Source organism: Streptomyces sp. NPDC003393, assembly GCF_053589015.1.
Map to the genome: position 1 here is coordinate 1 of NZ_JBSFRB010000035.1, position 55841 is coordinate 55841.

Below are 55841 nucleotides of genomic sequence, written 5' to 3' on the forward strand. Positions count from 1 at the left end.
ACTGCCTCGTCGGCCGGGAAAATGTCGGCCCGGACCGGGGAGACGGCGCCGTCCGCCGATCCGGACGAGCGGATCCGGCAGCTTGAAGCCCGTGTGGCCGAGCTGGAGGCGAGTGAGCGGAAGCTGGCTACCGAGCGGGACATACTCCGCAAGGCGGCCAAGTATTTCGCCGGGGAGACGAACTGGTGATGAGTCGCTTCCAGTTCGTTGACGATCACCGGGACACCTACGAGGTGAAGCGGCTCTGCCAGGTTCTCGAGCTCAACCGGTCCAGCTACTACAAGTGGCTCGCCGGAAGACAGGCGAGGGCGGCACGAGTGCGCGAGGACCAGCTCCTGGCCGAGCAGATCCGCGAGGTCCACGGCGAGTCCGGCGGCGCCTACGGCTCCCCACGGGTGACCGCCGAGCTCCGGGAGAAGGGGCTGCGGGTCAACGAGAAGCGCATCGCCCGGGTGATGCGGGCCTTCTCCATCACCGGCATCCGCTGCGCAGACGCGTCCGCACCACCGTCCCGGGCCCGGCAGCCTCACAGGTTCCGGACCTGTTCCAGCGGGACTTCACCGCCACCGAGCCGGGGCGGAAATACATGGGCGACATCACGTATCTCCCGCTCGCCGGCGGGGACTTCCTCTATCTCGCGACCGTGCTGGACTGCTTCAGCCGCAAGGTCGTCGGCTGGTCCATCGCCGACCACATGCGCACCGGCCTGGTCGCCGACGCACTACAGATGGCGGCCTCAACCCGCGGCGGCCTGGACGGCTCGGTGTTCCACTCCGACAGAGGGTCGCAATATGTGTCAATTCGCTACATCGACCGGCTCGCCGAGATCGGGGCCGCCGCGTCCGTCGGCTCGGTCGCGGACTCGTATGACTGTCAGTCTCTTGGCGCCGGATCCCGCAAGGATTCGGTGGCCCCGGCCGTGACGGTCTGACTCTTGCTACGACCGACCCTGAGGGTGTCCTGGCGTTGATCTGTCGACCGTCCGGCCGGGCACGCAGCAAACGCTGCCGCCGGCCGGACGTGACCTGATAAGAGCCTGGAGCCACCTCGTCAAAAGCGTCCCCGTGACAGTCCTGTCCGTCCGACCGGGGACAGCGTGCACCTCACGCTACAGGTCGGAAGGAACGCAATGAACACCAACGAGCAGCACAGGTCCGGGCACGTCGTGATCGGCGTCGACACACACAAGCACGTGCACGTTGCAGCAGTCATGGACACCATCGGCGGAATCCTGGCGACATTGACGATCCCCACGGACACCGGCGGGTTCCAGCAACTCCTGGACTGGGCAACCGCGTTCGGCAAGGTGCTGGCATTCGGGGTCGAGGGCACCGGATCCTACGGCGCCACCCTGGCCTCGTTCCTGCGCAGGGCTGGTCACAAGGTGGTCGAGGCCGGCCGGCCGGACCGACGGCTGCGGCGGATGAACGGAAAGTCCGACACCCTGGACGCCGAGAACGCCGCCCGCGCAGTTCTCGCCGGCTTCGCCACCGCCACTCCCAAGACGGCGGACGGCGAGGCCGAGATGATCCGCCGGCTAAAGATCGCCCACGACCAGGCCGTCGAACAGCGCGCGGCCGCGATGGTCACCATGAAGGCAATGCTTGTCCACGCCCCCGATGGCCTGCGCCACGAGACCGCCGACAAAACGCAGATCGCTGTGGCCCGGCACCTGGCGGGCCTGCGTCCTCGACAGCTGGAGGGCCCTGAGGACGCACTCCGTCACGCCCTGCGCACGCTGGCCAAGCGGTGGCAGTACCTCGAAGCCGAGGCCAAAGAGCTGACGAAGATGATCGATGACCTGGTGCACCGAGTCGCCCCGCAGTTACTCGAGCCGTTCGGCATCGGCGTGGACACCGCCGCGGAAATCCTCGTCGTGGTCGGCGACAACCCCGAGCGCATCAAGTCCGAAGCCGCACTCGCCAAACTCGCGGGTCTCGCCCCCGTGCCCACCGGCTCCGGAATTACCAGCGGCAGGCACCGCATCAACCACGGCGGCCATCGCCAACTCAACGCCGCGATCTACCGCACCGTCATCGTCCGCATGCGATTCCACCAGCCCACGATCGACTACGTCGCTCGCCGAACCGCAGAGGGCAAGACGAAACGCGAGATCATCCGATGCCTCAAACGCTACGTGATCCGCGAGGTTTACCACCTCATCCGGCCTGCCCCGAGGACGGTCTCTGCGGGGAGTTGACAACTATAGGAGCGTCAACGCCCTGCTGGAATCCACGATCGGCCTGTTCAAGACCGAGTTGATCAAACCGGGACGGCCCTGGAACACCCTCTCCCAAGTCGAACTCGCCACCGCCGAGTGGGTCGACTGGTACTGCCACCGACGCCTGCACGGTGAGATCGGGCACATCCCGCCCGTCGAATACGAGACCAGCTACTACCTGACAGCCACGAAACCCCAGATCACAACCACTAACTGAGATCTCTACCGAACCCGGGGCGGTTCAAGAACGGCTTCCTGGTCGAGCGCGACGAGACCGTCGCAGCCTGATCACACGTCACCCGCCTACTGGAATCGGCCACGCTCGCGTTCAGCGGCTTCATCAGATCCAGCGCCTGGCCGTCGCCGATGGCGGCCACCTGGTGAATACCTGCCCAATTGGCTAGGTTGTGCTCACCTCGTCCGATTCTCGCAGGGGAGCGGCAGCCGTGCGGCAAAAGCACAAGACCTTCCAGGCGATCGAGGTCGGCGACGGCGGCGACGGGCGGTGGGCCGCCTACGCCCGGGCCCTGTGGCAGGAGATGGAGGGCCTGCTGACCGAGGAGGGCCGGACTCCGGAGGGCGCGGATCGTGTTCGGGCGCTGTTCCGTGCACACATGCCGGAACTGGTCCCGGTTCTGGACCGCCTGGCCGGCCAACTCGACCGACCCGAGGCGGAAGTCTTCCTCACCCACGCGGCACTGCGGCCGTTCTCCCCGGCCTGCACCCAGATCGGCCAGAACAGCACTCTGCTGCGCAACTATGACTTGCCGCCCGATCAGTGTGAGGGGACCATCGTCTCCTCCTGCTTCCTGCGCCCCGTGATCGGGATGCAGGACGTGCTGTGGGGCTTGCTGGACGGGATGAACGACGCCGGTCTCGCGGTCTCGCTCACCTGGGGCGGACGTTCCGTCTACGGACGTGGCTTTGCCATTCTCATCGTGGTGCGCTACCTGCTGGAGACGTGCGACACCGTCGATGAGGCAGTCGGCAGGCTGCGGTCCCTGCCGGTCGCCGTCCCACAGAACCTCACCCTTGTCGATCCCGTGAAGGCGGTGACGATGTTCGTGAGGCCGGATATGTCACCGATGGTGGCGCCGGATGCCTGCGCCGCCAATCACCAGCACCTGCCGGTGACCGACGAGCAGGAGCGGGCCTTGCGGACGCAGGAGCGGCTGCGCGCCATTCGCGCCGCGGGTGCGGACGTGGCGGCGATGCTGAAGCCGCCGCTGTATCGATCCGTCGACGAGCAGGGGTCGAGAACGCTCTACACAGCCCGCTACCGGCCCGTCGAGGGCCGTGTGACGTACTACTGGCCCGGTGAGTCCTGGCAACAGTCCTTCGGCGACTTCACACCCGGATCCCGCACCGTGACCTTGGGCCGGGCCAGCTGAGAGGCTTCCGGACCCCCGCTCACCCCTGCACGAAGATCTTGCAAGAACGTGATCTCACCCGCCGCCGACAGGCCCTCCCGCGACCCGCCCCGCCACGGCCGCACGATGAACCGGCAGGGGCTCGGCACCGCTCCACCGGTCGGACGAGCGCCCCGCCCGATACACCCCGACAAGGCGTCTCTCGCCACACCACGTGGTCACCAATTCACAGGTCTTGACAATTGCTCATCGTTTCAGGATGAGGTCCGCAGACGGCGGAGGCATATGAGGCTGCAGGCCAGTTCGAGCAGGCCCTTGATGGAGATCGGCGCGTCGCTCGTAGCGGGTGCGGAGCCGTTTGAACTGGTGTAGCCAGGCGAAGGCGCGCTCGACGACCCAGCGCACCTTGCCCAGTCCGGAACCGTGGGCGATGCCGCGTCGGGCGATCAACGGCTTGATGCCCCGCTTCCACAGCAGGCGGCGGTACTTGTCGAAGTCGTAGCCCCGGTCCGCATACAGACGTCGGGGCTTGCGGCGGGGGCGTCCCCGGGCTCCCCGAATCGGCGGGACCGCGTCGAGCAGAGGCAGGAGCTGGCTGACGTCGTGTCGGTTGCCGCCGGTGAGCGTCACGGCGAGGGGGGTTCCGTGGCGGTCGACGATCAGGTGGTGCACGGAGCCGGGGTATGCACCGCGTCGACTACCTCACCGACACCCAGGAGCGCATCCTGCGCTGCATCCGCCAGCACATCGCCGACCATGGCGAGGCGCCGACGATGCAGCAGATCGGCGCGGCTGTCGGCATGCGCAGCCGGGCCTCTGTGCACTACCAGCTGGGCGAGCTGGAGGCGAAGCGCGCGATCGTCCGCGAGCCGGGGCGGTCACGAGGAATCCGGCTCGCGTGACCGGCGCCGGCCACTACCACCTGCTGCTCGTCTCCGGTGGAAGGGCGGTGCAGCATGGCTGATGGCACCGTGAGGAGGTCGCGCATAGTTTTGCCGCTGGGTCGGCGAGTACGGCGGCTTGCCCGGCGCGCCTTCATCACCCGGCCTACTACGCCAACTGCTCCGCAGCCCGCGCCGCCGGCGTCACACCCCTTCGCGCAGGCGATCCCGGATACAGCCGCCGACTCGACCGCGATGGCGATGGCGTGGCCTGCGAATAGCCAATCCGCGACCGCCCCGTTAATGCGCGCGGGTATGAAAGCCAGCGTCGACGGGAAGCGCACCGTTCGCGCCGTACGGGTGGCATCACCACTGCTGATCAACCCTGAGGGCCCGGCACTCCCCCTCGGCAGCACCGGGCCCTCCATGGCATCTCACCCCCACATCGATCGCCCTTCGGTGCACGGCATCGTCCGTCTGTTCGGAACGGCTCGTCGAACGTTCAGCCCGGGCCCATGCCGTCTCCGCGGCTCAATCGCAGCCCAAACCCCCGAAGGATGGGGCTCCGGTTCTGCGGCTGCGGAATACTCGGCTGCGACTGTGGCCGGCCCGCCCATAGGGTCCTCGTTCGAGGCACTGGCATGGCGCTCTGCCGACAGCGGGCACTCAATGGACCCAGGATGCGTGACGAAACAATGAGCAGCCGACTCTCCGCAATCTCCTTCGACGCACACCAGCCTGAGCGCCTGTCGCATTTCTGGGCGGGCGTTCTGGGCCTGGAGAGAACCGACGATGGTGACGACGGCGTCGCTCTGCTGTCCGGAAATGACGCCGGCTACCGCCTCAGCTTCCGTTCCTCCCAAGTGAGGAAGACCGGCCAAAACCGGCTGCACTTCGGCCTTGCCAGCTCCTCCCTGGAGCACCAGCAGGAGATGATAGCCAGGGCGCTCGGCCTCGGCGCGCAACACTGCGACGTCGGCCAGGGGCCGGACGCGTCCCATGTGGTGCTCGCCGACCCTGAGGGCAACGAGTTCTGTGTCATCGAGCCGGGCAACAAGTTCCTCGCCGGCTGCGGCCTCATCGGAGCGCTCGCCTGCGATGGTTCGCAGGCCGTGGGCTACTTCTGGAGCAAGGCGCTGGGCTGGTCGCTGGTCTGGGATCAGGACGAGGAGACCGCCATCCAGTCACCGAACGGCGGTACGAAGATCACGTGGGGTGGTCCGCCACTCATGCCCGACCCCGGCAAGGACCTGCATTTCACCCTCGTGCCGGACGACGATCAGCAACCGGAGGTCGAGCGCCTACTCTCCCTCGGGGCAAAGCGTGTCGACTCCGCCAACGGTGAAAACGGCGCGGTGTTGCTGGCCGACCCCGACGGCAACGAGTTCCGTGTGCTCACGCGCCGGTGACGACGGTGGCGTCCGCGTGGACCGGAGCAGCGGTCGCGGCCAGAGCAACTGCGGCCAGCACGACAGTGAGTAGAACGTTTGATGCCCTTTACGTGGGATGACGAGGCCGGCCGATTACAGTGGACCGGCCAGTCCATTCTGTGGAGGTCGGCATGACCGGGAAGCTGACGGCCAAGGGCAGGGCCACGCGCGGCCGGATTGTCGAGGGAGCCGCCGAGGTCCTGCGGGAGCGCGGTGTCACCGGGGCGACGCTGGACGACATCATGGCGCGCACCCGCACCAGCAAGAGCCAACTGTTCCACTACTTCCCGGCTGGCAAGGACGAACTGCTGCTGGCGGTCGCCCGGTTCGAGGCCGATCAGGTGATCGAGGACCAGCAGCCCCATCTCGGCCGCCTGGACTCCTGGGAGGCCTGGGAGCGGTGGCGGGACGTGGTCGTCGAGCGTTACGAGGCGCAGGGCGACCATTGCCCGCTCGGGTCGCTGTTCTTTCAGATCGGGCGTTCCACCCCCGGCGCGCGGGCGATCGTAATCGAGCTGATGCGGCGCTGGCAGGAGAGCCTGGCGGCGGGTATCCGGGCACTGCAGGCCGCCGGCCGGCTGCCCTCGGACGTCGACGTCGACGCGAGGGCCGCGGCCCTGCTGGCCGCGATCCAGGGCGGTGTGTCGATCCTGCTGTCCACGGGCCGGTCGGCCCACCTGCGCGCCGCGCTCGACCAGGGGATCGCCGACCTGCGCCGGACCGGACGCGCCAGGGACTGACCCCCTGTCCCGGCCTCGGCGGGGCAGGCGCCGACGGTCGGCACCGGGCATCAGGCGGCAATCACGGCGGCGGTGGTTCGGCCGCCGTCGACGTCGAGCACGATGCCGTGGACGAAGGAGGACTCGTCGGCGGCCAGGTACACAGCCGCCTTGGCGATGGCGTCGGGCGTGCCCATACGGCCCGCGGGGGTGCCTTTCATCATGGTCTCGGCAGGGTGGACCTCGCCGGGGACGGACGGCAGCACGACGCCTGGAGAGATGGCGTTTACCCGGACGCCCTGCGGCCCGAACTCGGCCCCCCAGGCTCGGGTGAGGGTCTCGACGGCGCCCTTGGTGGAGCTGTAGAGGGCACCGATCGGAATGCCCAGCCGCGCGATCCACGACCCCAGATTGACGATCGCCCCGCCGCCGGCCTCCGCCATGGCCGGAGCGACGGCTGCGGTGAGGAAGAAGGGCGCCTTCACATTGACCGCGTAGACCTCGTCGAAGGTCTTCTCGTCGGTCTCCACCGTGCTGTCGGCGGGGTAGATGCCGGCGTTGTTGACGAGGACGTCGATCCGGCCGCCGAGGACCCGGCCCGCCTCCTCGGCGAGTGCCCGCGAGGCGGCCGCGCTGCCGTCCAGGTCGGCGCGGACGAAGTCGGCACGACCGCCGCGTGCGCGGATCCCGTCGACCACCTCCGCGCCGCGCTCGGGGTTGCGGCCCGAGACGACGACATGCGCCCCCTCGGCCGCGATCTCCTCCGCAATCGCCCGCCCGATGTTGCTGGTCGCCCCGGTCACCAGGGCGGTCTTGCCTGCCAGCCGATTCGGCATGGTCACTCCCTCAGCAGGTCGTTTCGTGTGGACCCGAGTGGCCGGACCGCGGGTGCCACCGCGACCGTCGGGGCCCTGGCGGACCAGGGCAGTGCCACTGTGCGGCAGGAAAAATGGACCTGCAAGTCCAGAAATCATGCCGGCTCAGTCCTTGCCCATTGCAGGCAGGCGGTGGCGATGGGGCAACGCCGCTCGCGGCCGGTGTCCAGCCCTCTCTCTCTTCGTCGCGCCCGCCATGCTGTATGCGTGGTTCCAGGAGTTCCCAGTGGGCGTCAGAGAAGTCACTGGAATACGGGCGGCCCTCTCAATTGGTCAGGAGTGCCGGCGGGCGGCCCAGGCGACGCTGTCCGTGCTGTAGCGGATCAGGAACTGGGCAAACTGGGTGCGTTCGGCAGGAGTCCAGGCCGCGGTGATTTCTTCGGACACGCACCGCTGGCTACGCGTCAGGAGCTGGCGGCGCCGTGCGGGCTGCCCGATCCGCCGACGCGCTTCTGGCTTTGAACCATTGTGGGCAGTGCCGCGTCGTAGTGGTGAGACAGGTCCGGTCGGGACCGGCAGCACCTTCAGAAGGGATCGAGTTCATGTCATTCGGCGTGCCCAAGCACATGTCGCTGGAGAGCGGCGAGGGCATCTTCCTTGTTGGAGACACTTATTCGGTGCTCCTTTCGTCCGAGGAGACGTCCGGGAAACTCGGCATGGTCGAGGTGCTCGTCCCGGCGGAAGCGGGACCGCCGCCGCACACTCACCTCAATGAAGACGAATGCTTCATCCTTGTGGAGGGGAACCTTCAGGTGACGGCGGGTCATGACGAGTACGAGGTGTCGCAAGGCGGGGTCGTGTACATCCCCAGGGGAACGAGCCACAAATACCGAAACCTCAGCGACACCGAGCCCGCCAAGATGATCGCCCTGTTCACACCCGCCGGGATGGAGCAGATGTTCCGGGAGATAGGAAAACCTGGCATTCGTGGTCAATTGGCGCCTCCCGTGGACTTCGCTGACGTCGAAGCCATGGGCAACGTCGCCCAGAAGTACGGATTCACCTTCGACTGAGGGGTCAGGAGCGCCGTGAGCGTCCCGGCACTCGGATGAAATACATGTCCCCACTTTGACGTCTTCACTGTTCAAGGGGTGTGGATGCGTGCAGTGGGCCGCTTGCCGGCTCGTGTTCTCTTACCCCGACCGCCCGCCGATCGTGTGCCGCCGCCACTGATAGTGGCAGCGGCCGGCAACGCATAGGTGCCACACCGCCCTACCGGCAACGACTCCTCCCGCCTCTCCCTCGCCGTATGGCGCGACTGGGCCAAGATTTCCGCAGCCCCGGCTCCACCCGAACCGGGGCGGTTCAGGAGGATCGCGGCTGTGTGTCGAAGCGGCGGAGCCGCTCCCTGATCTCCTCGGCGTCCTGATGGTCGAACTCCTCGAAGATGATCAGTGCTCTTCGCCAGTTGGTGCGGGCCGCCTCCCGTTCACCGGCATCCAAGTACGCATCGCCGAGGTGGGCCAGGGTGTGGCCTTCTCCCCACCGGTTGCCGATGTCCCGGTGCACCGCCAGGGCCTGTTGGTAGTGCTCCATCGCGTCGTCGAGGGCGTGAAGCCGGTGTGCGACCTTCCCCAGGATGTCGAGCGTCACGCCTTCGACCCAGCGATTGTCACTGATGCGAAGCACGCTCAGCGCCTCCTCCAGGCAGCTGGTGGCCTCGTCGAACCGCCCGAGTCGCTGGTATGCGTCACCCAGGTTGGCCAGAGCGATGCCCACCCCCCAGGTACGACCGAGATGGCGGTCCATCGCCAGCGCCCGGCGAAGCCACTCGATCGCCTTGTCGAGCCGTCCGGATTGCAGATGGACATTGCCCAGGTTGCCCACTGTCTGCGAGGTGCCGACAGCGTCCCCGAGTTCGCGGTAGAGGATCAGGACCTGCTGGTAGTCGGCGACGGCTTCGTCGTACCTGCCCAGCTCACCCAGGACGTTGGCCCGTTCCTGGATCAGACGGGCCAGGCCTTGCCGGTCGTTGATGCTGCGGGCGGCTGTGACTCCCGTCTCGGCCGTGTGGAGCCAGTCGTACAAGTGACTGCGGAGGTAGAAGAACCCCCACAGTGCCGCGGGCAGTCGCCATGCGATACCCGGGTGGCCGGACGCGGCGGCCCGGTGGACCGCGGAGACGAGGTTGGCCCGTTCGGTCTCACACCACTCCAGGGCCTGGTCGTAGCCCGTGAACTCCAGGGGACGACAATCCGGAGGCAGCGGTTCGAGAGGGACCCTCTTGCGGCCCGGGGTGAGAAACGGGCAGGTGGCATCCGCGGTGTGCAGGAACCAGGACAGCAGCCGTGCCAGAGCCCGGTCCCGCTCACCCGGCGGCTCCTCGGAGAGAACCTGTTCGGCGGCGTAGATGCGCAGCAGGTCATGCAGCGCATAGCGGCCGGGCCTGGGCTCGTCGAGCAGATGAGCGTGGGTGAGTTCGCCCAGCAGACCGTGGGTCTCGCGCAGGGGCAACCCGGCCAGAGCTGCCGCCGCGGGCGCGGAGAAGCCGTCGGGGCCGGGGTACAGACCCAGGAGGCGGAACAGCCGCGCCGCCGGCGCGGACAGGGCCTCGTAGGACCAGGAGAAGACCGCCCGTACGTCCGTGCCGAGCTCGCCGCTGTCGAAAGCGTCAAGGCTGTCGCGGCTGTCGCTCAGTTCCTCGGCGATGGCGTTGAGGGGGAAGTCGGGACGGGTCACTGCCCGGGCGGCGACGATGGCCAGTGCCAGCGGCAGGCGGCCGCAGCGCGCGATGATGTCGTCGACGGCGCGCGACTGCGCGGCCAGGCGCTCGGCACCCAGACGGCGGACGAGGAACTCATGCGCCTCGAACGGCATCAGTTCGCGCAGGGTCAGCGACTGTGCCCCCTGGCCGACGATGAGCCCCGTGAGCTGGTTTCGGCTGGTGACAAGAACCAGGCAGCCCGCAGAGCCGGGCAGCAGCGGGCGGACCTGATCGGCGTCGCGGGCGTTGTCGAGCAGGATCAGCACCCGTCGGTGCGCGAGCAGGCTGCGGTACAGCGCTGCCCGGGCATCGAGCTGCGCGGGCATCTGTTGCGCGGGTACACCCAGCGCGTCGAGGAAGATACGGATCGCTTCCCCGGGCGGCATGGCAGAACCGGCCGGATCGAACCCCCGCAGATTGATGAAGAGCTGCCCGTCGGGAAAGCGATCGGCGACCTCGTGAGCCCAGTGCACCGCCAATGCGGTCTTTCCGGTGCCCGCCATACCGGCGATCACGGAGATCGCCACCGCGTCGGGGCTGCTGCCGGACTGGGACACCAGGGCACGCACCTGTTTCAGCTCGGCTTCCCTGCCAGTGAACGCGGGCAGTCTGGCGGGCAGCTGAGCGGGACGTATCACGTGCCCTGAAGGTGGCAGAGCCAGGTCCGGCCACTGTTGGGAATCCTCCGACGACGCAGAAAGATCCAGCAACGCATCGCCGGCCAGTATGTGGTCGTGCAACTGCTGGAGATCCGCTCCCGGTTCAATGCCGAGTTCGTCGACCAGAACCCGCCGAGTCCTGCGATAGAACGCCAGTGCCTCGGCCCGCCGCCCGGACCGCGACAGAGCCAGCATCAACAGCAGACACAGCCGCTCCCGCAACGGATACTCACCAGTCAGCGCGGTCAGTTCACCGATCACCTCGCCGTGGCGCCCGAGCCGAATATCGATATCCAACCGCCACTCCAACGCGCTCAACCACTTCTCGCTGAGCCGGGCCCGCTCGACCTCCGCCAGCGGACCCGGAAGTCCGGCCAGCGGAGTCCCCTCCCAGCCATCGAGCGCAGCCCGCAGAATTTCCGCGGCGGCAGACGTCTCACCGGCAACGTGGCGCTGCCTCGCCTCCGCAACCCGCTGCTCGAACAATCCCAGATCCAATGCGTCATCCGCGACCTGTGCCACGTATCCGTCCGCAACCGAGACGATCACACTCGGGGACCGGCCCGCACCCCGCTCCGGCTTCAGCACCTTGCGCAGCCGCGACACATACGTGCGCAACACAGAAACGGCAGCCGGCGGCGGTGCCTCGCCCCATACGGCATCGACCAACTCGCCGACCGTGACCAGACGGCCGCGGCGCAACAACAGCGCCGCCAGCACCACCCGCTGCTGCGGAGAACCAAGATCCAGTTCCATACCCCCACGCCAGGCCCGAACCGAACCCAGCACAGCGAAACACAAGGAGCTTTCGTAAACTTCGCTCACCTCTGGAACCCTAGCCCGACTCTGTCGGGGGATCCCGGAGCGGTTCAAGGTCGACCTGCCCAGCACTCGCCCGAGCCTTGCACAACCCACGTCCGGCCCCGTACTTCGCCAATCGGAGGACAGGGCTCTCGTGTACCGTCTCACCCGAGCCGATGCTGATGCCCTGCTTGTCCCGAAAGCAACCGGAAAAGCGCTCGGCACAGCTCACACGCGCACGGAGGCGCCCGGCAGCACGGGGAGACGACTGCCGGGCACCTCCGACTGAGAGATCATCGGGGGATGAGATCTCACCGTGTGAACGGGGCGTGCGGCACAACGGTTCACTTGGACCTCGTCCGGACTCGGCAGCCGGCCGCGGCCCTTGTCCACTCGTCCTGTGACGGGGCCTCGTGCGCAGGCCGGCGGCTGTGCCCCCACCGGTGCGGGGCGTGACGTCACCGTGCCTCGAACAGCCCCGAGCAGGTTGTCGGCCGCTTCCCCGACCGCGTCGAACTCGTCACTCGCCCGGACGCGAGTGACCGTGCCGGTAATACCCCGCAACTCTCCGAAAACCGGCGCTGCGGCTCTGGACGCAGCGGAACTCAACGCGAGGGACGTAGTGTTGCCCGGCGCGTCGGTCCGTGTCACGCGGTCGACGGGCGCCCGGCCCGCGTCGAGCAGCACGCGCTGTCCTCCTCAAGGAGACCATTGTCGTCCTGCTCCTCCTCAGTAGAGAAGCGATGGTACGGAGCGCCGACAGCGCCTTCGGGGTAAGCCCGGCGCTCCGCGAGCGTGCCACGGTACTCGGACCACGAACCGCCGGCGCCCCGGAAACCCGGATCATGCTCAGGATCCACAGCGACGGCACGCAGCCTAAACAGCCGCTCACCGCTGCCCGCGTTGGTATCTCCAGAAGATTGTCACCCGCCGTCGGAAGCACACCCAGATCAGTCATGCGGACGTCCTGCGCACCACTGGTTCCTCCGGCTCCGGCAACGACCCTGCGTCACGCCGCAGCCGTGTACCACCACGCCGGCTTCTCGTCAGACTGGTTTTCGGCGCGTTCCGCCAGCCCCATGGCCATGCGCAGGGCCCGTACGGCATGGTGCACGCGCGACTTGACGGTGCCCGACGGGATACCGAGCACCAACCCCGCCTCACGCATCGACCTGCCAGTGTAGTAGGTCTCGTACAGGACCTCCCGGTGCTTGGGCGACAACTGTTGGAAAGCCTCCTTGAGGAGCATCGCTGAAAGCAACGAGTCCACTTCGGCCTCCTTCGTCAGTACATCGTCCGACCATGCGTTGACTCCGACTTCCTGAGGTCGAGTCATGCGCAGCCGATACTCGTCGACGACGATGTTGCGGGCCACCTTGAACAGCCACGCGCGCAGGGGCTGCCCCTCGTCCAAGTCCTGCGTGCGCCAGCAGCGCAGCAGCGTCTCCTGGACCACGTCCTCAGCCTTGTACAGATCACCTCCCAACAGCCGTATCACATAGGCGTACAGGGCACTCACCTGTTCGTCGTAAAGCGCTCGCAGCGCACGCTCACGGGCATTTACCGCACCCGAGGAACCCATTACATTCCAGCTCACGTCCGTATCCCCCTCGATCTCCGGCCTCACGCAGGAGGCCTGTCCTCGAGGCCAAGTTCAACGACCCCGATAAGCGGGAAGAGTCTGACGAGCGACGCTCGATGTCACGTTGACGACCGATTGACGACTGAGGCATTCCAGGTGGCCGCCCGCGGCCAGGGTTGGCCTCGCCCGGATCGAGCGGCGGTGGGAGGACATCCCGCGGATCAGCGGCTCCCTCCACGCCGGCGCCGTGCCTCGTACGACGTGATCCGAGATGCTGTCGCGGGTCGGACGTCCGACCCCGCCCGGCGGCACGATCGCTCGCTACAGGCGGATCGCCAAGTCCGGACCGGCTGCCGACGGACGGATTCGACGTCCGCGACGAGGAGGTCGCCCACCTCTGCCCGTTCGTGCGGCAGCACATCAACGTGCACGGCCGGTGCTCGTCCAAGCTCCCCGACCTGCCCGGTGGCCTGCGCCACTGACCGAGGGACGCCACGCCCTCTCTGCCGCGCGAAGGCCGACAACAGTAACGAGGTCACGGCGGTGGGGGTGGAGGTCGGCGGTCAGGCGGTGTGTCGCGGCGATGAGAGGCGAGGGCGGGTCATAGCCGTGTGGCCGTGCGGATCAGCCCAACGAGAGCGAGGGAGCGGCTGTGCGCGGGCCAGGCGATGTGGGTGACGACGGGGTGCGTCGGTCAGGGGCACAGCAGTGCGCTCGGCCCATAGCCAGGCGCGAGCTGAGTCAGCGAAGACGGCCACGGTGCGTCCGAGGGCGATCAGCTGGGCCAGCTGCGTCTGGTCATGGATCTCAGGGCCCTGGCCGGGGGGTGCGTGCCGTTGCGGGGCCAGCGGGCGAGCGGAAGATCGGGGATGTCGCTGACCTCGGCCAGGGACAGAGTCCTCTATGCGGCGAGGGGGTGCGAGGCGGGCAAGATGCGATCTGCCCCTCGGTCAACAGTTCCTCGCTGTCGAACCCGGCGAGGGAGTTGAACAACGCGTGCATGAGCGCCACATCAGCGCGGCCGTCGCGCAGCATCCCTTCCTGCTCACACGTGCAGCTCGGTAGCACCACGATCTCGGCCGCGTAGGCGTCGAGGAGCTTGTAGAGCAACTCGTGAGACCCGCCGGCCCTCACCGCCAGCACCGGGCGGTTGCGGGGCCGCCCGGACTGCCGGCACAACCGGTGCGACGGGGACGACGAGCGGCAGCGGTGGTCGCGTCGAGGGCTGCGCGGCCTTCGTGCAACAGCATCTCTCCGGTACCGGTCAGGGAGACACCGCGGCGGTTGCGTTGGCATGAGCGACACCATGAACACACCCTCCGCATCACTGCGCGACGGCACCTGGATCCTGGACGATCTGACCGTCACCCGCTTCGGCTACGGCGCCACGCAGCGGTAGGGCCCGTGGGAGACGGTCTACGGCCTCTTCCGGCGCTGGCAGCGGGACGGCGTCTGGCACCGCCTCGCGACGAGCGCCCGTTCATGACTGCAGGCAGAACCTCGACCGCATTCCTTCCGTGTTCTCTGCCTCACCTCCGCGGCGTCGTCCGCGAAGGCACGACGCCGCGTTCCGGCACGTCCGAAAGAGCCAGGCCGCCCGGCTCATTCGTAGGTGGCCTCCAGGTTGCTGGTCCAGAACTCCTCGAACGCCGCCTGCTCGGCCTGCAGTCCTTCCAGGTACTTGGCGACACAGGCGCTGGCGATCTCGAACGGTTGCGCCTTCAGGTCGGGCATCGTCCGCAGGATGTCCATCATACGGCTGTAACGCTGGTTGACCCTCGTACGCAGCGGGCATTGCGAGCGGGACTTCTTCAACGCCGCGATCTCCGGATCGGCGGAGATGTAGTCACGGTAGGCCAAGCCGTCCTGAGCGAGTTCCCAGACCACATCACGCTCGGCTTCCATGCGCTGGATGTCCGTGCCCTGCGGGTCAAGTCCACTCAGCGCGTGCTCGAGGGTCGCGTCGATGTAGTGGGCTGGGGTGAAGCGCGGCGTCGGCAGGTTCCCCGCCGTGACGACGGCCTTGTCGATGGTGATCCGATCGGCCAGTTCCTGCGCGGTCAGCCCGTAGAGCTGAACGTTACGGCTCTGGTAGGACTCCTTGCCCGACTGGGCCACCGCGTACGACTGCAGCAGGGCGGCATAGCGGGGGGCCCTGTCCACGAGTTCACGCAGCCGGCCGTCGCGCCGCTGGTGTGACTCCTGAGACGTGAACGGTCGGCTTGGGATCCGCCGTGGGCGGCGCGCGGGCACGGCAGGATGGGCCGAGGCCGGCCGCCATGGCGTGGTCGAGCGGTTCGCTGCGGCATTCCACACGGCCGGAGCGGTCGCATCGGAATCGCGTGTCGCCGGGGCGGCCGGGCCGGCAGCTTCTTTGGACTCGGACCGGACCGGCTCGGACGGGCCGACGGACGTCGTCTGCGGCCGGCCGGGGGGACGCTCGGCCCCGACTTCAGCTTTCCCGTGGCCATCCGTAGGCGCAAAGGCCACAGGAGCGGGCTGCGCGACTGCTTCGGTCACGACATCCGGGGCCGGTGCAGGAGAGGGCACGGAAGAGCGGGGCGGGGCCGTCCCCTCAACGCTCGAAGCGGAGGCGGCCGGCCTAACGGATTCGCTGGAGGGCCATGTGGTGCCGGTCTCTTGCGTTCGCGCCGGCGCGGCTGCGACCGGCTGGACGGTCGAAGGCGCGTCTGCGGGGACGGGGTGCGCCTCCACGGGCCGCGTGTGTGCATCAACCGACCGCACTGCGGGTGAAGTCGCCGTCTCCTGACGGGGCTGGTCCGCTTCCTGCTGCACGGCGGGCTCCCTGGGCTTCTCCTCCTGATCGAAGCGCCCCAGGTCCAGCGGAGGAAGGTCGTCGTCGGTGTCGGCTCCCCCCAGACCACCAAGATCGACCTGAGGCATCAGATAGCGCTTGGCGGCAGGGGCCTTCTTGGCTGTCTTCTTCGCGGGGGCGGGAGCCTTGGACTTCGGCGTGCGGTTTGTCATGCGGCGTCAGCTTCCTGAAGTTCTTGGTTACGGTGCCGAATGCGCTGAATGACCTGCTTGGCGACGTGGGTGTAGTCGGTTGCGATGTCGACTGCGCGCTGAGGATCTACCAGGCGGCCGTTCTCGTCCCTGGGCCGCTCCACAGGTTCGCCCGTCTCGGCGTCGACGAGCAGACCTGCAGCGGCTTGTGCGAACTCACCCGCCGGCATGCCGTGGTTTCGCGCCAGGTTGGCTGTGGTCTCCCCGTCTCGGATGTAGGCGTCAACGAGTACCTCACGAGTGATACCTGCCTGATCCAGCAACAAGCCGATCTTCTCACGCAGGTTGATCAACTGGCTGGTGGGCTCGTCGTTGCGTCGCTGGTATCCGAGGAAGACGAGGGAGGCGATGGACACTTCGGAGTTGAGTCGTCTGATCTGCCGTACCAGGGAAGCGAGGGTTCCCAGACCCTCGATCACCGCGTTGTCCGACCCCTTCATCGGGGCGAGGAGATGGGTGCAGGCAGCAAGACCGAGTCGCTGGATCATCTTGTCGCCCGGGGAGAAGTCCAGCAGGATCCAGCGGTACTTGTGTGAGATCTGAGCCAGCAGAATGGCCAGCAGCAGGTACGAAGCGACGCCATGTTTGTCATGCAGCTTGGTTACGGCAGTGGGGATGTCGGCGTTGTGGCTCCCGGACATCACCATGTCGAGGTACGGACGTACGCCTTTGACTACCTGGAACTCTTTATCGTCTGTCAGCGCGTCAACGAACGAGAGCCCGTTGTCGTCGAAGGGGAGGCCTCGGACCCCGAAGTTAAGCCGACCGTTCCCGTTGCTGTCGAGCTCGATGTGAAGCACAGGCTTCGCGGGGAGCCCCTGATCGGCCCTCTCCTTCTCTGCCTGAGCAAGCACGTAGGCAAGGTTCGCCGTGACCGTCGTCTTACCTTCCCCGCCTTTACCGATCGTGGTCCCGATGACGTTCCTCAGGCGAGGACGCAGCTGACGGACCAGCGCGTTGAGCTCATCGGGGTCGGACATGTCCGAGAACGACCTGATCACGTTGAGACGGCTTGAGAGCCCGTCAATTGCAACAAATTCCATGAAACCTCCACCCAGAAGAGGGTAACGCGACGCTAGCAACGGCAGTGTCGGGGCTGAGTAACTGAAGCTACGTCACTCGCAACGCCAGAGCAGCCAAGACAGTACACACCGATGACTGAAGGTGTCACGCACAAAGGGTCGGACCAGCGTGTCCTTGACTTGAATAGCGCGACTTCTCGGCGACCGTCCGCACCTCCGGACCGACGAGACAGGCGTTGAGGCCTGTAGGTTCGAGGCCGATTATGAGTGAGTGAGTAGGTGAGTAACGTATGTGATTGTGTGAAGCCGCAGGTCAAACGCGTATTTTACTCTTCCTTGGGAATGATGTGTTCATGGCATTCGGACCCTCCGTGAACCATCTGCTCGCATCAGAGTCATTCGTTCGAGCGGGCAGGGGTCCGGAAGCGCCCTCGACATAGCGTCGCCGTCTCGGACGGGCTGGCCAACGTTCTTCCGCGAAGGCCACTTCACCGTCCACGAGTCCGGGTGATGGCGGTCTCGTCGTACATCTGCGCCACGGCAGGCAGCCACCCGGCCGGATGGCTGCTGGATCCTCGTAGCGGGCGCGGGGCGCGTCGTAGCGTTCGCTCACAGCACGGAGAACGCCGTCAGCGGTTCATTCCGGCCGCCGGCCCGGTATCCCACATCCCTTGGTTCCAGGTCGGGCTGGAAGTCAGCGAGGCGTGCAAGTGCTCCAACGGCTCCTCGAGCCGGGTCGGCGACGATGCTTTGCGCAGCAGCCTCAAGGCTGCACGGCACACCCGCCGGGCGGGGGCGACAAGCTCACGCCGCACGTCCCGCGGCCCTTCTGCGCGTCCGAGCTCTACCTCGGTGGACTCGATCTGATCGTGATCCAGGAAGTTTTCGGACATTCCTGGATCACCAGACCATGCGATACGTCCATGTCCGGCAGCCCCGCGTCGAGGACGCCTGGGCAGCCGGGCAGCAGCGGGCCGCGAAGTGGCTGGAAGGACTTCTGCGATGAAGTGGAACCTGCGGCTGCCCGCCGCGAACAAGGGGGCCCGAAAAGCCTCCGCACTCCAGCAGAGGCTGGCCGAGCACGGCCTGGTCATCTCGGCAGGGAAGATGCCCGGGCTGTGGTCCGGCCAGCCGGTCTCCCTCAAGCTGGATGACCTGGGCGTCATCTGCCTCGCCCTCGGTTGCGAGATCGGCGACCTCCTCATTTCGCGGGCCGGAGAAGGTGCACCGCCCCGGCCAGGAGGAGACGATCCGGGCCGCTGTTGATTCGGGGACCTCCACACCGAAGCTCATCGAGCGCCGGGACGACCGGCCGCTGCCGCCAAAGTGAGCTGGTGACACGCTTCCCGAAGGACTACGTCAGCCCGACCAGCTCCTGCTCGAGCTGCCTGGCCTGGGGCGACTCCCGTGGACGGCTCTGCCACACCTGCTACAGGTTCGACCGAGGACACGGCGGGGCGGAATACGCCGGTTACCGTCGCGTCCAGCCGTTGAAGTGGGACTACTGCCATGTGTGCTGGTGCCAGGCCCACCTCGGCGTGAAGACAGACGACGGCCGGCTGACGAAAAAACAGACGTGCGGGAGACGCTCGCCGCCGTCCGGCACCAAATTCAGCAGCGGCACGGACACCAGTGTCCCTGACCGAACGCCTTGCTGAACTCGACGACCAGTACGACATCCTCAAATGCGGCGACAGAACCGCGCACCAGGTCGATGCCGAGGTCACGGCCGAAGCCCGCCGCCATGCAGCCATTCCATGGTTCTCGCCGAACCCCCGGATTCGCCCAGCTGATGCAAACGGACCGACCCGCAAGTTCCCGTTGAACAGGCTTCGGTTTCCCTGAACCCACGGGCGCCAACGGGTGTGAGTAGTCGAGGCACAGAAAGTGCCGGTGAGATTGATCTTGCTCAGGTCCGCTTGCCGCGCGGGCGCTTCGAGCTGACAAGGAACGGCACCGACACCATAGTCACGCACGTCCGGAGCGTCGTTGTAGGGAGCGCCGGGGCGACGTCCAGCAGCTTCGCGATTGAAGTGATCGAGCGGCCCGGGTCGGACAGCAGGTTGCAGGCTGCGGCCAGGCGAGCCGGACGGAGACCGACCTCATCCGCCGCGGCCGTGCTTTCCCGACCACGGCCTGCTCGTGCGGCTCCGGACCGCTCTGCCGATCGTCCCGGCCCACAAAGTCAGGTACTACCCGCGACCACGCGGGCTTCATGACCTGTCTCGCGTACGGCACACGACCTGACTTCGCCACTGGCTACCGTCGACCGGCAGGAACCGCAGGGCGCGCAGACGTCACGCCCGGATACGGCACGGCCGGAGAGATTTTCGGACAAGTAAGCTACTTCCGGTTGGAGGTGCGGGTGGCCTCGGCCGCGAGGTCCTGATCGAAGCCCACCAACACGGTCAGCTCGGCGGTGATCTCGTCGGTCAGCTGAAGCGAGCGCAGGGTGGGGGGCATCGTCCGAGCGGCGTCCGCGATCACCGCGGCGTCCTTGGCGTCGGTTTTCGCCTCGCCCGGATACAGATCGGCGATCCGCCGCATGGCCAGGCCCGGCAGGTAGGCGACCTTGCAGCCCGCGTCCCGGGCGACTGTGAGCGGGAGGGCTCCGATCGAGGCGTGCTGGTCCACGATGACCAGCACGGTGCCGAACTTGGCCGCGAGTTTGTCGAACACGGCCCGCAGCTTCGGCTCGTTGTTGGGCAGCTGCTTGTCGAAGACCTTCTTGCCGGCCGGGGTGAGCCCGTGCCCGTGATGGGCGCTCTTGCCGACGTCCAGGCCGAGGAAGACGCCCACGTCGTCGATGTCGTACAACCCGTCCTCCGAAGCGAGGTTCGTGCGGTGCTGGCCAGGGCGATGGTGCCGTGCGCGCGCATCCACGTTATGCAGACCTGCGGCCCGCAAGCGGCCGGGCATTGTGCCAGGCCGGGCGGTAGTCGGGCCTCTCATCAGCGTCTCCAGCGGCACCCTCGGGCCCGGTGACACCACCCCCCAGGTCATGCCTTCGACAGGGGGAACAGCCATGCCGGGTCCGGAGGCCAGCGGCCCTCCTGCAGGACCGCGAAGAAGATGACGGGGGTGTTCGGCAAGTACAGAGAGCGTCCGAAGAACGTGCTGTGCACGCCCCAGCAGGTCGTCAGCAAGTGCTCCAGCTCCGAAGGTTCTCAATTAGCTCGTCGGCCCGTACCACGAGCCTGCTGAGGGCACCACGGAGGCCCGGCCGACGCTGTTGGCTGGTGTAGCTGACGTTGTCGCTCTCCCGGTGGACTTCCATCTTCGACCAGGCATAGGGCAGGCCGAATCCAGTGCGGCCGACCATTACAGGCGGCGGCGGGAGGCGTCCAGGGAACGGAAGACCACGCCACGCCGGCCCTTCATGTCGGCCGAGTACAGGCAGACGTTGGTCTCGGGAAAGGAACCGAGGTACGGGATGCCGGGGAGGCGGAACCTCTCACCTGATGCCTCCGGAACGCGACGAGTTGGACGTACGTCACGCCGTTCAACGTGTCCGGTCGTGTACCGGCGGGCAGCAGCGGCGCGACCACGCCGGGCTCGACGGCCCAGTGGAGAAAAGTCAGATCGAACCAGGACTGGGTGAACAGGGGGCGATCCTCCGTATGCGGAGGATCGGCCGTTATCGGCTCAGGATCCTCCTGCGGCAACGGCATCGCACCAGTACGTCTGAGCTCTCCCGGACCTGAGGAGAAGAAGCGACTGCAGCGACCCGATGGGGGAGGAAGCACCAGCACCACGGGCATCCGGCACCATGGCGCGGGATGCCCGGTCGTTCGGCCTCTTCGGGCAGTGGCTCGGCCCTTCGGGGCAGTCGCTCGGTCGCTGGGTTCAGTCGCTCAGTCGCTGCGCAGGGAGGGGACTGCTGGCACAGCGACTGAAGACTCAGCTACTGAGCGAGCCTTTGGTCGCTTCTCTACGCAGAACAAAACCGCAGGTCAGAGTGGTGTTGTCAGGCTAGCAGCGACTGAAGCGACTCAAGATTGGAGTATATGAAGACATTCGCGCGTGCGCGCGTGTGTATATATAGGAGCCTTCAGTCGCTTCAGTCGCTGTTCTGGATTCTGGGTACTGGCTGACCTGCGGTTTTCTGATACCGCCGGGGCAGCGACTGAAGGGCGCTGAGTCGCTGCCCGTCCTCTTCAGTCGCTGAGGCTCTCGCCACCGGCGCGGCCACTGGCTTGTCGGCATGTGTTCCCGACCTCACGGGGCTCATTCGCTACGCTGTGTCTGTCATTGAGTCGCTTCGGTCGCTGATAGGGGGTGCGATGCCTGCTGAGCTGCATTTCTCCCCTGGCGACTCACAGCATCCTGCCTCGGAGTCTTCAGCCTCACCCATGCTCGCCACCGCCAGATGGTGCGCACGCCGCGGCTGGCCCGTGCACCCTCTCGCGGCGGGCCGCAAGACCCCGGCGGCGAACTGCACGCACTGCCGGGCCGCTCGGCACGCTCCCGCCGAATGTCCCTGCCTTCCCGCAGGACGCTGGTGCCACGGGTTCCACGCCGCCACTCTCGACCAACGCCGTATCTCCCAGTGGTGGGGTGCCCACCCAGAGTTCGGCGTCGGCATCGCTTGTGGCTCCGCCGGTCTGGTCGTCATCGACATCGACGCCCACCCCACCCAGCCCCCCAGCAGGGATCGCATCCTGCCCGGCATCCCCATCGCCGACCACATCGACCTCACCGGGCTTGCCAACGGCTTCCACACCCTTGCCGTACTGGCCGCTCTGCGGGGTCGGCCCAGCCCCGCCGACGATCACACCACTTTGCGGGTCCGTACGCCTTCGGGCGGCCTGCACGTCTGGTACCGGACCACGGACAACCGGCGCTGGCGCTGCTCCTCCGGCTCGAGCCAGGGAACCGCGCTGGCCTGGCAGGTAGATGTGCGCGCGCACGGCGGCTACATCATCGCTCCGGGCACGACGACCCACGCCGGCACGTACACTCCCGTCGGCACGGTCCGTGAGCCGGCTGCTCTGCCCGCCTGGCTCGCTCAGGAGCTGGAGCGCACCGGTCACCTGCCCGCCACCATTCCCGCGCCGCGCCCAGTCCCTCCGCGAGCCCTGCAGGCCGTTCTGGCCGCGGGCGGCGGTCGCGACCGTACCCAGCGCATGCTCTCGTCCGTGCTGACCCCGGTCGAGGCCTGCGGGAAGGTGACGGAGGGTGCCGGGTTCTCCGACGCCCTGAACCGCGCTGCCTACACCCTTGGAGGCCTTGTCGCCGCCAACCGCCTCACCGAGGAAGAGGCCCTGCAGGCCCTGACCCAGGCAGCGGCTGCCGCCCGCCCTGGTCAGGAACGCCGCGCCGCGCAGATCATCCGCAGTGGCCTGACAGCGGGCCGCAAGCGTCCCCTCCACCCGCAGGAGGGGTGCCCGTGACTTCACCCCGCAACGAGACCGAGACCCTCTTCGACTTCGACCCGGAGTCGGTTGCCGCGCAGATCCGCGCCCAGGCGCGTCCCACCGCCACGTCGGCCACCGTGCCGCTGCCGGCACAGGCGGACGCCTCCCGTGTCCCCGCCGGACAAGCGACCGCCGCCGGACTGCTTCCCGACACTCTCACCGACCGCGGCAACGCCAAGTTGTTCGTCAAGCTCTACGCCAACGACTACCGGCACGTCCCCGGAATCGGCTGGTACCGGTGGGACACCACCCGCTGGCAGATCGACGAGGACGACACCGTGCTGTGGGCAGCCGGTGACCTCGCCGAGGCGATCGCCACCCACGATCCGCGCGGTGTGTTCACCACCGTGGCTCTGCAGCAGCACCGCCGCCGCGCTCTGTCGACGACGGGTATCAACGCCATGCTCACCCAGGCCAAATCGGCTCCGGGCATGGTCTTGAACGCCGCGCTCCTGGACGCCGATCCCTACGCGCTGTGCACTCCCGATGGAGTCGTCGACCTTCGCACCGGCCTGATGAAGACCCCTGATCCCAACAAGGACTTCCACTCGCGTTCCACGACCGTTCCTCCGCAGCTCATGCCCACCCCTCGATGGGAGCGTTTCCTGACCGACGCCTTCGGCAGTGAGGCCGAGGACCGGGAGATGATCTCCTACCTGCAGCTGCTGTTGGGCTACTCCATCACCGGCGATGTCGGCGGTCAGGTCCTGCCCTTCCTGTTCGGCTCCGGCAAAAACGGCAAGTCCGTCCTGCTTGACGTGCTGATGAAACTTCTGGGCGACTACGCCGATGCGGCGCCGCCGGGCTTCCTGATGGCCCGTCCCTATGAGGGCCATCCCACGGACCTGGCCGAGCTTCACGGTCGGCGCGTCATCGTCTGCTCCGAGGTCAAACCGGGTGACAAGTTCGACGAGGCCCGCGTGAAGCTGCTCACCGGAGGGGACCGGATCAAGGCTCGCCGTATGCGGCAGGACTTCTTCAGCTTCGAGCCCACCCACAAGCTCTGGCTGCTCGGCAACCACAGGCCCGAAGTCGGGACTGGAGGCTTCGCGTTCTGGCGGCGTATGCGGCTGATCCCGTTCGAGCGGGTGGTCCCCGACCACCGCAAGATCGACAACCTGGCGGACATCCTGGTGACCGAGGAAGGCCCCGGCATCCTGGGCTGGCTCATCGCTGGCGCACGTCGCTACCTTTCCGGTGACCGCGATCTCACCGGTCCCGAGCGGGTCCGGATCGCCACCACCGCCTACGCCGAGACCGAGGACCACACAGGGCGCTTCTACGAGGAGTGCTGCATGCTCGGCCAGGAGCTGCGAGCCGAGCAGACGGCGCTCTACTCCGCTTACAAGGCCTGGTGCCAGAATGAAGGGGCACCGGTCATGTCCTCACGGGCGTTTGCCGCGCGCACCCGGGAACTCGTAGGACTGGCCTCGCCCAAGGAGATGATCCTGTCCAATCAGCGCAAGCACTATCCGGGCATCGGACTGCTCACCGACTACGAGGGGGAAGCCGGCCGATGAGCTCCCTGATCACCGAGGACGAGATCAGCCACGAAACGGAGCTTGTGTGGTTGGAGGACATCGAACAGCTCGACTACGTCCGTCAGAGTCTGGACCGGCTGCCCACCCGTAAGGGAAGGCCCGCCTACCACCGAGACGGTCGTATGGTCGGTTATGCCCTCCTCGGCTCCACCGCCAAGGCCTCCCGGGCTTCCGGCACCTTCCGCCGTCGAGTCTTCTGGCTGCTGCCTCACGACAGGGATAGTCAGCCGGGCGGCCTGTACGCGAAGAGTGCCCCCGCGGAAGCCGTCGACCCGCGCACCCTCGCGCCCCGTGTGAAGGGTTACAAGACCGAGCGCTCCGAGGGTGGCCCGCCGTCGACCGCCATGCAACAACTCGGCATAACACTGCCTCTGTGAGGTTTCGGGCGCCTGCCGACAAGATTCCACGGGGCCGCCGTGCCTGACCGTGCCCGGGACGAGACCGGCGCACCCCGCGGAGGGGCGCGCTCTGCGGCATCGGCGGTTCCGATACGCCCGGCTGAAGGGCAGCGGCTCTCGGGAACCGCTCACGGGGACGACTTGCGTACCACCAGTTCTGTGGGCAGTGTCAGTTGTTGCCGTGCGGCCCCGCGCTGGGTGATGTCCGTGAGGATCCGGACCATGGTGCGGCCCAGTTGCTCCACCGGCTGACGCACCGTCGTCAGGGGTGGATCGGTGAGACGAGCAAGGGGGGAGTCCTCGAACCCGACAATGGCGACATCATCAGGTATCTTCCGTTTCTGGCGGCGCAGTTCGCGCAGGGCGCCGACCGCCATGAGGTCGGAGGCGACGAAGACGGCGTCCAGATCCGGGGCGCGATCGAGAAGCGTACGCATCGCGCGGCAGCCGCTCTCCTCGGTGAAGTCGCCCACTTCGATCAGTTGTGTCCTTGCGGGAATCCCTGCTTCGTGATGTGCGTCACGCCAGCCGGCCAGTCGGCTGCGGCCGACGTCCATGTCCAGCGGTCCCGTGATCGTGGCGATCCTGGTCCTGCCGCCGCGCACCAGGTGCCGGACCGCCTCGGTGGCTCCCCCGGTGTTGTCACAGGTCACGTAGCTCAAGCGCTCGTCTGAGTCGCGGCGGCCGGCCAGGACGGTGGGCAGGCCCGTTTCCTCCAGTTCGGCGGGCAACCGGTCGCCGGAGCGAATGGAGACCAAGAGGACGCCGTCCACGCGACGCGCAGTCACCGACTCGGTCAGCTGGTCCCGCTCGGTCTGGTCGCGGACAAGCGTCAGTTGCAGCTGGGTGCGGCTCTCGGCGAGGGCCGCACTGACCCCGCGGATCAGCGCGGCGAAGAACGGTTCCGGCTACTTCGTGCGGTCGTTACTGGACAACTTCAAGTGGGGACACGGTTACCGCAAGCGCTTCGGCATCGTCACGTGGAGTACCCGACCGGTGCCCGCATCCCCAGGCCAGCGCTCGCTGGTACGCCGAGGTGGCCCGCTCGGGTGCCTTGCCAGGTGAACCCGGGCAATGACGACTCCGTCTTGTCGATGTGCTCGGAAAGTGAACCGTTTTGTCGTGGGTGCCGTTGTCGGGCGTGTGGATGAGGTCGTCCTGTCGTCCGCCGGTCGGGCGGCCAGCAGCAAGCTCTCGGCACGCCTTCACGGGCAGCGTGATGTCGATCGCGCGGCCCAGCCTTGCCGAGAAGACGGTTGCCGTTCGCATTGAGCAGAGCGCTGTGAAAGACGGTACGAGGCTCGCCGATCCGGCGCATTTCGCCGGTGTCGCGCAAACAAGGCCATACATTCATGACTCCGACATTGACGGTCCTTGTGTGTGAGACATGTCCAAGTGAGGGAAAACGCGACCTCGGCGACTGAGCCAAACCACCGCCGTCGGCTTGGGTCGCTGGAGATAAGGCCAGGTCGGGCGCGCCACTCAGGAAGGTCAGCGACCGAAGCGACCGAGTATCCGGGTTGAGCTCGGACATTCGCTCATGCGCGCGAATTCGTCCCCCCGACGGGATCCTTCAGTCGCTTCAGTCGCTGTCTTAGTGTGCCTATGCCCTCTGACCTGCTTTTTTGTCCAGCGACTCGGGCAGCGACCCAGGGGAAATCGGTGGCTGCCCGAGTCGCTGAGGAGGACATTCCGGGATGTTCACTCCGCCTCTCCGCGGGCGTGCCGGGGCGCAGGTCCTCGACGTGCGTCTGGAAGCGACCGGGTAGGTGCGCCAGTCCTCCTCAAGGAGCAATGCCTGCGCGACCACTTCCAGCACTCCGCGAAGACTCCGCCGATGTGGCCCTTCTCTAACCGTGCGTACCACTGCGTGCTCACGCCGGCGAGGACGCGACCTCCTCGCGCTGTGGTCAAGGCTACCCATTGCCCGGCCGACAGGGAGGTTGTGTTTATACCCTTCATAAGCGCGACCTTGCCCACCTCCGACGGCGTCGGTTTCCTGGAGCCGGCGGACTCAACAGGGATCCTTCGTCGCGAGCCGCCGTCCGCCGTCCTGCATCGGCACCTCAGGAGCATGACGATGGCCAGCAAGTCCGCACTGACCACCGGTGCGACCAGGGGTATCGGCGCCCACACCGCGCGGCTGCTCCTCGACCGCGCGGTGTCGGCACCTCGTGGCGGTCACCGGCCGCAACGAGACAAGGAGTACTGAAGCCAAGGGCCGTGTCAGGATCGAACTTCACAGCGGCCTGCAGTGTCTCCGGCCCAGGCGACCCGGTGTGTCCCTGTTGTGACCAGATGATCCTGTATGGGTTGAACGTGCTCAAAACTAGCTCTAGAGTCTCAACTCGTCGGCGTGCGAAGGCGAACCGAACACGATGTCCCCACTGGTGAAGGGCTGCTGCGATGCGTCTGCCGCCCGACCGCGGCATGCAGACCATCCTGTCTCCGACGAGTGACACGTCAGCCAGGAGATTGCCATGAGTACGGGGCGGAATCGTGACGCAGGTGCACCTGCCGCTGACAGGCCTGTGCCCTCCGGCGCCGTCCACGGTGGCCGGGTGTCTGTGTCCCGCTCCGCCGCGAGATCGCCGTCGCACCCGCATGTCGGCAAGGAGGAATCGGGACCGGCACGGCGTGCGCCGCAGTCGGCAGTGCAGGCCGTCCACCAGCATGGAGAACCTCCTCGGCGCGGCGAACGCGCGAAGGCTGCCCCTGACTGCGGCGCCTGGCGTTTCGCCGTGCTCGGGCCGGTCCGGGCATGGCACGGCGGGCGAGAAGTCGACCTGGGGCCGCGTCAGCAGCGTTTGGTGCTGGCGGTCCTGTTGCTGCGGCGGGGGCACTTGGTTACCGTCGACGAGTTCATTGATGCGGTGTGGGGGGCGCAGCCTCCTACGGCGGCCGTGTCAGTGCTGCGGACATATGTGTCACGCCTGCGGAAAGTGCTGGAACCCTGCCGCGGACGCGGTGAGTCACCCAAGCTGATCGTCTCGGCTGCCAACGGATACCTGGCGCAGGTGCCCGACGAGGCTCTTGACCTGGGAATGTTCGAGCAGCAAGTCGCGCGGGCGAAGAAACTGCACGCCATGGGCGAGGTATCCGCCGCTGCCGATCTGCTGCACGCCGCCCTCGAGGAATGGCACGAAACACCGCTGGCCGGCCTTCCGGGCCCGCTCGCCCATGCGGAACGCACCCGCCTGGAGGAGAAGCGGCTGTCGGTACTCGAGGTCCGCTTGGACAGCGATGTCCAACTCGGCAGACACAACGAGGTGATCGCCGAACTACGCGCGCTGGTGGAGGAGAATCCCTTGCGGGAACGGCTGTGCCAGCTGCTCATGCTGGCCCTCTACCGGTCGGGGCGGCAGGCCGAGGCGCTGGCGTGCTACCGCAGGGCACGGCGTGTCCTGGTGGCCGAACTCGGCATCGAACCCTCAACGCCGCTGCGTGAACTGCACGAGGGCATTCTGGCTGCGGACGCGTCGCTGAACCCTTCGATGGTAGGTAGGCAGCAAGATCCTCCCGCGCACACCCTCGTGCCGCGATTTCCCACGACACCTGTTCGACCCGCTCAACTACCGGCGGACCTTCCCACGTTCACCGGCCGGATTAGCGAACTCGGCCAGACTCGTGCCCTGCTGCCCGCACACGGCCAGCCCCCGCCCACGGTGCTGATCGGCGGCATGGCCGGCATCGGTAAGACCACCCTGGCTGTGCACTGGGCCCACGAGATCGCCGACCAGTTCCCCGACGGACAACTCTTCATCAATCTGCGTGGCTTCGACCCCGCCAACCCGGTGATGCCGCCGGGGGAAGCGGTCCGCGTCTTCCTCGACGCGCTCGGCGTCCCCCCGCAAAGGATTCCCGCCCGCCCGGACGCCCAGGAGGCCCTGTACCGCAGTCTGCTCGCCGACCGGCGGATGCTGATCGTTCTCGACAACGCACGCGATGTCGAACAGATTCGTCGCCTGTCACCCGGTTCGACCGGCTGCCTGGTCATCGTCACCAGCCGGAACCAGCTCACTGGTCTCATCGCCCGCCACGGCGCACACCCGGTCACCCTTCACCAACTGACACCCGCAGACGCGCGTGCCCTGCTGATACGTCGCCTGGGCGCCGAGCGGGTGGCGACGCAGCCGCAAGCGGTGGACGAGATCATCGCGCGCTGCGGCAGGCTGCCTTTGGCGCTGGCCATCGTGGCGGCGCGTGCGGCGATCCAGCCCCATTTCCCGCTCAGCGTGATCGCCGAGGATCTTCGGGAGGGTCATGGCAGCCTTGACGCCTTTTCCAGCGGCGAACTCAACACCGACGTACGTGCTGTCTTCTCGTGGTCCTACGAGGCGCTCTCCGTACCGGCCGCGCGGCTGTTCCGCCTGCTCGGCCTCCACCCGGGCACCGACGCCTTCTCCGTGCCCGGGGTGGCGGCCCTCGCCGGATTGCCGCTGCGGGAGACCCGCGGTCTGCTCGCCGAGCTCACCCGGGCCCATCTGCTCATCGAAAGCCTCCCCGGCCGCCACACCATGCACGATCTGCTGCGCACCTACGCCCGCGAACAAGTCCTCGCCGACGAGCCGCCGGCCGAACGGGAACAGGCCCTGGAGCGACTCCTGTCCTGGTACCTGCACACCGTCGACGCCGCCTACCCTCTCCTCACCCCCGACCGCGCACGGGTCCCCTCGCCACCGGTCGCTCCCGAGTGTCACCCCCTTGCCTTCACGACCCAGGAACAGGCAGTGCAGTGGTGCGAGACGGAGAGGGGCAACCTCGTCGCGGCCGTCCACTGGGCAGCCACGTCCGGTCGGCCGGGTGTGGCCTGGCGACTGGCCGCCATGATGTGGGGCTTCTTCTACCTGGGCAGGTACCTGCACGACTGGCTCGAGACGTCCCGGACGGCTCTTGCGGCCGCTCGCGCCGCTCATGACCGTGGGGGAGAGGCCTGGAGCCTTGGGGGGGTGGCCGACGCCCTGACACAGATGAACCGGCTCGACGAGGCCATAGAGCACTATCAACAGCAGATGTGCGTGTACCGCGAGCTTGCGGACATCGATGGCGAGGGACGGTGCCTGGTCAGCCTGGGTAACGCCTACCTGCAGGGTGACCAACTCGACAAGGCCGTCGAATACAGTCGTCGCGGGCTCGCGATGTCCCGGATCCACGGCTGCGCCTGGGGGGAAGCCATTGCCCTGACCAGTCTCGGCGACGCCTGCCAGCGACTGGGCCGGTTCGAAGAGGCCTCAGACCACCTGGAGGAGGCGTTGCTCCTCCTGGGTGCCATGGGCAACCGCTGGTTCGAAGGCAATGTGCTCCACCTGCTCGGCCTGATCGCCTACCGGCTCCACCGCTGGGAGGACGCGATCGAGCGCTATCACCAGGCCCTCGAAGCGCACCGGGATGTGGGCAACCGGTGGGGGGAGGGCCACACCCTGGGCAACCTCGGTGATGTTCAGCTGAGCGTGGGTGAACCTGAGGTCGCCCGCACAAGCCGGCGACAGGCGCTGGCGATCCTCACGGAGTTCGAGGATCCGCATGCGGCGAAGACACGGCAGGAGCTGCACGACCTCGATCGCCGTATGCCGGACGCACGGCCGCATCCCTACAGGGGTTGACCCAGGGCGGGTGCCGCGGCAGGGGCGGTCCAGGCTCTGCGGATGAGGCTGCGGACGGTGATGATCGTGTCCGCGACGTCGAAGAACGCATTGACGACGGCCGAGCGGCGCTCGGGCAAGAACGCGCGTACCCCGACGCCGGCTGGGATCTCCTGGGTTCTGCTGAGCGAACCGCCGCCATGTGCGTCTCCTCGCGGACATCCTCGATCTTGGCTCTCCCTATGCTCTGGTCCTCACCGGCGGATACGCCGTGCAGCCCATGGCCTGGTCGAACGCATCAGCCGTGACCTCGACGTAGCCACCGAGAACCCCGCCCCGATGGACGAGATCGGCGCTACCCTCAGCGCCGGCCTCGCCGCTCGTGGCCGGCGGACCACACATGTTCAGACCGACCCGTTGTCGGTGCCGGCCGCTGAGGACCTGCCGGGCGGCCGTGACGCGGTGATGGTGACGGCCACCCGGCCTTGGGGCAAGGTCCACCTACGCAGTCGTGCACCGAAGCATCCAGTGGTAGATGGGTCAGTTCGTGTGCTGCAGCGGATGACCGCGGTCGGCCTGCGTCAGCACCTCCTGCCAGGAGGCGACACCAGGTCGGCGACGGAGCAGGGCTCCGCGTTCACGTGCTGTCATGCCGCCCCACACTCCGAACTCGATCCGTTTGTCCAGCGCTTCGGCCAAGCACTCGGTCCTCACCGGGCACCTCGCGCACAAGGCCTTGGCGCGTCCGAGCGCCGCGGTGTCAGCGAACAACATCTCCGAGTCGGCGGTGCGGCAGGCGGCCTCCTGCTGCCAGTACATGTCCGCGCCCCTTCCCTTTTCCCCCTCGTCTCAAGTCGTAACGGCCCGACAAGCCAGTCGGTTCACTGTCCTCTGCCGCATTCTGGGCAACTGGACGTCACACCGGCCTGCACCGCCATGGTCCGCGCCCGCGCCCACGGCATCCGCCGCCAGTGCCGGGACCGGCGCGCAGAGGGCCTTTTTCGACACTCACGGGAGAAGTCCCTGGCCCTCGGCGGGAGATGTGAAGGCGACTGGTGTGTGAGACGGGCACCGCTCCCCACGCTGCCGCGGCCAAGCGGCGGGCGTTGGACCGGGCCGACAGGGAGGCTATGAACTCGCCGAACCTCTTCTTGCCCGTCCTGAGGAAGAAGAGGTTCTCGCCCGGACTGGCGTGCGCGGCCAGCGCGTCGAACTTGTGACCGCTGAATGCGGTGGTGTCGACCCACGTGGTGATCCCGTCGTCGGGAAGGCCCATGTCGGCCATCGGGGCGGCCTCGGCAGGATCCGGTCCCGGCATGTCCTCATGACGGCGGTTCCTTCCCCGGCCCGGCGGCAGGTCCCAGCGAGCGCATGCGCCGGGGTCCTGCTCTACGATTTCGTCGCGGAAGCAGCCTCATTCGCTTACACGGCCGAGGAGTTGATACATCTCCTTGGTGCGGTGTCTCGACGGACGCCCGCGGGGACGGCAGCAACTGTTGATCGGGTTCCGGCGTCCTTGAGTCAAGCCGTGACCGACAGTACTCGGAGGGGCCGAGTTGGCGAAGGAATTGCTTCCGGAGGATCCGGAGAAGCTGGGGGAGTACTGGTTGGCCGCCCGGCTCGGCTCGGGCGGCCAGGGCGTCGTGTACGAGGCGTACAACCCCCAGGGAGTCCGGGTGGCGCTCAAGGCTCTGCACGGCGACGCCCAGGAACTCGCCCGGTCGCGCTTTCTCAAGGAGGCGAAAGCGGCACGCCGGGTCGCCCCGTTCTGCACGGCCCGCGTCATCGAGGTGAGCGCCGACGGCGACACTCCGTACATCGTGAGCGAATATGTCGAAGGGCTGACGCTCAGGGACAGGATCCACGGCGGCGGTCCTCTCCCCGAGGCTTCTCTGACCGCGATCGCTGTCGGTGTCGCGACCGCCCTGGCCGCCATCCACCTCAGCGGGGTGCTGCACCGGGATCTCAAGCCCGACAATGTGCTGCTCAGCAACGAGGGCCCGAAAGTCATCGACTTCGGCATCGCCCGCACCCATGACATGTCGCTCACCAAGACCGGCGCCATGATGGGCACCTTCGGTTACATGGCACCCGAGGTACTGTCCGGGGGCCGGGCCACCGAGGCCGCCGACGTCTTCGCGTGGGGCGCGTTGGTCGTCTACGCCGCCAGCGGCACGGAACCCTTCCGCGGCACGACCATCGGCGAGGTCGCGCACCGTACGACAACCCTCCACCCCGACCTGTCCGTGCTCCCGCCCGCGATGCGCCCGCTGGTCGCCGCGGCGCTGGCGAAGGATCCGCGACTACGGCCTTCCGCACTGGAACTGCTGCACGGCTTGGTCGGCGATACCCCTCGGTCGAGTGACCCGCGACGGGCGCTGATGGAGGCGGGTGCCCGCCAGGCGGAACCGGTCGGGGGGACGCCGGCGCCGGCTCAACCCCCGCTCGGCGACCGTGCGGAGGCGGCCTTCGCCGCGCTGGACGCCGCCGCCGCCCGGTCGGCCGCGGAGGAACTGATGCTCCGGCTCGTCGTCCCCGGCGACGCCCCGGACGGATCGCTGGACTCGGTGCGTACGGCAAGGCACGAGGAATGCACCGCGGGGGAGGAGGACCTGACCCAAGCGATCAACGCCCTCGTCGCCGCCGGGGTCCTGGTGGTTCGGGCGAGGACCCTGCAACCGGTCAGTGCGGCACTGCTGCCTGCCTGGCCGCGACTGCGAGGGTGGGTCGACGCCCACCGTGCCGCCCTGGCCCTACGGCTGAGTGTCTCCGAGGCGGCACACTTGTGGGACCAGCACGGACGTCACCCGGAAGACCTGTTGCAAGGTACTGCCCTGCAGGCCGCCCTCGGCTGGCTGGACACCGCCCCTCCCGCGATACGACCGAGTCCGCTGGAACACCTTTTCCTCCAGGAAGCACAGCGCAGAAGGGCCCGTGCTGTTCGCCGTCGCCGTCGCCTGCGGGTTGCCGTGGCCACGGTGTCGGTGGTCGCACTGCTCGTCGGCGTCGTCGCCTGGCAGCAGTACGAGGACGCCGAGCTCCAGCGGAGCGAGACCACGGCCAAAGCCGTTGCCAAGGCCTCCCATGACCTGCGCAGCACCTCACCGGAGACCGCCCAGCTCCTCAGCGTGGCCGCCTGGCGGATCGCGCCGGTGGCCGAGGCCCGGTCGGCCCTGCTCGCGTCGGCCACTCAGTGGGACATGCCGGCAGTCACCGTACCGGTCCCGGACGGCGGTATCCGTGCTCTGGCGGCCGACCATGTGGTCACTCTGACCGCGCACTCGCTGCGGCTGTGGGACTTCAGGTCCGGCCGGCCGGGCCTGGCGAAGACGCCGAAGGTCGACCTGCGGGACACCGAAGGCGACTGGATGCCGCCCGGCTACGCGATTCCCAGCCCGAACGGGAAGTTCGTCCTGGTCGTCCGCAAGGACGGCTCCTACGCCCTCAAAGCCGCGGACGGCAGCGCGGTGGCCGAACCCTTCCCCGACCCGTCTCCCTTCAGGTTCGAGGACGTCACCGACCATGGCGAGATTCTGCTCTCCTCCGACGACGGACGGCGCCGCCTGGTCTCACCCTCCGGAGAGACCAGAGCGACCTGGCCGCACTCCGGCGCGAACCCCACCTTCCTGTCCCCCGACGGCAGCCAGCTGATCGCATGCACCAAAAACCGGGAGATCCGCTTCCTGGAGCTGGGGTCCGGAACGATCGGCGACGTCTCATGGGACGACGCCTATGCGGTGGAAAAGGTCGAAGAGGGCCGCAGCTGCGGGGACCTCCACCATGTCTCCTTCAGCCCTGACGGCTCGTCCGCGATCCTGGACATGGACAACTTCCTCAACTTCTGGGACCTGAGCACAGGAAGTTACTACTGGAACGTCCCCGCATCGGTGAACTGGACCAACTTCAGCTCGGACGGTCATTACCTGGTGGGCGTCTCGGACAACCGGACAGTGAGCCTCTGGTCGCTCGACCATCCTTTCGGGGGACCGGTCACCGTCCCGGTGCACGGATCCGTCGAGAACGCGTTCCTCGACGAGTCCTCCAAGAGACTGCGGGTCCTGCTCCGCAACGAGAACAAAGTGCGGCAGTTCGACCTCACAACCGTCCTGGACCATCCTGGCGACAACGGCGGTGGACCGCTCTCCGACGAGTTCTCCCGTGCGGTGGCCGTCTCGCCCGACGGGAGCGTCCTGGGCGTGGCCATGCCCAAGAAGGAATCCGTCCAGCTCGTGCGCATGGCGACACACAAAGCCATCGGAGAGCCCTTCCCGCAACCGGGGGGGTATTCGTACGGGGTCAACAGAGAAAATCCACTCGGTGCGCTCAGCGACGACGGCGCATTGCTCGCTCTGCCCGAAGTCGATGAGGACAGGCAGGTGTATGTCGCCGTGTGGGACACCAAACGGCGAAAGAGACTGCGCCGCACCCCCCTTCCTAACGGAGGGGGCGTCGACCAGCTCAGGCTCTCCGCCGACGGACGATATCTCTATGCCCGTGTGGCCGATCTGTTCGCAAAGTCCGGCAGCACGGGGTACGTCTGGGAGACGGCGCATCTCAGCAAGCCACTGCGCCGTCTCGACGACGCCGGCGACGGAGCCTTCGCCCCCGACGGCGACACGCTGTTCACCACGAGCGGCCAAGCCGTCGATCTGCGCACCGGGAAGGTCCGGAAGAACGTCTTCAAGGGGGCCGACGTCAAGGAGATCACCTTCTCCCGCGACGGTAGGCGGATCGCGCTCCTGCTCAGCTCCGGATGGGTGGAACTCTGGGACGGCCAGTCCACGTCGAAGCTCGCCCGGATGAACGGCAGCACGACGGAGAGCGGCTCGCACCACGGCGAGAAGCTCGCCCACCTCACCTTCTCCGGGGACGGCTCCCTCCTGGCCGCCGTGGTCGGCGAGGGCACCGAGCGGGACGTGGCGGGCGGGCGCGAGGTCCAACTGTGGGACACCGGCAGCCAGGTGCCCCTGGGGGATCCTCTGACCCTCACCGGCAGCAGTATCGACCTCCTCGGCTTCGACGGCTCGCGGCTGCGCACCGCGCTGGGCTTCACCAGCTACTCCCTCGACCTCGCCCCACGTCAGTTGGTCCGGACGATCTGCTCACGGGTGGGCAGGGACATCACCCGGAAGGAGTGGGAGGCCCATGTGCCTGACGTCCCGTACCGAAAAGTCTGTGACTCGGGTGAAGGGCAGCTGCGGACCGTGGCCTCGCCGTCGACCGGGACAACGGATTCCACTGTGCGGCAGGGCAGGCCCGCGCCGGCGTTCGGGTGACGTCGTCGAGCAGCACCGGTGATCGCGCCTGTCGTCCGCTCCCGGCTCGTCACCGGGCAGACCCGAGGTTCTCCGGAGGGCTGTCCCGTCGCCGGCGGCCGGGTCTGCCTTTTGGACGATGGGAATCCGGTGACCGGACCCCGCGGGAGCCTCACGCCGAAACACCGCGGAGTGCCTGGTCGACCAGTCGCTCGGTGAGCGATGCGTCGAGGGGGACCTTCAGCACGAGCAGCCGGTGGTAGCAGGCGCCCCACAGGTGGTCGACGAGGATGTCGAGGTCGGCATCCTCGCGCAACTGGCCCTGCTGCTGAGCGGCGCGCATGCGTACCCGGGCGAGCTCGCGGCGCGGCAGGGCATAGCTCTCCGACCATGCGCGGGCGACGTCGGGGTCCATCTGGGCGGCGCCGATGAGTTCGAGTACGGGCTTTACCGCCCCCTCGTCCGTCAGCCAGCGGATGAACGAACCGATCTGGGTGATCAGATCCGCGCGCAGATCGCCGGTGTCGGGGAAGCTCAGTACCGGCATGCTCTGCGCGAAGTAGGCCTCAGCGGCAAGGGCGCCCGGTGAGGGCCACCATTTGTAGAGGGTCATCTTGCTCGATCCGGCCTCCGCTGCGACGCGGTCGAAGGTGACGGCCCGCAGGCCGTCGTTCAGCAGAATGCGCCCGGCCGCCTCCAGCACTCCGGCGCGCACCTCCGCCGCGGGCCGACGGCCTCGTCCCCGGCGTGCGGTCGGTTTCTCGGGCATGGGTCAACTCCTTTGTGGACTTCTTGTACATTTCTGGGTAGCGTTATTAGTGGACAGACAGTCCATATCTTATGGAGGTTCGTATCATGCCGAACAGCACGGGCCGCGTCGCGATCGTCACCGGCGGATCCGGCGGCATCGGCAGGGCGAGTGTCGAGCGCCTGGCCGCCGACGGGTACTCCATCCTGGTGCACTACGCGGGCTCCAAGGAGCGTGCCGAGGAGACCGTGAACGCACTGACCCGCGCCGAGGTGCGAGCCGTCGCCGCAGGCGGCGACGTCGCGGACGAGGAGGCGATGGCCGAGCTCTTCGACATAGCGGAACGTGAGTTCGGCGGAGTCGACGTCGTCGTCCACACGGCGGGCATCATGCCCCTCGCCCCCCTGTCGCAGCTGGACCTGGAGACCTTCGACCGCGTCCAGCGCACCAACGTGCGCGGAACGTTCGTCGTCAACCAGCTTGCCGCCCGGCGCCTCCGCGAAGGCGGGGCGATCATCAACTTCTCCACATCCGTGACCCGGCTGCAGATCCCCGGCTACGGTGCCTACGCCGCCTCCAAGGGTGCGGTCGAGGCCCTGACGCTCATCCTCGCCCGGGAGCTGAGGGGCCGGGACATCACGGTCAACGCCGTCGCCCCCGGCCCGACGGCGACGCCCCTGTTCTTCGAGGGCAAGAGCGACGAGGTCGTCAACCAGATCGCCAACGCGAACCCGATGCAGCGGCTGGGCACCCCCGAGGACATCGCCGAGACGGTGGCCTTCCTCGCCGGCCCCGCCCGCTGGGTGAACGGCCAGGTGCTCTACACCAACGGCGGAATGGCCTGAGCGAACGACCGCGGGAGGAAGGGAGCGAGCATGTCGACCGTACTGATCACCGGATCCTCCACCGGCATCGGGCGCCGGACCGCTGAGACGCTCGCCGCCGCCGGACACACCGTGTACGCGACGATGCGCGATCTCGGTGGCGGAGATGCCGGCGCCGCGTCCGAACTGGAGTCCCTCGCCCGCTCCCGCGGCTGGACGCTGCGGGTCGCCGAGCTCGACGTGACGTCACAGGCGTCGGCGAACGCCGCGGTGCGCCGCGTACTCGACGAGACGGAGGTGCTCGACGTCGTCGTACACAACGCGGGACACCTGTACATCGGTTATGTCGAGGCGTTCACCGACGACGATGTGAACCGTCTGCTCGACGTCAACACCGTCGGCGCACACCGGGTGAACCGTGCGGTGCTGCCCCATATGCGGGAGCGCCGGTCCGGCACCCTGCTCTACGTCGGCAGCACGATCCCGGTGACCACTCCGCCGTTCCTCGGCCCCTACGTGGCGTCGAAGGCTGCGTTCGACGCGCTCGCCGTGGTCACCTCATATGAGGTGTCGCAGTTTGGCATCGAGACATCGATCGTGATGCCTGGAGCCATCACCCGGGGGACGAACCACTTCCCGGGAGCCGGCCGGGCGAGCGACGAGCAGGTGACGGCCCAGTACACCGAACTGGACCCGCTCGTCGCACGCACTCACGACGCGCACGAGAAGCTCTTTGCGCCGGGGAAGGAAGCCCACCCGCAGGGCGTCGCCGACGAGATCGAGCGCATCCTCTCCCTTCCGGCCGGCGACAAGCCCTTCCGCTCGGTGGTGGATGCGGCCGCGGCCGGCGTGGATCATGTCATGGCGTTCAGCGATCTGACACGCGAGGCCTTCGTGCGACGGCTCGGATTCGCCGAGACGCTGGAGGTGAAGCGGTGAGCGAAGGTCGTGCAGGCGCACCGGGCACTCCCGGCGGCCGCTGCGCACGACGGGCTGGGCGCGGACGGTCGGGGTCGTCCCGGACGTGAACGCCACCTCGGAGGGAGGACTGCTCGGCATCGTCTGCGTGCCACCGGGGTCACGCGCCACGCAGAACTCGACACCTTCGTGGCGGCTCTGCGCGAGTGCAGCGAGGCGTTCCGTGCCCTGGTGGACTTCCATGACGTGCACGAACCTGTGATGGGCGAGAAGCGACTCGCCGATGACGAAGCCTCGCGTGGCCTGGTGCCGCGGCAGGCAACGTCTGTCCGTCGAGGAGCGGTGTCCGGTGCGTGCTCTGGGTGTGCCGGCCGGAAGCCCTCGTACTGGACGTGCCCGGCTTTCGGCCGGTGCTGCGACAGGCGGTGGCGCCCCTGCCCCTGAGGCAGTGGGGAGCGTGCAGGGTGCCATGACGGAGCGAACGTTGTCCGGCGCGGCACGAGCGCATGACGTCGGTGCGACCTTCAGCGAATGCTTGGAGAATCCGGGACACCGGACCACGAGTCCTTCGCAGCACGCTTCATCCGGCCCGTTCACAGAAGAGATGTCCCGCCGGCCCTCCAGGCCCTCCGCAGTGGGATCGAGCAGTACCACCCCAGGAAACCGGCTGGTCCGAGCATCAATCCGGCCTTCAGCAGGTCTCCCCGGTACAAGGTGACGACACCCCAGGCGGCCAGGAACAGCGCGGAGGGAACCAGAAGGGCCAGCGCGAGTACCACCTGGGCCCGCCGCATGGTCAGAAGGGTGCTCTCGGTGGCGTGCCGCAGCGTCCGCGCCGTGGTGGGGGAGGGGCCGGCGGACGAGGGCGGCTCCGCCGGTGCCTGCCCCCCGGGGACGTCGGTCCTTCCTGCAAGGGCCCGCAGTCCCTTCCAGGCGAAGGATGCCGCGCCGCCCCACAACACGAGTGAGCCGAACAGGCTGATACCCAGCGGCTCCCAGAACCAGGCGGGCAGGGCGCAGACACCTGCCAGGCCGAAGAGGGCCAGGCCGAGGCGGACTTGGGCTTCCCTCATACGCACCTCCGGACAGCGGACAGTGTCACTGAAGTGGACGTTCGACCCGCGACGGAGGTTGACACCCGGGGGATGAGGCTTTGGGGCGGCCGCCCGCACCGTCAACTCCTCCCGGTCGCAGGTGAGTTTATGTGACGAGCTGTGATTCGTGCGCGTCGCGTACCTCGACAACGCCTCGATGGTGAAGGCGCACGCCGACGCGCTGCTGACCGACGCTCCGGGGGTCGATCACCGTCGCCTACCCCACGCACGCGTGGCCCGGCGTGTACGACGACAGTCGGCGCGGCGAGGGGTCGTGGCTCGACGTGAGGACGCCCCGGGGCAGGCGAGGGTGATCGACCGCTGCTCCTTCCGCACGGTCGGCGGGCCGACCGTCGTCATCCGGCGTCGGGGGTGGGGTCGAGGTAGTGCCACGGCGCGCGCACGCTGCGCGCGGCGGCCCATGGACACCGGAACGACGGTCCAGCCCTGCCCTTCGGGGCAGCGATCTCGGGCCCCAGGTCAGGAGGCGGCGGGTGTGTGCAGGTAGTCGCCGCGCTCGATGTCGTCGAGCAGTGCAGGCCGGCTGGGCTTCCAGCCGAGCAGTTGTCGGGTGTGGGCGCTGGAGACGGGCGCGTCGGCGCCGTAGGCGGCGGCCAGGAACGGGCTGGGGAAATGCGCTGCCGCTTCTTCCGGGGGCAGCGAGACCGTGGGCAGGCCGAGGCCCCGGGCGATGGTCTCGGCGATGTTCCTGAAGGTGACGGTCTCGGCCGCCGCGTGCAGCACGCTGCCCGCGGGAGCGGCCTCCAGTGCCAGACGGAACAGTACGGCCGCGTCGAGCCGGTGCACCGCGGGCCATCGGTTGCCACCGTCGCCGACGTAGGCCGACACGCCCGACGTCCTTGCGGTGGCGATGAGCGTGGGGATGAACTGGTGATCGCCGGGGCCGTGGACGGTGGGTGCGAGCCGGACCACGCTCGCGCGTACTCCCTGCCCGGCGAAGTCCAGGCAGGCCTGTTCGCCCGGTATCCGGAAGCGGCCGACGGCGTTCGGGTCGGGCTTGTCCTTCTCGGTGCTTTCCCGCCCCACCGGCATGACGAGCGTGGCGGACGTGCTGACGAACGGCTTGCCCGAGTTTTCCAGTGCCTGGCCGAGCGTCTCGATGGCGGTCCGGTCGAGCCTCATCACGGCGTCGTGACGGGCGAAGTCGTGCTGAAAGGCCATGTGGACGACGCCGTCGGCAGCTTCGGCTCCGGCGCGCAGACTGCCGAGGTCGTCCAGGGAGCCGCGGTGCGGGGTGGCGCCCAGCGACCGGAGCCGGGCGGCCGAGGCGTCCGAGCGCGCCAGACCGGTCACGGTGTGACCGGCCGCGATCAGCTCGGTGACGACGGCGGGGCCGATCAGGCCGGACCCACCGGTGACAAAGACATGCATGGAACACACTCCGGGATCATGTGCTGGCGGGGCCGAGCCGGGCAGGTCCCGGCTCGGCTGTGATGTCCCCGTACCGCTGGTCAGACGGGCTGACCGATGGGGCGGATGGTCAGGGTGTTGAGGTCGACGCCCGCCGGCTGGTCGAGGGCGAAGCAGATGGCCTCGGCGATGGGCTGGGGAGGCATGGCGATGGGGGGCACGTTGCCCTGCCAGAAGGCGGTGTCGATCATGCCGGGGCTGACGAGGGTGACGCCGATACCACGGGTCGTGGCATGCGCCCGCAGGTTCTCGGCGAGTCCGGTGACGGCCCACTTGGTGGCCGAGTAGAGGCTGGCGGGAGGGTTCTTCAGCCCGGCGACGCTGCCGATGAGCACCAGCCGTCCGCCCGTGGCCTCGAGGTGGGGCAGGGCGGCGTGGGCCAGCAGGGCGGGGCCCAGAACGTTGGTGAGGACCATGGGTGACCACAGTGCCGGGTCGCCCGCCCCGATGAGGTCGCCGGAGGTGAATCCGGCGTTGGCCACCGCGGCGTCGAGAGCGCCGAAGTGCTCCACGGTGCGGGCCACGGCCGACTGGGTGGCCTGCCAGTCCGCCGCGTCCGCGACCAGCCCGAGCAGCCGGTCGGAGTGGCCGGCCTCGTCGAGGAAGACCTTCAGTTTGGTCTCATTGCGGCCGGTGACCGCCACGCGGTGGCCGCGGTCGAGGAGCAGCCGTGCGGTGTGGGCGCCGATGCCGCTGGTCGCGCCGGTGATCAGTACGGTCTTGCTGGTCATGGTTGTGTCCAGATTCTCAGGTGATGGTGGGGCGGGGGTGGTTTCGGCGGCCGGCGGGGCTTCTCTCCGCCGGCCGCCGACGGATGTGTGGTCGCGCACTGCTCCGAGGTGCTCAGGATCGTGGGCCCGGTTGAAGTCCTGACGGGCGGAGCAGCCGGAATCCGGATCGTGCTCGGCGCACGTCGCGGTGACGTCGCGGAAGTACGCGCACCGGGCGGTCGACTCCACCAAACACGGCGGCGCCGCAGGTGGGGAAGGCCGCGTTTGTGGGGGGCATAAGCTCGACCTCCCTACCCGGCGGCCGCTCACTAGCATGGGTGACATGACCTCCCGCTCCGGCGACCGCGCCGACAACCGCTCCGACATCCGGGACTTCCTGGTCAGCCGACGTGCCAAGCTCATGCCGGAGCAGGTCGGACTGCCGGCCGGCGGGCGGCGCCGGGTTCCGGGGCTACGGCGCGAGGAGGTCGCCGTCCTCGCCGGAGTGAGCACCGACTGGTACACGCGGCTGGAGAAGGGTCATATCGGCGGGGTCTCCGAGGACGTGCTGGAAGCGGTCGCCCAGGCACTGGCCCTGAACGAGGACGAACGCACCTACCTGTTCGATCTCGCCCGAGCGGCCCGTCCCGCCCGCCGCAACCCGCCCCGGCGCAGGGACGCCGAGGTCCCTGCCTCCGTTCAGTGGATGCTCGACTCCATGACGATGTCCGTCGCCTTCGTGCGCAACGGCCGATCGGAGATCATCGCGAGCAACGCACTGTGCCGGGTCGTGTGCGCACCGATGTTCGACAGTCGCACCACCCATGAGCGCGGCCGGCCCAGTTTCCCCCGCTACTTCTTCCTCGACCCCGATGCCCCGCACTTCTTCGTCGACTGGGAGGACGGTGCGAGGGCCACGGTCGCAATGCTCCGTGCCGAAGCCGGACGGCAACCTCACGACCGGGCCCTGCGTGAGCTTGTCGGTGAACTGTCCACGCTCAGCCCCCAGTTCCGCACCCTGTGGGCCCAGCACGACGTGCGTGTCCGCCACGAAGGCATCAAACGGCTGAGGCACCCCGAGGTCGGTGACCTGGAGTTCACCTACCGCTCCCTGAGCCTGCCCGTGTCCCACCGGGTGGTGCACGAGGTGATCGTCTACACCGCCGAGCCGGGCACCACCTCCGAGGAGCGGCTCAGGCTCCTCGCCAGTTGGGCGGCAACCCGCTCTCCCGCCACGGAGCGCACCGAGCAGTCCCGTTAGGCGTTCTGTCCCGGGAGGTTGTGGACGGTGACAGGGCTCACGGCTGATCGAGCTGGAGATGGGTGAGGGCCTTCTGACCTGGTGGGGATCGTGACGTCTACGCCGTACGACAGAAGGGCTCTCGCCTCACCGTCATGCACTCCTGACCGAGACCGGCCGTCTGTGCCCGGCTTGCTGCGACTTGCTCCCTCCACCGTGCACCGCGTGCTCACCCGCTATGGCCTGGCCCGCCTCGCCCACCTCGACCGGGCCACCGACCGCGTCCTACGCCGCTACGGACGTGACAAGCCCGGCGAACTCGTGCGCAGCGCCGCCGCATCCGGCGTCCGCGATGGTACCTGCCCCATCGGGGCTGGTCATGACGCCCGAACGGCTCGAACGCCTCCGCGCGAACGCCTTCCACTCACCACGCACCGCAGCGACCTCGTCCGGAGTCACACACTCCCGACGTCACACCGTGCCAGAAGGTCGCCCGCCGCATCGTGAGGTTCGTGCGGTAGTAGACCTCCACCAGCAGCACTCGAGACCCTCGCCGGTGAGGAGAAGGGGAACGCCACGGGCTTCTGGCAGCGGGCTCACGCCTCCGCACCGGGTACGGGATCACGGTCGAGCGGGTGCTGACCCACAACGGCTCCTGCTACCGCTCACGCGACCGGTGAGACCTGCACGCCGCCGTGAGCCGGGGCCCTGTCAGGACGGTCAGCCTCATTGCCCGTGCGGCGCGCCCGCCCGGGGGCAACCGTACCCGCCGGGCACCTGCGGCGGTCGGCACGAAGAAGCTGAAGGCCCTGCGGCCGACGTGGGCGGCCGGTCCTGTCACACACGGATCATCGCGCCGAGCCCGGCGCCGGGAGCCTGCGTGATGGGGCCCGTTGTCCTGCGTACTGCGTCGTCAGCGCGATGTCGCCGGTGCTGCTGCGGTGGGTGGGGTGGTGTGCCGCCGGCGGGTGGTGCGGTCGAGCAGGTGGATGATGCTGATGGCGGTGAGCGCCCATACGGCGAGCAGGGTGATGCCGTGGAGGTAGCCGTCACCGTGGAAGTAGGAGATGCCTTGCAGGGCACGGACGCCGAGTCCGACGGGCAGGATGTCGGAGAGCGGGCGCAGCCAGTCGGGCAGGTATGGGGGCGGGAGGGTGCCGCCGCTGGTGGCGTTGCCGAGGATGAGGAGGAGGCTGGGGGCCAGGAGGGGTGCGGCAGGGCCGGTGGTGCGCATGATCAGCAGGGTGGCTGATCCGACGGCCATGGCGAGCAGCACGGTGACGGGCACGAGGGCGACGGGGTGTACGGGCAGGGCGTTGAAGCCGGTGGTGCCGGCGATGACGGCCGCGGTGATGCCGCCGATGGAGGAGAAGACGGTCAGGGCGGCCAGGCGCAGGCGCAGGGGCAGGCCGGGAGTCATCTGATGGGAGACCAGGCCGAAGAGGTAGCCGGCCAGGACGAGGCCGAAGGCTGCGTAGAAAGTGGACAGCCCGCGGGTGTCGCCGTCGGCGGTGGGGGCGATGTCCTGACTGCCCGTCACTGTTCGCCCGGATGGCCCGACGGTGGCGAACAGGTCGTGGAGGGTGCTGGTGACGGCGGGGCCGTTCGCCCCGGCGTACAGCAGCCGGGCGCTCGTGCCGTCCGCGGCGATGACGTAGGCGCCGTAGACGTCGCGGGATTCGACGGCGTGGCGGGCGGCTCCGACGGTGGGGTAGTCGGTGAACGCGACGGCCCCGGGCATGTCCTCCTCGAACGCCCGCTGGACTGTCTCGGTCTGCTCGGCCGGCCCGACGATTCCCACCGGCAGGTTCTTCGGCTGGGGGGAGTGGAAGGCGGCGAGGAAGACCGCCACGAAGAGAGTGCCGATCACGAACCCCACCATGGTGGGGGTGAGGATCGCCTTCCGGGTACTTGGCCCGCGCTTGGCGGGGGCAGCGTTCCCGGACCGGCTGGGCGCCGCGGGCGCCGACCGCGGACCACTGTGAGCTGTCACGGTGTGGGTCATGCCTTTCACATAGCGGTGGATCAATCGGCGAAGTCCCGCGGTGCCGGATGCCGTTCCGGTCGGGGTCCCGCCGCGGTGTGAGAGTTCGGCTGCTTCCGCTGCGCTCAGCAGGCGTTGCCGGAGGCGTGAACTCTCGGTGACGTTTCCGGTGTTGTCGATGACGAAGGCGATCCGGCGGCGGCCGATCACGGGGCACGTCCATGGGCTCTCCGATCAAGGGAGGACCACGGTCGCGCAGTTGCGAGACCAGGCGTCGGGATCACTGACGGTGATGCAGAAATGGTGCGGACGTTCCGGGTCCACGCTCGCGAACATGTTGTCGCTCAGTGTCCGGTGATTCGACGTACCCGTGAGGGGTTCGATCCTCACGGTCCTTTCGACGAGGACGACGAACGTCGTGGCATGCGACTCGAACCGCTGCTCGACGGTGGCGTCGAGAGCCGGGCGTCACGCCGATGCTGACACGATCATGGTGAGAGAGCTGTGTTCATGTGCAAGAGCATCGGTCCTCCGCCGATCCGTAACCAGTGACGATCGAACGGTGGACCGGCAGTACCCCCTCCCGGCCACCCTTCGTGCCGGGTCACGACCGCCGGGAACGGCCGGCGCGAGGGGGTACGGGTCATGCCCTGTACGAGTTGGGCCGTCACCGGTCACGGCACGGCATGACGCTGAGGTCCCGGCCGTCCCGTCACCCGGCCGGTGAGAAGGTCACACCCTGACGTCCAGGAACGGTTCCACGCTCCGGGAAGAGCAGGTCCGCCGGCGCATGCTCGACTGGAGGGAGGCCTTCGGGTCGAAGGCGTCGAGAGGATCATGGCGTTCTACGCGCCGGAGGGATTCACGGCGTTCGACCTCATGCCGCCGCTCGAGTTCCACCGCGGTGAGATGCGGCGCAAGAACGGGACCAGCTTCCTCCAACCGCTCGAGGGTGTTCCGGGGCTGGAAGATGTGCGGCCTCGAAGTCCACGTGAGGGGGGAGGCTCTCCTTCGTCCGCGCCCTGGTCCGCTCTTGGGCACGATGCATGGCGGCCCCGTCGACACGTGGGTCCGTCAGACGAACAGCTTCCGCCTCGTCGACGGTGAGTGGCTGATGGTCCACCACCACGTCTCCCGACCTCGCCACCGTGCCCGTTGACCGAACTGACACCGGCCTCGCCACGCGACCGGCCCAGGCCCTGCATCCTCGGCTCTCTTGAGCCGGGCACCCGGTGGCTGCGATCCGGCGGGAGGGAAGGCGCCGGGGAAGGGGACGCCGCCGTGTACGGGCTTGCAAAGCGGAGCACAGCTCCGTATCGTTCGGAGCAGCGTTCCGCTTTGCTCGGCGGTCGGAGGGCCAATGCCCCGGCCGCTGCCGCCGCCACGCTCCGCCTGCCCCGGACCATGAGCACGGAACCGCATTCCATGTCAGCACGGCAAGCGTCGCAACTCAGAAGGGCATGCCATGATCCTGGTCACCGGAGGTCTCGGCTTCATCGGGTCCCACACCGTTCGAGCACTGCTCGACCTGGGTGAGGACTGCGTCGTGGTCCAGCGCTCCGCCCGTGAACTGCCGGTCTTCCTCGACGCAGAGCGGGTGGTGGTGGAGCAGGCGGACGTCGCCGATCGCGACGCCCTGCTCGCGATCGGCCGCCGCCACGACATCACGGGCATCGTGCACCTGGCGGGGTCCTACCCCTGGCCTCCCATCGATGACGCGGTCGGGGCGACCCGAAACGCGCTCGGCGGGTTGCTGAACGTCGCGCAGGCGGCGCAGGAATGGGGTGTGCGGCGCCTGGGCCTCGCCAGCACCATCGGGGTCTACTGGGGTGTCCAGAACGGCGCACCGTTCCACGAGGATGCTCCGCTGACGATGATGAGCGCGCCCGTCTCGATCCCGACCTTCAAGAAGGTCGGCGAACTGCTGGGCGGTTTCCTCGCCGAGGCCGCGGGCATGGACATCGTCAATTACCGCATCTCCGGTACCTGGGGACCGCTCGGCCACTCCGATCCGTTCTTCGCCCTGCCCGCCCTCTTCCACGCCGCCGTACGCGGTACCACCCCGGACTTCTCCCACCTCCTGGTGCCGGCCTTCGCCGGGGACGGCATCGACCTCGCCTATGTCAAGGACACGGGGCGGGCGATCGCCCTTCTTCAGCTCGCGGACAAGCTGAACCACCGCACCTACAACATCGGCTCCGGCCGCGCCACGACGAACGCCCAGATCGCCGAGGCGATCAAGAAGGTGATCCCCGAGGCTCAGATCGACCTCCCCGCCGGAGGCGAGGCACCGCACATGGCCCTCGACATCAGCAGGCTCAAGGAAGACACCGGCTACCAGGCCGAGTACGACACCGAGCGGGCCGCCGCCGACTACCTCGCGTGGCTGCGCGCAGGGCACAGGAACTGAGCCGGCCGACGGACGCTCCCCAGGGGTCGCAGGGCTGAGGTTCCTCCATTCGCGCCTTCCGTCCGCAGGCCGTCACACAGGTGGCCCACCGCGGCGTACCAGGGCCTTTCGGCCGGTGCGGCGAGTGGGGTACCGCCCATGCCCTACGGGCCGGCTCCCTGTCGAGGTGTACCGTCCGGCGCGTCACACGTCGTCGACGTGCGCCTGCCTTGCCAGCGCGCCGAAGCCCTCGGCTCCGGTCTCGGTGATGAGCAGGCACACACCCAGGAACACGGCGTCTTGGGAGATCCTCCTCGTTGGAGCGGCCCACGTCGGCTTGAGTGAAGAACTGCCCCGCCGGTGGGGGCCGTCGTCCATCGGCAGGGTCACCTTGGTGGTCAGCATGTTCCCGTGGGGCCCCTCCCAGCGTCACGAGGGCAGCCACCCGGGCCACCACGGTGGGACATTGTCCGGGGGACAGCTGCCATTTGTGTCGTTCCCTACCGAGAGGGGGGTTCCCAGCCAGGCGAAGTGCACCAAGGTCAGTGCGATCAGTGCGGCCAGGAAGACCGCAGGCGGTATCAGCAAGTTCAGGTACCGGCGCTTCTGCTGCCGCAGCATGGCCGCGGGCAGGGCCCACGCGACCAAGCCCGTGAATCCTGCCGCGAGGACTGTCAGCGGCGCTTCCCAGGTCCAGAGATCGAACAGACTCGGGTGTTCCCGCAGGATGACGGCACAGGTCCGGCGCGCCGCGTGGGACAGCCGGGAGGCGCCGTAGCCCGCGAGTCCCCCTGCGATCAGCGCCAAGCAGCCGGCCGTCAGAGGCGAAGCGGCCTGTCTTTCCATTTCAGTGTCTGTCCTTCCATATCGAGAGCGGGTCGTCGTTCTCCGTAGTCCCATTTCGAGATCTCCGGGTGGTGTGGTGATGCGGGGTTGCATCCACGACAGTCCCCGTGGTGTCAGGTTGGCCGCTGAATCACCCATCGTGGCGGAGATACAAAGCCGGCGTCCCAGTTGGCCCGTGCCGGCAGGTGCTGCAGGCCGTCGGGGGTGGCGTGTCCGGCAGGTGCGGCGATGGACCAGCGGTTCTTGCCTGGCAGGCCGGACAGCAGTCCCAGGACGAGCGAGCGTGCCTGGCATCGGGGTTCGGCTCGCGCCGGTCGCCCGCGGTCCAGCTCATCAGACCCTCAAGCATTTCCAGCCGGCCGGCGCGGTCTGCGCTGTGGCCCGCGACCAACGCCTCATCCTCGTTTGTCCGCACACCAACTGATGATCAACGATGGCCGCACCTGTCTTCCTCACACCATGGGCTCCATCAGCACCACAATTCCATCAACTGTGACGTCGTTCGCGTCTCCTGGGCCTCAGCGGTGCCGTCGCACCGTGCGGGGTAGAACCCGATTCACCAGGTGGCTCGTCCTGGAGGGCAAGAATGTGGGCAAGGAACATGCGGACAGGAAGCCGTGGGTGAGCGGGACAGCGGTGCATCGACAGCGGTGAAGACGGCAACATTGCGCAGGACAAGGTGGAGGTCCGTGGGCGGGAACGCAAAGGACTGGTCGTGCTGGACGCGGGGGCGGGTGCTCGCCGTGCCGGCGGTGCTGACAGCAGTGTTGCTGGCGTTCCATCGGCTGGTTCCGAATGTCCCAGGGCACCTGGGCAGTCTGCTGGAATCGTTCCTGCCCTGGTGCGGCCTGGTGATCGTGGTGCTGCTCGGCCTGGCGCTGCTGCGCCGTTCGGCGCTCGCGCTGGTGGCCCTGCTCCTGCCGGTGGCGGCCTGGACGTACCTTTTCGGCGGGCTGCTCATGCCCGGGGTGAAGCATGGTGCGCAAGACCTCGTCGTGGTACAGCACAACGTCAGCGACGAGAACACCGATCCCGCGGGCACAGCCCGCGCCCTGGCCGACGCCGAGCCGGACATCATCGGCCTGGAGGAACTGGTGCCTACGACGCTGCCGGTCTACGAAAGAACCCTTGCTCCGCGTTACCGGTACCACGCGGTGGTGGGCACCGTCGGACTCTGGTCGAAGCACCCCCTCACCGACGTCCGTGAGTTGGACATCAAGCCATCTGGGGTCACGGAGCCCTGGAGCCGCGGGCTACGCACCGTGGCCCACACGCCACACCGTGAAATCGCGGTGTACGTCGCGCACCTGCCCTCTGTCCGAGTTCACGTGTCCGGCCTCGCCTCGTCCTGGCGCGACGAAAGCGCCGGCCTGTTGGGCAAGGCCGTCGCCGCCGACACATTGCGCACGGTGATACTCCTCGGCGACCTCAACAGCACAGCAGATGACCGTGCACTGACCCCGCTGACCTCACAGCTGAACGTCCCCGCGCGGGGCTTCGCCTTCAGCTTCCCCGCGGCCTTCCCGCTGGCCCGGATCGACCAGATCATGGCCCGCGCGGCGACCGTCGGTCACATTCGTACCCTGCCTCCTACCGCCAGCGACCATCTCCCGGTCATCGCGCGGATCGCACTGGACCGTGGCAATCCTCTCCGGAGCTGATCGGCACCGGTGGCCGTCCGCGGTGTGACCGAGCGCCGCGGTGAGGGCCTGCCCGTCGGTGATGTCCGCGGTTTCGGCCGCTGTCGTCACGCCCTCGGAGGTCAGGTCGGCGGCCATCGTCGCCAGGCGGCCGGCGTCGCGGGCGATCAGCCCGACCGGGTGTCCCCGGCGGCCGAACCGGCGGGCGGCCGCGGTGCCCAGACCGGGCCCGGCGCCGATCACGACGAATGCGTCCACGCTGCTCACACCCGTTCCAGGTCGACGCTCTCGGTCACTGCCTCGTGGGTGTCGATCTCGTCCCGCAGCCGTTCCAGGCGGGCGCGTGCTCCGCCGAGCGCGTCGAAGCCGAGCAGCAGCCGCAGGGGCGGTGTGCCGGCGTCCACGGCCGCGGCGATGGCCGCGGCGGCCCGTACCGGGTCGCCGGGCCGGCGGCCGGAGACGCTCCGTGTGGCCGCGCGGTGCTTGCCCGCGGTCTGCTCGTAGTTGTCCAGGCGGGTGGGGGACTGCCGCATCGACGTCCCGGCCCACCGGGTGCGCAGCCCACCGGGTTCCGCGATCGTCACCTTGATGCCCAGCGGCGCGAGTTCCGCGGCCGGCGACTGCGGCCCGGCACTCACGTCGGCCGCGTCACCGCCGTCCTGGCCGTGCCGATGCTCCAGTGCCCCGACGAGTGCCTCGCGCCGAAGCCCGGGATCCATCGACGGGTTCGCCGCCCGGTGCGTCGGCTCCGGGCGTCCGCGTCCACATCCTGATCAACTGTGCGGGGATGCCGGTCTCACGCTGCTCGTGCAGGACGTGTAGTCCGCGACCGACCACCTCGGCCACTCCCGGCTCACCACGCGGGCGCGCTGCGCTGCCCGCCCTGCGCGCAGCGCAGGCGCCCGCGTGGTGACCGTGTCGTCCGGAGCGCATCGATTCGGCGTGATCCGCTGGGACGGCCCGTACTTCGTCGCGGGGCGCCTACACGCAGGCCAAACTCGCCAACGTACTGATTGATGACCGTCGAGTTCGACCGGCGCTGGGCCGCCGAGGATCCGCGCCTATGCGGTTCACCCGGGTGCCGGTCATGTCAGGTGGCGGGTGTCGTTCTCGGCGCGGCGATCTGCTGTGCGGCGTGCACCACGGCGGCGCGGCGACGGGCTGCTTCGGCGCCGTCCTGCGTGTCCTGGCCGGACAGCAGCCGGGCGATCTGGGGTGCTGCCGACCAGTAGCTCGACAGCGCCATCACCAGGAACATCAGGTGCGACGGCTCGATGGTGTCATTGATCAGGCCGGCTTGTTGTGCTGCTGCCAGCGTGCGGGTCTTGCCGGCGTACAACTCGGAGCGCACGGTCTCGTCCGAGACGCTGCCTGCGCCCGACAGCCCCTCCCACAGCACCAACCGGGCCAGGTCGGGATGGGCGCACTGGTAGTCGAACGTCCGGCCCGCGAACTCGCCGACGTCCTCGGTGCAGGTGATCACCAACGGCACAGCGTCGGCGATCTTGTCCAGCTCACTCCGGATCACCGCCGAGAACAGCTTCGACTTGTCGCCGAAGTAGTTGTAGACGCGCTCACGGTTGACCTGAGCGCGCTTCGCGATCCGGTCGACGGTCGTCCCGTCCGGTCCGTACTCGGCGAACTCGGCCACCGCCGCCTCGAAGATGCGGCGCTTAGTTCCTTCGACATCCCAAGCCATGCAACGAGCATAGACCAACAGCAACGTTGCCGTTGGAGATGGAACGGGCTAAGGTCGGCCGCGGAAAGAGCAACACGCTTGTTGGAATCTTCCCGGGCGGCCGCGCGCAGGCCACGGCCGCCGCACGCAGTCAGGGCCTGTTCGAACACGTTCGTCACCGGCCGCCGGCGACAGCAGTTGTTGCTGGTCGGCGCAGACACCGGCCGGAAGACGCCGGCCGCCTTCCCGCACCCCACGAGCAGGCCACGGGCGACGAACCGGCCTCGGGAGACTTCTGCTCCCGGACCACCCCGAAGGAAAGAAGACCATGAGTCAGGAAACCACTGCGGCCCCTGTCGTCACCCGTGACGGCGTCCTCGGAGCCGACGGCACCGACGTGATCACCATTGATCAGACCACCGGCAACGAACTCGCCCGGTACCCCGTAGCAGGAGAAGCGGCGGCAGTCGCGGCCGTCGCCGCCGCCCGCGCTGCTCACGAACCCTGGCGGAACCTCGGATTCGACGGCCGCGCACGGCGCCTGCGGGCGTGGCGGAGAGAGATCGCCCGTCGCGGGGAGGAGGCGGCCGCGCTCATCCGCGCCGAGAACGGCAAACCGATCGAGGACGCCCGTGCCGAGGTCCTCGCCGTCCTGCAGCACCTGCAGTTCGTGATCGATAATGCCGAACGGGTCCTCGGGCCCCAGGAAGTGGCGGCCACGGCTGCCGCGCCCCACCAGCGGTCGTGGGTCGAATACCAGCCCTACGGCGTCGTCGCGGTCATCGCTCCGTGGAACTTCCCGCTGGCCACTCCCGGAGCCATCGTCATCCACGCCCTTGCCGCAGGCAACGCCGTCATCCTCAAGCCCAGCCAGATCACCCCAGGCGTCGGGCAGTGGCTGGCGGAGTCCTGGCAACGCGCGGTTCCCGACTGCCCCGCACTCCTTCAGCACCTCATCGGATACGCGGCCACCGGCCAGGCCCTCATCGAAGCCGGAGTGGACAAAGTGGCGTTCACCGGCAGCGTCCGTTCAGGCCAGGCGGTAGCCGCCCAGTGCGCCAAGACCCTCACCCCGACTCTGCTGGAACTCGGCGGCAAGGACGGCGCCATCGTGGCCGAGGACGCGGACCTCGACGAGGCGGCCGCTCACATCACCTGGGGTGCTCTGCAGAACAGCGGATGCGGATGCATCAGCCTCGAAGTGGCCTACGTCGTCGAATCCGTCCACGACGCCTTCGTCAGGAAGATCAGCGAACTCGCCGGGCAGGTAAGGGCCGGGAGCCATGACGGCGCCCAGATAGGCCCCGTTCCGCTGGCCAGTCAGATCCCCGTCATCCGGCACCACATCGAAGACGCCCTCGCCCGCGGCGCCACAGCCTGTGTGGGCGGGCCTCACACCACTCACGCGGGCCGCTACGTCCAGCCCACCATCCTCCTCGACGTGGCTCCCGACGCACTCGCGGCCACCGAGGAGACCTTCGGGCCCACCCTCGCCATCGTCAAGGTCGCCGACACCGAAGAAGCCATCACCCACATCAACAACAGCCAGTACGGACTGGGCAGCGCCGTCTTCAGCCGCCACCACGGCCAGACCATCGCCCGCCGCCTCCACGTCGGAATGACGAGCATCAACGACGCCCTGATGTTCTCCCAGAATCCCGGGCTCCCCTTCGGGGGCCGAGGCCACAGCGGACATGGACGCAAACACGGCGACGACGGACTGCGTGAATTCGCCCACCCGCACGCCTTCACCGACAAAACCGGTCCCGCTCCGGTGCCGAGCACCAGCTTCGACCGACCGCACGGCACCCTGGCGACAGCACTCGCCGCCGTCCGCGACCGGATTCTCGCCGAAGACGACACCACGGCCGTCTGACCGCCGCCGGGGTCGGTCGCACACCGCGACTGACCCCGGGCCGTCACCACGCACCCGTCAAGTCCAAGGATCCGGATTCTCCGCCCCTGTCTGCGCCCGCGTCACCGCTCGCCCGACGCACCGTCCGCGACTCCCAAGATCATCGGTACGAAGGCCGGACCGCGTTCGGCGCCTCGAGCAGGGCCGCGCGCACCCCAGCGTCGCCATCCTGCGCGCGCTCGCCCGAGTGCTGCGCCTGTCGCAGACCGAGTACGGACTGGCGTGCCGCCTGGCAGGACACGCCACCGACGGCAGCGGGCTGGTGCCTCAGCACGTCGGCCCGAGCGTGCAGCGCCTGCTCGACCGTTTCACCGACACCCCGATCGCCGTGTTCGACGCAGCCTGGACCCTTGTCCAGCACAATGATCCGTGGGCTGCCCTGACCGGATACGACTGGCGCAGCTGCGGCGGCCGGTCGGCGAACATCGTGTGGCGAACCTTTCACGACGACATGGGACGCGTGCGGCACCCGGACCCGGAGGGGCACAAGGCATCGCTCGTTGCCGACCTGCACGACGTGATAGCGCGCTACCCGGCCGACCGCGAGCTGGTGGACATGATCGGCGCGCTACGGAGATCGAGCCCCGAATTCGCGTACCTGTGGGAAGGCTCCACCGTCGCGCACCACAGGAGCGAAAGGAAGATCGTCGACCATCCGCACGTCGGCGACGTCGAACTGGACTGCGATGTGCTGTCGGTGCACGGCGCCGACCTGCGTGTTGTCGTCTACACAGCGGCACCGGACAGCGAAGCGGCCGACAAGCTGCGCCTGCTGACCGTCCTCGGCACCGAGAACATGACCCCGCCGCCACGGGTCTGACCTCCGAGGCTGTCGGTCGCGGAGACCTCCCCGTTCGTCCGCGACCGCGGGACGCGGCCGCGACCTGCGTTGTCGGTCTGGGCATGCGAGTGCGAGTGCTGAGGCCAGTGCGTACGTCGGCGGCCGGGACACGTCAACGTCCTGCTCGTTTGCGAGCTGGTAGAAGTGCTGTGCGCGGTGAGGGCGCTCGCTGTGCACTGGGCGCTGCTCGGTGCACACCGGGGCAGGCAAGAGCATCGTGCTCAGTCTGCTCGAAGCGCTCGCACACCCCACCAGCGGCACCGTCGAGGTGCTGGGGCCACCGGCCGGGGCGGGTCGGCACGTGCGAGCCACACTCCTACGCCGCCCGCGTGGGCGCGCGACGACGCACTGGGCGCCGAGTATCGGGTCCATGCCGGGCAGGGACTCGATGATCTCGGCCTGCGGATGGGGCCGGAACGTGCCGCGGATCTGGTTGTCGACCCGCTTGAGCCGGCCATCCACAACGAGGACCCGGGCGGCGAGTTCGGCGTCTCCGCCACGACGTCCTCACCAGGCAGCGCGCTGTGCCGGACCCAGGCCGTATCCAGTGCGGTCGCGGCCATTGCGTCGCATCCGCGCACGCTGTGGTTGGCCGGCCGGTCGTCAGCCGCGCTCGGCCGCGGTGGCGGCGGGCCGTCTCGCTTCGACTGAGAGGTCTACCGCGGACGCACTTCGGTGGCGTCGCTCCTGGCTGGTCGAGCCGGGCGGGCGTCTTGGATGTGCTTGTGACTCCTCAGCGATGATCTGCCTGATGGCGAGTCAGTCGATCGACGACATTTTACTGGGGGATGAGTTCGACGATGATGGGCAGTAGCACCTGGCCGGTGGGGGCGGTCCAGTTGCGGCGAGTTCGGTCAGGATGGTGCCTCGGCACGTCGTGGCGACGGGCGCCGGACAACATCCGGACGACACGGACAACAACCTGGGGATGACCCGGACCGACCGTGTCTTCGGCCCGGCCGCATGGCACTGCGACGCCGGGGGCGCGATACGGGCCCGGCTCCGGGTCGTGGCGCGGGCGTGTCGTCCAGGAAGGCGCGAGAGGAAGACGCCGAGCCCCACCGCGACGAGGCAGCAGGGCGGGTCGGTTCAGATCATCCAGCCGGTCTATCCGCGGCTGTCGTACTGGCGGCGAGGAATGGCAGCAGTTCGGCCAGCAGGGCCTGCGGTTGTTCTTCCGGTACGAAGTGGCCGCTGGCTGTGATCACAGCTGACCGGAGATCGGTGGCAACGGGCTGCAGGGCTCGTGCCAGCCGGTCACCCGCGTTGTGCTCGCCGCCGATGGCCAGGACCGGCATGTTCAGGGAGCCGCCGGCCTGAATCCAGGCTTGATTGGTCCTGCCGTCTTCGATCAGCGTCCGGTAGTGCTCGAAACCCCGGCGTAGGGCCTCCGTCCCGCTGTAGGCGGCGGTGATGGCATCGAGCTCGGCCGGCGGGAAGGCGTGCGGCTGGGCGGACAGCCGCGCGAACCACCACTGGAAGAAGGCGCGTTCACGCCCGGCGAGCAGCAATTCCGGCACCTCAGGGGTCATGAAAAGCCCGAAGTGGAAGGAGCCACCCCTGGCCGGGTCCATCGCGCGCTCCAGTCCCAGTCCCGGCAGGGCCAGTTCGACCAGCGCCAGGCGCTCCACTTCGTCCGGATGGCGGCGGGCGTAGGCGAAGGCGATCATGCCCCCTATGTCGTGACCCACCAGGCGGAGCTTGCCCGCGCCATCGCTGACCTGGTGGACCAATTCGCGCATGTCCTGCGCCTGATTGTCCTTGTCGTAACCGTCCGCGGCAGGCCCCGACCGGCCCAGTCCGCGCAGATCGGGAACGATCACCCGGTACCCCCGCTCGGCGAACGGGGCCATCACCTCCCTCCAGGCCCGCCAAGTCTGCGGCCAGCCGTGCAGCAGGAGCAGGGGCTCGCCCTCTCCGCCCACGACGACATGCAAACGCGTTCCATTGACCTCGACCTGTTGGTGTGAGAAGCCGGTGAGATCGCCGTGTACAGCGCCGGTTGCTACGTGTGCCATTGTGGTTCCTTTCGCCGCACGACGACTTCTCGGCCGCGGCCTGTGATGAGGTGTCGTTCCCTTCGGCGCGTATCACTCGTG

General features: G+C 68.2%; 44 protein-coding genes and 15 pseudogenes (1 of these 59 running past the window's edge). 30 read left to right on the forward strand and 29 right to left on the reverse strand.

Annotated features, from left to right (window positions below):
• The 6 genes and pseudogenes from ACWDUZ_RS27795 to ACWDUZ_RS27820 all read left to right on the forward strand — a co-directional run.
• Window positions 1–189, forward strand: a pseudogene (locus ACWDUZ_RS27795) (IS3-like element ISTesp3 family transposase); the annotation flags it as partial.
• Window positions 189–470: pseudogene (locus ACWDUZ_RS27800) on the forward strand (IS3 family transposase); the annotation flags it as partial. The pseudogenes ACWDUZ_RS27795 and ACWDUZ_RS27800, both read left to right, overlap by 1 nt.
• A 71-nt stretch (window positions 471–541) precedes the next feature.
• The gene (locus ACWDUZ_RS27805) at window positions 542–931 is read left to right on the forward strand and encodes a DDE-type integrase/transposase/recombinase (RefSeq protein ID WP_451634609.1); all 390 of its coding nucleotides are present in this window, start codon (window positions 542–544) and stop codon (window positions 929–931) included.
• Between the two features lie 198 nt (window positions 932–1129).
• Entirely contained in the window at window positions 1130–2200 is a 1071-nt protein-coding gene (locus tag ACWDUZ_RS27810; protein ID WP_451634545.1) for an IS110 family transposase, read from the forward strand.
• Between the two features lie 25 nt (window positions 2201–2225).
• Window positions 2226–2438, forward strand: coding sequence for an integrase core domain-containing protein (locus ACWDUZ_RS27815; RefSeq protein ID WP_451634610.1), 213 nt, complete (start codon window positions 2226–2228; stop codon window positions 2436–2438).
• 229 nt (window positions 2439–2667) lie between these two features.
• Window positions 2668–3612 carry a C45 family autoproteolytic acyltransferase/hydolase gene (locus ACWDUZ_RS27820; protein WP_451634546.1) on the forward strand — a complete coding sequence of 315 codons (945 nt, stop codon included), beginning with the start codon at window positions 2668–2670 and terminating at the stop codon, window positions 3610–3612.
• A gap of 233 nt (window positions 3613–3845) precedes the next feature.
• Here the strand turns inward: ACWDUZ_RS27820 and ACWDUZ_RS27825 are convergent.
• A pseudogene (locus ACWDUZ_RS27825) lies at window positions 3846–4272 on the reverse strand (IS5 family transposase); the annotation flags it as partial.
• 2 nt (window positions 4273–4274) lie between these two features.
• Here ACWDUZ_RS27825 and ACWDUZ_RS27830 point away from each other — a divergent pair.
• From ACWDUZ_RS27830 to ACWDUZ_RS27845, 4 genes and pseudogenes are all read left to right on the forward strand, one after another.
• Window positions 4275–4493 (forward strand): LexA family protein, encoded by a 219-nt coding sequence (locus ACWDUZ_RS27830; RefSeq protein WP_356345874.1) that lies wholly within the window; start codon window positions 4275–4277, stop codon window positions 4491–4493.
• Window positions 4494–4693: 200 nt separating this feature from the next.
• Window positions 4694–4753 (forward strand): annotated as a pseudogene (locus ACWDUZ_RS27835) (excalibur calcium-binding domain-containing protein); the annotation flags it as partial.
• Between the two features lie 414 nt (window positions 4754–5167).
• Window positions 5168–5881: a VOC family protein gene (locus ACWDUZ_RS27840; protein ID WP_451634611.1), complete on the forward strand. Its 714-nt coding sequence runs from the start codon at window positions 5168–5170 to the stop codon at window positions 5879–5881.
• A 152-nt stretch (window positions 5882–6033) separates the two neighbouring features.
• Window positions 6034–6642, forward strand: coding sequence for a TetR/AcrR family transcriptional regulator (locus tag ACWDUZ_RS27845; protein ID WP_451634547.1), 609 nt, complete (start codon window positions 6034–6036; stop codon window positions 6640–6642).
• Between the two features lie 50 nt (window positions 6643–6692).
• Here ACWDUZ_RS27845 and ACWDUZ_RS27850 read toward each other — a convergent pair whose 3' ends face one another.
• Window positions 6693–7457: an SDR family NAD(P)-dependent oxidoreductase gene (locus ACWDUZ_RS27850; RefSeq protein ID WP_451634548.1), complete on the reverse strand. Its 765-nt coding sequence runs from the start codon at window positions 7455–7457 to the stop codon at window positions 6693–6695.
• Window positions 7458–8038: 581 nt separating this feature from the next.
• Here ACWDUZ_RS27850 and ACWDUZ_RS27855 point away from each other — a divergent pair.
• Window positions 8039–8509, forward strand: coding sequence for a cupin domain-containing protein (locus ACWDUZ_RS27855; RefSeq protein WP_451634549.1), 471 nt, complete (start codon window positions 8039–8041; stop codon window positions 8507–8509).
• Between the two features lie 292 nt (window positions 8510–8801).
• Here the strand turns inward: ACWDUZ_RS27855 and ACWDUZ_RS27860 are convergent, their stop codons facing one another.
• Together ACWDUZ_RS27860 and ACWDUZ_RS27865 are read right to left on the reverse strand one after the other, a co-directional pair.
• Window positions 8802–11615, reverse strand: coding sequence for a BTAD domain-containing putative transcriptional regulator (locus tag ACWDUZ_RS27860; RefSeq protein WP_451634550.1), 2814 nt, complete (start codon window positions 11613–11615; stop codon window positions 8802–8804).
• 1054 nt (window positions 11616–12669) lie between these two features.
• Complete coding sequence (locus ACWDUZ_RS27865; RefSeq protein WP_451634551.1) at window positions 12670–13287, reverse strand: sigma-70 family RNA polymerase sigma factor; 618 nt, start codon at window positions 13285–13287, stop codon at window positions 12670–12672.
• Window positions 13288–13389: 102 nt separating this feature from the next.
• On the opposite strand from ACWDUZ_RS27865, the pseudogene ACWDUZ_RS27870 reads away from it, so the two are divergent.
• Window positions 13390–13724, forward strand: a pseudogene (locus ACWDUZ_RS27870) (Tn3 family transposase); the annotation flags it as partial.
• A gap of 119 nt (window positions 13725–13843) precedes the next feature.
• Here the strand turns inward: ACWDUZ_RS27870 and ACWDUZ_RS27875 are convergent.
• Window positions 13844–14537 (reverse strand): annotated as a pseudogene (locus ACWDUZ_RS27875) (LysR substrate-binding domain-containing protein); the annotation flags it as partial.
• Window positions 14538–14548: 11 nt separating this feature from the next.
• On the opposite strand from ACWDUZ_RS27875, the pseudogene ACWDUZ_RS27880 reads away from it, so the two are divergent.
• Window positions 14549–14635, forward strand: a pseudogene (locus ACWDUZ_RS27880) (oxidoreductase); the annotation flags it as partial.
• 209 nt (window positions 14636–14844) lie between these two features.
• Here ACWDUZ_RS27880 and ACWDUZ_RS27885 read toward each other — a convergent pair.
• The 3 genes from ACWDUZ_RS27885 to ACWDUZ_RS27895 form a co-directional block, all read right to left on the reverse strand.
• On the reverse strand, window positions 14845–16230 hold the full coding sequence (locus tag ACWDUZ_RS27885; RefSeq protein WP_451634552.1) for a hypothetical protein: 1386 nt from the start codon (window positions 16228–16230) through the stop codon (window positions 14845–14847).
• The gene (locus ACWDUZ_RS27890) at window positions 16227–17312 is read right to left on the reverse strand and encodes an AAA family ATPase (RefSeq protein ID WP_451634553.1); all 1086 of its coding nucleotides are present in this window, start codon (window positions 17310–17312) and stop codon (window positions 16227–16229) included. Before ACWDUZ_RS27890 ends, ACWDUZ_RS27885 begins: the two co-directional genes overlap by 4 nt.
• A gap of 608 nt (window positions 17313–17920) precedes the next feature.
• Window positions 17921–18184, reverse strand: coding sequence for a hypothetical protein (locus ACWDUZ_RS27895; protein WP_451634554.1), 264 nt, complete (start codon window positions 18182–18184; stop codon window positions 17921–17923).
• Between the two features lie 109 nt (window positions 18185–18293).
• Between ACWDUZ_RS27895 and ACWDUZ_RS27900 the strand changes: the two genes are divergently transcribed.
• Both ACWDUZ_RS27900 and ACWDUZ_RS27905 read left to right on the forward strand, forming a co-directional pair.
• On the forward strand, window positions 18294–18557 hold the full coding sequence (locus ACWDUZ_RS27900) for a helix-turn-helix domain-containing protein (RefSeq protein WP_451634555.1): 264 nt from the start codon (window positions 18294–18296) through the stop codon (window positions 18555–18557).
• Window positions 18558–18923: 366 nt separating this feature from the next.
• Entirely contained in the window at window positions 18924–19136 is a 213-nt protein-coding gene (locus ACWDUZ_RS27905; protein ID WP_451634556.1) for a hypothetical protein, read from the forward strand.
• A gap of 504 nt (window positions 19137–19640) precedes the next feature.
• On the opposite strand, the pseudogene ACWDUZ_RS27910 reads toward ACWDUZ_RS27905, so the two are convergent.
• The 4 genes and pseudogenes from ACWDUZ_RS27910 to ACWDUZ_RS27925 form a co-directional block, all read right to left on the reverse strand.
• Window positions 19641–20108: pseudogene (locus ACWDUZ_RS27910) on the reverse strand (IS110 family transposase); the annotation flags it as partial.
• Between the two features lie 322 nt (window positions 20109–20430).
• The gene (locus tag ACWDUZ_RS27915; protein WP_451634557.1) at window positions 20431–20613 is read right to left on the reverse strand and encodes a DUF2071 domain-containing protein; all 183 of its coding nucleotides are present in this window, start codon (window positions 20611–20613) and stop codon (window positions 20431–20433) included.
• Window positions 20613–20672, reverse strand: coding sequence for a hypothetical protein (locus tag ACWDUZ_RS27920; protein WP_451634612.1), 60 nt, complete (start codon window positions 20670–20672; stop codon window positions 20613–20615). The genes ACWDUZ_RS27915 and ACWDUZ_RS27920 overlap by 1 nt, the downstream gene beginning before the upstream one ends.
• Complete coding sequence (locus tag ACWDUZ_RS27925; RefSeq protein ID WP_451634558.1) at window positions 20669–21052, reverse strand: DUF2071 domain-containing protein; 384 nt, start codon at window positions 21050–21052, stop codon at window positions 20669–20671. The genes ACWDUZ_RS27920 and ACWDUZ_RS27925 overlap by 4 nt, the downstream gene beginning before the upstream one ends.
• Before the next feature lie 591 nt (window positions 21053–21643).
• Here ACWDUZ_RS27925 and ACWDUZ_RS27930 point away from each other — a divergent pair.
• The 3 genes from ACWDUZ_RS27930 to ACWDUZ_RS27940 are packed head-to-tail and all read left to right on the forward strand — an operon-like array spanning window position 21644 to window position 24626.
• Window positions 21644–22684: a bifunctional DNA primase/polymerase gene (locus tag ACWDUZ_RS27930; RefSeq protein WP_451634559.1), complete on the forward strand. Its 1041-nt coding sequence runs from the start codon at window positions 21644–21646 to the stop codon at window positions 22682–22684.
• Window positions 22681–24228 (forward strand): DNA primase family protein, encoded by a 1548-nt coding sequence (locus tag ACWDUZ_RS27935; RefSeq protein WP_451634560.1) that lies wholly within the window; start codon window positions 22681–22683, stop codon window positions 24226–24228. The genes ACWDUZ_RS27930 and ACWDUZ_RS27935 overlap by 4 nt, the downstream gene beginning before the upstream one ends.
• A complete protein-coding gene (locus ACWDUZ_RS27940; protein ID WP_189907681.1) occupies window positions 24225–24626 on the forward strand; it encodes a DUF6009 family protein in 402 nt (133 codons plus the stop codon). Before ACWDUZ_RS27935 ends, ACWDUZ_RS27940 begins: the two co-directional genes overlap by 4 nt.
• A 149-nt stretch (window positions 24627–24775) precedes the next feature.
• Here the strand turns inward: ACWDUZ_RS27940 and ACWDUZ_RS27945 are convergent.
• A pseudogene (locus ACWDUZ_RS27945) lies at window positions 24776–25552 on the reverse strand (LacI family DNA-binding transcriptional regulator); the annotation flags it as partial.
• On the opposite strand from ACWDUZ_RS27945, the pseudogene ACWDUZ_RS27950 reads away from it, so the two are divergent.
• The 4 genes and pseudogenes from ACWDUZ_RS27950 to ACWDUZ_RS27965 all read left to right on the forward strand — a co-directional run.
• Window positions 25551–25725 (forward strand): annotated as a pseudogene (locus ACWDUZ_RS27950) (family 1 glycosylhydrolase); the annotation flags it as partial. The pseudogenes ACWDUZ_RS27945 and ACWDUZ_RS27950 overlap by 2 nt on opposite strands.
• Before the next feature lie 1002 nt (window positions 25726–26727).
• Complete coding sequence (locus ACWDUZ_RS27955; protein ID WP_451634561.1) at window positions 26728–26859, forward strand: hypothetical protein; 132 nt, start codon at window positions 26728–26730, stop codon at window positions 26857–26859.
• A gap of 529 nt (window positions 26860–27388) precedes the next feature.
• On the forward strand, window positions 27389–30250 hold the full coding sequence (locus ACWDUZ_RS27960) for an AfsR/SARP family transcriptional regulator (protein WP_451634562.1): 2862 nt from the start codon (window positions 27389–27391) through the stop codon (window positions 30248–30250).
• A gap of 181 nt (window positions 30251–30431) precedes the next feature.
• Window positions 30432–30652 (forward strand): annotated as a pseudogene (locus tag ACWDUZ_RS27965) (nucleotidyl transferase AbiEii/AbiGii toxin family protein); the annotation flags it as partial.
• Window positions 30653–30769: 117 nt separating this feature from the next.
• Here the strand turns inward: ACWDUZ_RS27965 and ACWDUZ_RS27970 are convergent.
• Window positions 30770–31048 carry a WhiB family transcriptional regulator gene (locus ACWDUZ_RS27970; protein WP_451634563.1) on the reverse strand — a complete coding sequence of 93 codons (279 nt, stop codon included), beginning with the start codon at window positions 31046–31048 and terminating at the stop codon, window positions 30770–30772.
• A gap of 310 nt (window positions 31049–31358) precedes the next feature.
• Window positions 31359–31556, reverse strand: a pseudogene (locus ACWDUZ_RS27975) (PIG-L family deacetylase); the annotation flags it as partial.
• Between the two features lie 229 nt (window positions 31557–31785).
• On the opposite strand from ACWDUZ_RS27975, the gene ACWDUZ_RS27980 reads away from it, so the two are divergent.
• Entirely contained in the window at window positions 31786–35505 is a 3720-nt protein-coding gene (locus ACWDUZ_RS27980; RefSeq protein ID WP_451634564.1) for a protein kinase domain-containing protein, read from the forward strand.
• Window positions 35506–35656: 151 nt separating this feature from the next.
• On the opposite strand, the gene ACWDUZ_RS27985 is transcribed toward ACWDUZ_RS27980, so the two are convergent.
• Window positions 35657–36253 carry a TetR/AcrR family transcriptional regulator C-terminal ligand-binding domain-containing protein gene (locus tag ACWDUZ_RS27985; RefSeq protein ID WP_451634565.1) on the reverse strand — a complete coding sequence of 199 codons (597 nt, stop codon included), beginning with the start codon at window positions 36251–36253 and terminating at the stop codon, window positions 35657–35659.
• Between the two features lie 86 nt (window positions 36254–36339).
• Between ACWDUZ_RS27985 and ACWDUZ_RS27990 the strand changes: the two genes are divergently transcribed.
• Both ACWDUZ_RS27990 and ACWDUZ_RS27995 read left to right on the forward strand, forming a co-directional pair.
• Entirely contained in the window at window positions 36340–37077 is a 738-nt protein-coding gene (locus tag ACWDUZ_RS27990) for an SDR family oxidoreductase (protein ID WP_451634566.1), read from the forward strand.
• A gap of 30 nt (window positions 37078–37107) precedes the next feature.
• Window positions 37108–37995, forward strand: coding sequence for an SDR family oxidoreductase (locus tag ACWDUZ_RS27995; protein ID WP_451634567.1), 888 nt, complete (start codon window positions 37108–37110; stop codon window positions 37993–37995).
• Between the two features lie 572 nt (window positions 37996–38567).
• Here ACWDUZ_RS27995 and ACWDUZ_RS28000 read toward each other — a convergent pair.
• From ACWDUZ_RS28000 to ACWDUZ_RS28010, 3 genes are all read right to left on the reverse strand, one after another.
• On the reverse strand, window positions 38568–39047 hold the full coding sequence (locus tag ACWDUZ_RS28000; RefSeq protein WP_451634568.1) for a hypothetical protein: 480 nt from the start codon (window positions 39045–39047) through the stop codon (window positions 38568–38570).
• Between the two features lie 501 nt (window positions 39048–39548).
• The gene (locus ACWDUZ_RS28005) at window positions 39549–40460 is read right to left on the reverse strand and encodes an SDR family oxidoreductase (protein ID WP_451634569.1); all 912 of its coding nucleotides are present in this window, start codon (window positions 40458–40460) and stop codon (window positions 39549–39551) included.
• A gap of 80 nt (window positions 40461–40540) precedes the next feature.
• Window positions 40541–41230: an SDR family oxidoreductase gene (locus ACWDUZ_RS28010; protein WP_451634570.1), complete on the reverse strand. Its 690-nt coding sequence runs from the start codon at window positions 41228–41230 to the stop codon at window positions 40541–40543.
• A 322-nt stretch (window positions 41231–41552) separates the two neighbouring features.
• Between ACWDUZ_RS28010 and ACWDUZ_RS28015 the strand changes: the two genes are divergently transcribed.
• A complete protein-coding gene (locus tag ACWDUZ_RS28015) occupies window positions 41553–42470 on the forward strand; it encodes a helix-turn-helix transcriptional regulator (RefSeq protein ID WP_451634571.1) in 918 nt (305 codons plus the stop codon).
• Between the two features lie 892 nt (window positions 42471–43362).
• On the opposite strand, the gene ACWDUZ_RS28020 is transcribed toward ACWDUZ_RS28015, so the two are convergent.
• Window positions 43363–44319 carry an ABC transporter permease gene (locus ACWDUZ_RS28020; RefSeq protein ID WP_451634572.1) on the reverse strand — a complete coding sequence of 319 codons (957 nt, stop codon included), beginning with the start codon at window positions 44317–44319 and terminating at the stop codon, window positions 43363–43365.
• A gap of 1579 nt (window positions 44320–45898) precedes the next feature.
• On the opposite strand from ACWDUZ_RS28020, the gene ACWDUZ_RS28025 reads away from it, so the two are divergent.
• On the forward strand, window positions 45899–46843 hold the full coding sequence (locus ACWDUZ_RS28025) for an NAD-dependent epimerase/dehydratase family protein (RefSeq protein WP_451634573.1): 945 nt from the start codon (window positions 45899–45901) through the stop codon (window positions 46841–46843).
• Window positions 46844–47026: 183 nt separating this feature from the next.
• Here ACWDUZ_RS28025 and ACWDUZ_RS28030 read toward each other — a convergent pair whose 3' ends face one another.
• From ACWDUZ_RS28030 to ACWDUZ_RS28040, 3 genes and pseudogenes are all read right to left on the reverse strand, one after another.
• Window positions 47027–47227, reverse strand: a complete 201-nt coding sequence (locus ACWDUZ_RS28030; protein ID WP_451634574.1) for a hypothetical protein — start codon at window positions 47225–47227, stop codon at window positions 47027–47029.
• 24 nt (window positions 47228–47251) lie between these two features.
• Window positions 47252–47668 carry a hypothetical protein gene (locus ACWDUZ_RS28035; RefSeq protein WP_451634575.1) on the reverse strand — a complete coding sequence of 139 codons (417 nt, stop codon included), beginning with the start codon at window positions 47666–47668 and terminating at the stop codon, window positions 47252–47254.
• Between the two features lie 158 nt (window positions 47669–47826).
• Window positions 47827–47997 (reverse strand): annotated as a pseudogene (locus tag ACWDUZ_RS28040) (IS701 family transposase); the annotation flags it as partial.
• A 405-nt stretch (window positions 47998–48402) separates the two neighbouring features.
• Between ACWDUZ_RS28040 and ACWDUZ_RS28045 the strand changes: the two are divergent.
• On the forward strand, window positions 48403–49329 hold the full coding sequence (locus ACWDUZ_RS28045; protein WP_451634576.1) for an endonuclease/exonuclease/phosphatase family protein: 927 nt from the start codon (window positions 48403–48405) through the stop codon (window positions 49327–49329).
• Between the two features lie 30 nt (window positions 49330–49359).
• Here ACWDUZ_RS28045 and ACWDUZ_RS28050 read toward each other — a convergent pair.
• The 3 genes and pseudogenes from ACWDUZ_RS28050 to ACWDUZ_RS28060 all read right to left on the reverse strand — a co-directional run.
• Window positions 49360–49575: pseudogene (locus ACWDUZ_RS28050) on the reverse strand (SDR family NAD(P)-dependent oxidoreductase); the annotation flags it as partial.
• Window positions 49572–50027, reverse strand: a complete 456-nt coding sequence (locus ACWDUZ_RS28055; RefSeq protein WP_451634577.1) for a hypothetical protein — start codon at window positions 50025–50027, stop codon at window positions 49572–49574. The gene ACWDUZ_RS28055 and the pseudogene ACWDUZ_RS28050, both read right to left, overlap by 4 nt.
• Window positions 50028–50398: 371 nt before the next feature.
• The gene (locus ACWDUZ_RS28060) at window positions 50399–51007 is read right to left on the reverse strand and encodes a TetR family transcriptional regulator (RefSeq protein WP_451634578.1); all 609 of its coding nucleotides are present in this window, start codon (window positions 51005–51007) and stop codon (window positions 50399–50401) included.
• Between the two features lie 307 nt (window positions 51008–51314).
• Here ACWDUZ_RS28060 and ACWDUZ_RS28065 point away from each other — a divergent pair, with 307 nt between their 5' ends.
• Both ACWDUZ_RS28065 and ACWDUZ_RS28070 read left to right on the forward strand, forming a co-directional pair.
• Complete coding sequence (locus ACWDUZ_RS28065; protein ID WP_451634579.1) at window positions 51315–52862, forward strand: aldehyde dehydrogenase family protein; 1548 nt, start codon at window positions 51315–51317, stop codon at window positions 52860–52862.
• A 226-nt stretch (window positions 52863–53088) separates the two neighbouring features.
• The gene (locus ACWDUZ_RS28070) at window positions 53089–53721 is read left to right on the forward strand and encodes an MmyB family transcriptional regulator (protein WP_451634580.1); all 633 of its coding nucleotides are present in this window, start codon (window positions 53089–53091) and stop codon (window positions 53719–53721) included.
• A gap of 357 nt (window positions 53722–54078) precedes the next feature.
• Here the strand turns inward: ACWDUZ_RS28070 and ACWDUZ_RS28075 are convergent.
• The 3 genes and pseudogenes from ACWDUZ_RS28075 to ACWDUZ_RS28085 form a co-directional block, all read right to left on the reverse strand.
• Window positions 54079–54376: pseudogene (locus ACWDUZ_RS28075) on the reverse strand (IS110 family transposase); the annotation flags it as partial.
• A 460-nt stretch (window positions 54377–54836) separates the two neighbouring features.
• On the reverse strand, window positions 54837–55760 hold the full coding sequence (locus tag ACWDUZ_RS28080; protein WP_451634581.1) for an alpha/beta fold hydrolase: 924 nt from the start codon (window positions 55758–55760) through the stop codon (window positions 54837–54839).
• A gap of 72 nt (window positions 55761–55832) precedes the next feature.
• On the reverse strand, window positions 55833–55841 hold the 3' end of the coding sequence (locus ACWDUZ_RS28085) for a MarR family winged helix-turn-helix transcriptional regulator (RefSeq protein ID WP_451634582.1). 480 nt of this gene lie beyond the right edge of the window; only the last 9 of its 489 coding nucleotides appear in the window; the start codon falls outside the window, past its right edge — the gene reads right to left on this strand; the stop codon is at window positions 55833–55835.

Excerpts from the sequence above, each read along its gene's own strand:
- ACWDUZ_RS27970 (WP_451634563.1), bottom strand. The coding sequence starts at position 31,048 with ATGTACTGGCAGCAGGAGGCCGCCTGCCGCACCGCCGACTCGGAGATG.
- ACWDUZ_RS27830 (WP_356345874.1), top strand. The coding sequence starts at position 4,275 with ATGCACCGCGTCGACTACCTCACCGACACCCAGGAGCGCATCCTGCGC.
- ACWDUZ_RS27900 (WP_451634555.1), top strand. The coding sequence starts at position 18,294 with ATGAAGTGGAACCTGCGGCTGCCCGCCGCGAACAAGGGGGCCCGAAAA.
- ACWDUZ_RS28065 (WP_451634579.1), top strand. The coding sequence starts at position 51,315 with ATGAGTCAGGAAACCACTGCGGCCCCTGTCGTCACCCGTGACGGCGTC.
- ACWDUZ_RS28015 (WP_451634571.1), top strand. The coding sequence starts at position 41,553 with ATGACCTCCCGCTCCGGCGACCGCGCCGACAACCGCTCCGACATCCGG.
- ACWDUZ_RS27925 (WP_451634558.1), bottom strand. The coding sequence starts at position 21,052 with ATGCCCGTGGTGCTGGTGCTTCCTCCCCCATCGGGTCGCTGCAGTCGC.
- ACWDUZ_RS27995 (WP_451634567.1), top strand. The coding sequence starts at position 37,108 with ATGTCGACCGTACTGATCACCGGATCCTCCACCGGCATCGGGCGCCGG.
- ACWDUZ_RS28010 (WP_451634570.1), bottom strand. The coding sequence starts at position 41,230 with ATGACCAGCAAGACCGTACTGATCACCGGCGCGACCAGCGGCATCGGC.
- ACWDUZ_RS28005 (WP_451634569.1), bottom strand. The coding sequence starts at position 40,460 with ATGCATGTCTTTGTCACCGGTGGGTCCGGCCTGATCGGCCCCGCCGTC.
- ACWDUZ_RS28025 (WP_451634573.1), top strand. The coding sequence starts at position 45,899 with ATGATCCTGGTCACCGGAGGTCTCGGCTTCATCGGGTCCCACACCGTT.
- ACWDUZ_RS27890 (WP_451634553.1), bottom strand. The coding sequence starts at position 17,312 with ATGGAATTTGTTGCAATTGACGGGCTCTCAAGCCGTCTCAACGTGATC.
- ACWDUZ_RS27810 (WP_451634545.1), top strand. The coding sequence starts at position 1,130 with ATGAACACCAACGAGCAGCACAGGTCCGGGCACGTCGTGATCGGCGTC.
- ACWDUZ_RS27990 (WP_451634566.1), top strand. The coding sequence starts at position 36,340 with ATGCCGAACAGCACGGGCCGCGTCGCGATCGTCACCGGCGGATCCGGC.
- ACWDUZ_RS28035 (WP_451634575.1), bottom strand. The coding sequence starts at position 47,668 with ATGGAAAGACAGGCCGCTTCGCCTCTGACGGCCGGCTGCTTGGCGCTG.
- ACWDUZ_RS27855 (WP_451634549.1), top strand. The coding sequence starts at position 8,039 with ATGTCATTCGGCGTGCCCAAGCACATGTCGCTGGAGAGCGGCGAGGGC.
- ACWDUZ_RS28060 (WP_451634578.1), bottom strand. The coding sequence starts at position 51,007 with ATGGCTTGGGATGTCGAAGGAACTAAGCGCCGCATCTTCGAGGCGGCG.
- ACWDUZ_RS27860 (WP_451634550.1), bottom strand. The coding sequence starts at position 11,615 with ATGGAACTGGATCTTGGTTCTCCGCAGCAGCGGGTGGTGCTGGCGGCG.
- ACWDUZ_RS27840 (WP_451634611.1), top strand. The coding sequence starts at position 5,168 with ATGAGCAGCCGACTCTCCGCAATCTCCTTCGACGCACACCAGCCTGAG.
- ACWDUZ_RS27985 (WP_451634565.1), bottom strand. The coding sequence starts at position 36,253 with ATGCCCGAGAAACCGACCGCACGCCGGGGACGAGGCCGTCGGCCCGCG.
- ACWDUZ_RS27930 (WP_451634559.1), top strand. The coding sequence starts at position 21,644 with ATGCTCGCCACCGCCAGATGGTGCGCACGCCGCGGCTGGCCCGTGCAC.
- ACWDUZ_RS27845 (WP_451634547.1), top strand. The coding sequence starts at position 6,034 with ATGACCGGGAAGCTGACGGCCAAGGGCAGGGCCACGCGCGGCCGGATT.
- ACWDUZ_RS28000 (WP_451634568.1), bottom strand. The coding sequence starts at position 39,047 with ATGAGGGAAGCCCAAGTCCGCCTCGGCCTGGCCCTCTTCGGCCTGGCA.
- ACWDUZ_RS27885 (WP_451634552.1), bottom strand. The coding sequence starts at position 16,230 with ATGACAAACCGCACGCCGAAGTCCAAGGCTCCCGCCCCCGCGAAGAAG.
- ACWDUZ_RS28055 (WP_451634577.1), bottom strand. The coding sequence starts at position 50,027 with ATGGATCCCGGGCTTCGGCGCGAGGCACTCGTCGGGGCACTGGAGCAT.
- ACWDUZ_RS28030 (WP_451634574.1), bottom strand. The coding sequence starts at position 47,227 with ATGCTGACCACCAAGGTGACCCTGCCGATGGACGACGGCCCCCACCGG.
- ACWDUZ_RS27955 (WP_451634561.1), top strand. The coding sequence starts at position 26,728 with ATGGCCAGCAAGTCCGCACTGACCACCGGTGCGACCAGGGGTATCGGC.
- ACWDUZ_RS27915 (WP_451634557.1), bottom strand. The coding sequence starts at position 20,613 with ATGGTCGGCCGCACTGGATTCGGCCTGCCCTATGCCTGGTCGAAGATG.
- ACWDUZ_RS27850 (WP_451634548.1), bottom strand. The coding sequence starts at position 7,457 with ATGCCGAATCGGCTGGCAGGCAAGACCGCCCTGGTGACCGGGGCGACC.
- ACWDUZ_RS28080 (WP_451634581.1), bottom strand. The coding sequence starts at position 55,760 with ATGGCACACGTAGCAACCGGCGCTGTACACGGCGATCTCACCGGCTTC.
- ACWDUZ_RS27895 (WP_451634554.1), bottom strand. The coding sequence starts at position 18,184 with ATGTCCGAAAACTTCCTGGATCACGATCAGATCGAGTCCACCGAGGTA.
- ACWDUZ_RS27940 (WP_189907681.1), top strand. The coding sequence starts at position 24,225 with ATGAGCTCCCTGATCACCGAGGACGAGATCAGCCACGAAACGGAGCTT.